This window comes from Pseudomonas sp. RGB, assembly GCF_007713445.1.
Lineage (GTDB): Bacteria > Pseudomonadota > Gammaproteobacteria > Pseudomonadales > Pseudomonadaceae > Aquipseudomonas.
Window position 1 is genome coordinate 1 of the sequence record NZ_VMSH01000019.1, and the last position, 54,422, is coordinate 54,422.

The 54,422-nt window shown below is 61.8% G+C and carries 59 protein-coding genes and 4 pseudogenes (1 of these 63 running past the window's edge); 37 read left to right on the forward strand and 26 right to left on the reverse strand.

The genetic code is table 11. The features are described 5' to 3' along the window. Positions 1-174: 174 nt before the first annotated feature. The 11 genes from FPT15_RS26300 (at position 175) to FPT15_RS26350 (ending at position 15,143) form a co-directional block, all read left to right on the forward strand. Positions 175-456, forward strand: a complete 282-nt coding sequence (locus FPT15_RS26300; protein ID WP_010210937.1) for a peptidylprolyl isomerase — start codon at positions 175-177, stop codon at positions 454-456. 130 nt (positions 457-586) lie between these two features. Then, entirely contained in the window at positions 587-2,449 is a 1,863-nt protein-coding gene (locus tag FPT15_RS26305; RefSeq protein ID WP_145165744.1) for an extracellular solute-binding protein, read from the forward strand. Beyond that, on the forward strand, positions 2,449-3,507 hold the full coding sequence (locus tag FPT15_RS26310; RefSeq protein WP_145165745.1) for a microcin C ABC transporter permease YejB: 1,059 nt from the start codon (positions 2,449-2,451) through the stop codon (positions 3,505-3,507). Before FPT15_RS26305 ends, FPT15_RS26310 begins: the two co-directional genes overlap by 1 nt. Then, positions 3,507-4,529, forward strand: coding sequence for an ABC transporter permease (locus FPT15_RS26315; protein ID WP_178119753.1), 1,023 nt, complete (start codon positions 3,507-3,509; stop codon positions 4,527-4,529). The genes FPT15_RS26310 and FPT15_RS26315 overlap by 1 nt, the downstream gene beginning before the upstream one ends. 10 nt (positions 4,530-4,539) lie before the next feature. Next, the gene (locus FPT15_RS26320) at positions 4,540-6,111 is read left to right on the forward strand and encodes an ABC transporter ATP-binding protein (protein WP_145165747.1); all 1,572 of its coding nucleotides are present in this window, start codon (positions 4,540-4,542) and stop codon (positions 6,109-6,111) included. A gap of 145 nt (positions 6,112-6,256) precedes the next feature. After that, positions 6,257-7,654 (forward strand): sigma-54-dependent Fis family transcriptional regulator, encoded by a 1,398-nt coding sequence (locus FPT15_RS26325; protein WP_145165748.1) that lies wholly within the window; start codon positions 6,257-6,259, stop codon positions 7,652-7,654. Between the two features lie 297 nt (positions 7,655-7,951). Next, positions 7,952-9,343 (forward strand): GntP family permease, encoded by a 1,392-nt coding sequence (locus FPT15_RS26330; protein ID WP_145165749.1) that lies wholly within the window; start codon positions 7,952-7,954, stop codon positions 9,341-9,343. A gap of 7 nt (positions 9,344-9,350) precedes the next feature. After that, positions 9,351-10,124 (forward strand): 3-hydroxybutyrate dehydrogenase, encoded by a 774-nt coding sequence (locus FPT15_RS26335; RefSeq protein WP_145165750.1) that lies wholly within the window; start codon positions 9,351-9,353, stop codon positions 10,122-10,124. Between the two features lie 59 nt (positions 10,125-10,183). Then, positions 10,184-12,139 (forward strand): acetoacetate--CoA ligase, encoded by a 1,956-nt coding sequence (locus tag FPT15_RS26340; protein ID WP_145165751.1) that lies wholly within the window; start codon positions 10,184-10,186, stop codon positions 12,137-12,139. A gap of 140 nt (positions 12,140-12,279) precedes the next feature. Continuing rightward, complete coding sequence (locus FPT15_RS26345; RefSeq protein WP_145165752.1) at positions 12,280-14,817, forward strand: PAS domain-containing sensor histidine kinase; 2,538 nt, start codon at positions 12,280-12,282, stop codon at positions 14,815-14,817. A gap of 50 nt (positions 14,818-14,867) precedes the next feature. Beyond that, entirely contained in the window at positions 14,868-15,143 is a 276-nt protein-coding gene (locus FPT15_RS26350) for a peptidylprolyl isomerase (RefSeq protein WP_003174397.1), read from the forward strand. A 120-nt stretch (positions 15,144-15,263) separates the two neighbouring features. Here the strand turns inward: FPT15_RS26350 and FPT15_RS26355 are convergent, their stop codons facing one another. From FPT15_RS26355 to FPT15_RS26390, 8 genes are all read right to left on the reverse strand, one after another. Continuing rightward, a complete protein-coding gene (locus tag FPT15_RS26355) occupies positions 15,264-16,169 on the reverse strand; it encodes a sugar kinase (RefSeq protein WP_145165753.1) in 906 nt (301 codons plus the stop codon). A gap of 128 nt (positions 16,170-16,297) precedes the next feature. Continuing rightward, positions 16,298-17,506: an amino acid deaminase gene (locus tag FPT15_RS26360; protein WP_145165754.1), complete on the reverse strand. Its 1,209-nt coding sequence runs from the start codon at positions 17,504-17,506 to the stop codon at positions 16,298-16,300. 8 nt (positions 17,507-17,514) lie between these two features. Then, positions 17,515-18,279, reverse strand: a complete 765-nt coding sequence (locus FPT15_RS26365) for an IclR family transcriptional regulator (protein ID WP_145165755.1) — start codon at positions 18,277-18,279, stop codon at positions 17,515-17,517. A gap of 106 nt (positions 18,280-18,385) precedes the next feature. After that, positions 18,386-18,775 (reverse strand): RidA family protein, encoded by a 390-nt coding sequence (locus tag FPT15_RS26370; RefSeq protein WP_078742925.1) that lies wholly within the window; start codon positions 18,773-18,775, stop codon positions 18,386-18,388. 14 nt (positions 18,776-18,789) lie between these two features. Further along, positions 18,790-19,572 carry an amino acid ABC transporter ATP-binding protein gene (locus FPT15_RS26375; RefSeq protein WP_119735365.1) on the reverse strand — a complete coding sequence of 261 codons (783 nt, stop codon included), beginning with the start codon at positions 19,570-19,572 and terminating at the stop codon, positions 18,790-18,792. Continuing rightward, positions 19,569-20,231 (reverse strand): amino acid ABC transporter permease, encoded by a 663-nt coding sequence (locus FPT15_RS26380; RefSeq protein ID WP_122541442.1) that lies wholly within the window; start codon positions 20,229-20,231, stop codon positions 19,569-19,571. The genes FPT15_RS26375 and FPT15_RS26380 overlap by 4 nt, the downstream gene beginning before the upstream one ends. Positions 20,232-20,242: 11 nt before the next feature. Next, positions 20,243-20,905: an amino acid ABC transporter permease gene (locus tag FPT15_RS26385; protein ID WP_106580127.1), complete on the reverse strand. Its 663-nt coding sequence runs from the start codon at positions 20,903-20,905 to the stop codon at positions 20,243-20,245. A gap of 52 nt (positions 20,906-20,957) precedes the next feature. Then, positions 20,958-21,806 carry a transporter substrate-binding domain-containing protein gene (locus tag FPT15_RS26390; protein WP_065929539.1) on the reverse strand — a complete coding sequence of 283 codons (849 nt, stop codon included), beginning with the start codon at positions 21,804-21,806 and terminating at the stop codon, positions 20,958-20,960. 571 nt (positions 21,807-22,377) lie between these two features. On the opposite strand from FPT15_RS26390, the gene FPT15_RS26395 reads away from it, so the two are divergent. Beyond that, complete coding sequence (locus FPT15_RS26395; protein WP_145165756.1) at positions 22,378-22,626, forward strand: hypothetical protein; 249 nt, start codon at positions 22,378-22,380, stop codon at positions 22,624-22,626. Between the two features lie 96 nt (positions 22,627-22,722). After that, entirely contained in the window at positions 22,723-23,055 is a 333-nt protein-coding gene (locus tag FPT15_RS26400) for a co-chaperone YbbN (RefSeq protein ID WP_145165757.1), read from the forward strand. Here the strand turns inward: FPT15_RS26400 and FPT15_RS26405 are convergent. Then, positions 23,036-24,601 carry a TerC family protein gene (locus FPT15_RS26405; RefSeq protein WP_145165758.1) on the reverse strand — a complete coding sequence of 522 codons (1,566 nt, stop codon included), beginning with the start codon at positions 24,599-24,601 and terminating at the stop codon, positions 23,036-23,038. The genes FPT15_RS26400 and FPT15_RS26405 overlap by 20 nt on opposite strands. A 565-nt stretch (positions 24,602-25,166) precedes the next feature. Here FPT15_RS26405 and FPT15_RS26410 point away from each other — a divergent pair. Beyond that, a pseudogene (locus FPT15_RS26410) lies at positions 25,167-25,433 on the forward strand (DAK2 domain-containing protein); the annotation flags it as partial. A 72-nt stretch (positions 25,434-25,505) separates the two neighbouring features. Here FPT15_RS26410 and sohB read toward each other — a convergent pair. After that, the gene (sohB, locus tag FPT15_RS26415) at positions 25,506-26,531 is read right to left on the reverse strand and encodes a protease SohB (protein ID WP_145165759.1); all 1,026 of its coding nucleotides are present in this window, start codon (positions 26,529-26,531) and stop codon (positions 25,506-25,508) included. A 193-nt stretch (positions 26,532-26,724) separates the two neighbouring features. Here sohB and FPT15_RS26420 point away from each other — a divergent pair, with 193 nt between their 5' ends. Beyond that, complete coding sequence (locus tag FPT15_RS26420; protein ID WP_145165760.1) at positions 26,725-27,435, forward strand: histidine phosphatase family protein; 711 nt, start codon at positions 26,725-26,727, stop codon at positions 27,433-27,435. A 56-nt stretch (positions 27,436-27,491) separates the two neighbouring features. Beyond that, positions 27,492-27,806 carry an SCP2 sterol-binding domain-containing protein gene (locus FPT15_RS26425; RefSeq protein WP_016969749.1) on the forward strand — a complete coding sequence of 105 codons (315 nt, stop codon included), beginning with the start codon at positions 27,492-27,494 and terminating at the stop codon, positions 27,804-27,806. 94 nt (positions 27,807-27,900) lie between these two features. Here FPT15_RS26425 and FPT15_RS26430 read toward each other — a convergent pair. From FPT15_RS26430 to FPT15_RS26440, 3 genes and pseudogenes are all read right to left on the reverse strand, one after another. Further along, positions 27,901-28,512 (reverse strand): annotated as a pseudogene (locus tag FPT15_RS26430) (hypothetical protein). A 6-nt stretch (positions 28,513-28,518) separates the two neighbouring features. After that, positions 28,519-29,106, reverse strand: a complete 588-nt coding sequence (locus tag FPT15_RS26435; protein WP_145165761.1) for an NUDIX domain-containing protein — start codon at positions 29,104-29,106, stop codon at positions 28,519-28,521. Positions 29,107-29,202: 96 nt separating this feature from the next. After that, positions 29,203-29,385: pseudogene (locus FPT15_RS26440) on the reverse strand (short-chain dehydrogenase); the annotation flags it as partial. Positions 29,386-29,524: 139 nt separating this feature from the next. Here FPT15_RS26440 and FPT15_RS26445 point away from each other — a divergent pair. Beyond that, positions 29,525-30,451, forward strand: coding sequence for an alpha/beta hydrolase (locus FPT15_RS26445; RefSeq protein ID WP_106580139.1), 927 nt, complete (start codon positions 29,525-29,527; stop codon positions 30,449-30,451). Between the two features lie 192 nt (positions 30,452-30,643). Here the strand turns inward: FPT15_RS26445 and FPT15_RS26450 are convergent, their stop codons facing one another. After that, positions 30,644-31,804, reverse strand: coding sequence for an alpha-hydroxy acid oxidase (locus FPT15_RS26450; protein ID WP_145165762.1), 1,161 nt, complete (start codon positions 31,802-31,804; stop codon positions 30,644-30,646). A gap of 121 nt (positions 31,805-31,925) precedes the next feature. Between FPT15_RS26450 and FPT15_RS26455 the strand changes: the two genes are divergently transcribed. Further along, the gene (locus tag FPT15_RS26455) at positions 31,926-32,711 is read left to right on the forward strand and encodes a DeoR/GlpR family DNA-binding transcription regulator (protein ID WP_145165763.1); all 786 of its coding nucleotides are present in this window, start codon (positions 31,926-31,928) and stop codon (positions 32,709-32,711) included. Here FPT15_RS26455 and FPT15_RS26460 read toward each other — a convergent pair. From FPT15_RS26460 to FPT15_RS26470, 3 genes are read right to left on the reverse strand one after another with little or no spacing between them, the layout of a single operon-like run. Beyond that, positions 32,676-33,404, reverse strand: a complete 729-nt coding sequence (locus tag FPT15_RS26460) for a DUF72 domain-containing protein (protein ID WP_256676519.1) — start codon at positions 33,402-33,404, stop codon at positions 32,676-32,678. The genes FPT15_RS26455 and FPT15_RS26460 overlap by 36 nt on opposite strands. Then, on the reverse strand, positions 33,401-33,832 hold the full coding sequence (locus FPT15_RS26465) for a DNA methylase (protein ID WP_145165764.1): 432 nt from the start codon (positions 33,830-33,832) through the stop codon (positions 33,401-33,403). Before FPT15_RS26465 ends, FPT15_RS26460 begins: the two co-directional genes overlap by 4 nt. A gap of 2 nt (positions 33,833-33,834) precedes the next feature. Beyond that, positions 33,835-34,047 carry a hypothetical protein gene (locus tag FPT15_RS26470; protein ID WP_145165765.1) on the reverse strand — a complete coding sequence of 71 codons (213 nt, stop codon included), beginning with the start codon at positions 34,045-34,047 and terminating at the stop codon, positions 33,835-33,837. A gap of 202 nt (positions 34,048-34,249) precedes the next feature. Here FPT15_RS26470 and FPT15_RS26475 point away from each other — a divergent pair, with 202 nt between their 5' ends. Continuing rightward, entirely contained in the window at positions 34,250-34,753 is a 504-nt protein-coding gene (locus tag FPT15_RS26475) for a DUF4142 domain-containing protein (RefSeq protein WP_106580144.1), read from the forward strand. Positions 34,754-34,782: 29 nt separating this feature from the next. Continuing rightward, positions 34,783-35,343, forward strand: coding sequence for a type 1 glutamine amidotransferase domain-containing protein (locus tag FPT15_RS26480; RefSeq protein WP_145165766.1), 561 nt, complete (start codon positions 34,783-34,785; stop codon positions 35,341-35,343). A gap of 60 nt (positions 35,344-35,403) precedes the next feature. Here the strand turns inward: FPT15_RS26480 and FPT15_RS26485 are convergent, their stop codons facing one another. Further along, positions 35,404-35,610, reverse strand: coding sequence for a PLD nuclease N-terminal domain-containing protein (locus FPT15_RS26485; protein WP_106580146.1), 207 nt, complete (start codon positions 35,608-35,610; stop codon positions 35,404-35,406). Positions 35,611-35,771: 161 nt separating this feature from the next. Between FPT15_RS26485 and FPT15_RS26490 the strand changes: the two genes are divergently transcribed. From FPT15_RS26490 to FPT15_RS26505, 4 genes and pseudogenes are all read left to right on the forward strand, one after another. Then, positions 35,772-36,329, forward strand: a complete 558-nt coding sequence (locus FPT15_RS26490) for an ATP-dependent Clp protease proteolytic subunit (RefSeq protein WP_145165767.1) — start codon at positions 35,772-35,774, stop codon at positions 36,327-36,329. A gap of 189 nt (positions 36,330-36,518) precedes the next feature. Further along, on the forward strand, positions 36,519-36,995 hold the full coding sequence (locus FPT15_RS26495) for a hemerythrin domain-containing protein (protein ID WP_145165768.1): 477 nt from the start codon (positions 36,519-36,521) through the stop codon (positions 36,993-36,995). Between the two features lie 170 nt (positions 36,996-37,165). Then, a pseudogene (locus tag FPT15_RS30500) lies at positions 37,166-37,276 on the forward strand (KGG domain-containing protein); the annotation flags it as partial. A 59-nt stretch (positions 37,277-37,335) separates the two neighbouring features. Beyond that, positions 37,336-37,638, forward strand: coding sequence for a hypothetical protein (locus FPT15_RS26505; protein WP_145165769.1), 303 nt, complete (start codon positions 37,336-37,338; stop codon positions 37,636-37,638). A gap of 92 nt (positions 37,639-37,730) precedes the next feature. On the opposite strand, the gene FPT15_RS26510 is transcribed toward FPT15_RS26505, so the two are convergent. Next, complete coding sequence (locus tag FPT15_RS26510) at positions 37,731-38,276, reverse strand: putative natural product biosynthesis protein (protein WP_145165770.1); 546 nt, start codon at positions 38,274-38,276, stop codon at positions 37,731-37,733. A gap of 62 nt (positions 38,277-38,338) precedes the next feature. After that, on the reverse strand, positions 38,339-38,722 hold the full coding sequence (locus FPT15_RS26515) for a DUF2946 domain-containing protein (RefSeq protein WP_145165771.1): 384 nt from the start codon (positions 38,720-38,722) through the stop codon (positions 38,339-38,341). A gap of 179 nt (positions 38,723-38,901) precedes the next feature. Here FPT15_RS26515 and FPT15_RS26520 point away from each other — a divergent pair, with 179 nt between their 5' ends. The 3 genes from FPT15_RS26520 to FPT15_RS26530 all read left to right on the forward strand — a co-directional run bounded on the left by FPT15_RS26520 (position 38,902) and on the right by FPT15_RS26530 (position 40,441). Beyond that, positions 38,902-39,510 (forward strand): SCO family protein, encoded by a 609-nt coding sequence (locus FPT15_RS26520; RefSeq protein WP_119735385.1) that lies wholly within the window; start codon positions 38,902-38,904, stop codon positions 39,508-39,510. Next, positions 39,510-39,977: a copper chaperone PCu(A)C gene (locus FPT15_RS26525; RefSeq protein WP_145165772.1), complete on the forward strand. Its 468-nt coding sequence runs from the start codon at positions 39,510-39,512 to the stop codon at positions 39,975-39,977. The genes FPT15_RS26520 and FPT15_RS26525 overlap by 1 nt, the downstream gene beginning before the upstream one ends. A gap of 320 nt (positions 39,978-40,297) precedes the next feature. Continuing rightward, complete coding sequence (locus FPT15_RS26530; protein WP_256676520.1) at positions 40,298-40,441, forward strand: hypothetical protein; 144 nt, start codon at positions 40,298-40,300, stop codon at positions 40,439-40,441. Between the two features lie 3 nt (positions 40,442-40,444). Here FPT15_RS26530 and FPT15_RS26535 read toward each other — a convergent pair whose 3' ends face one another. After that, positions 40,445-40,774 (reverse strand): DHCW motif cupin fold protein, encoded by a 330-nt coding sequence (locus tag FPT15_RS26535; RefSeq protein WP_145165773.1) that lies wholly within the window; start codon positions 40,772-40,774, stop codon positions 40,445-40,447. A 140-nt stretch (positions 40,775-40,914) separates the two neighbouring features. On the opposite strand from FPT15_RS26535, the gene FPT15_RS26540 reads away from it, so the two are divergent. Next, positions 40,915-41,433: an HIT family protein gene (locus tag FPT15_RS26540; RefSeq protein ID WP_145165774.1), complete on the forward strand. Its 519-nt coding sequence runs from the start codon at positions 40,915-40,917 to the stop codon at positions 41,431-41,433. Positions 41,434-41,726: 293 nt separating this feature from the next. Here the strand turns inward: FPT15_RS26540 and FPT15_RS26545 are convergent, their stop codons facing one another. Beyond that, positions 41,727-42,218, reverse strand: coding sequence for a GNAT family N-acetyltransferase (locus FPT15_RS26545; protein WP_145165775.1), 492 nt, complete (start codon positions 42,216-42,218; stop codon positions 41,727-41,729). Between the two features lie 176 nt (positions 42,219-42,394). On the opposite strand from FPT15_RS26545, the gene FPT15_RS26550 reads away from it, so the two are divergent. Continuing rightward, positions 42,395-42,730: a hypothetical protein gene (locus FPT15_RS26550; RefSeq protein WP_145165776.1), complete on the forward strand. Its 336-nt coding sequence runs from the start codon at positions 42,395-42,397 to the stop codon at positions 42,728-42,730. Here FPT15_RS26550 and FPT15_RS26555 read toward each other — a convergent pair. After that, positions 42,720-44,333 carry a hybrid sensor histidine kinase/response regulator gene (locus tag FPT15_RS26555; RefSeq protein ID WP_145165777.1) on the reverse strand — a complete coding sequence of 538 codons (1,614 nt, stop codon included), beginning with the start codon at positions 44,331-44,333 and terminating at the stop codon, positions 42,720-42,722. The two genes, FPT15_RS26550 and FPT15_RS26555, sit on opposite strands and share 11 nt — an antisense overlap. A gap of 114 nt (positions 44,334-44,447) precedes the next feature. On the opposite strand from FPT15_RS26555, the gene FPT15_RS26560 reads away from it, so the two are divergent. Beyond that, positions 44,448-45,050, forward strand: coding sequence for a response regulator transcription factor (locus FPT15_RS26560; protein ID WP_145165778.1), 603 nt, complete (start codon positions 44,448-44,450; stop codon positions 45,048-45,050). Here the strand turns inward: FPT15_RS26560 and FPT15_RS26565 are convergent. Continuing rightward, positions 45,047-45,481: a GNAT family N-acetyltransferase gene (locus FPT15_RS26565; protein ID WP_145165779.1), complete on the reverse strand. Its 435-nt coding sequence runs from the start codon at positions 45,479-45,481 to the stop codon at positions 45,047-45,049. The two genes, FPT15_RS26560 and FPT15_RS26565, sit on opposite strands and share 4 nt — an antisense overlap. 205 nt (positions 45,482-45,686) lie before the next feature. On the opposite strand from FPT15_RS26565, the gene FPT15_RS26570 reads away from it, so the two are divergent. The 4 genes from FPT15_RS26570 to argE are packed head-to-tail and all read left to right on the forward strand — an operon-like array spanning position 45,687 to position 49,282. Continuing rightward, the gene (locus FPT15_RS26570; RefSeq protein WP_372241500.1) at positions 45,687-47,018 is read left to right on the forward strand and encodes a flavin-containing monooxygenase; all 1,332 of its coding nucleotides are present in this window, start codon (positions 45,687-45,689) and stop codon (positions 47,016-47,018) included. 23 nt (positions 47,019-47,041) lie between these two features. Beyond that, positions 47,042-47,452 (forward strand): RidA family protein, encoded by a 411-nt coding sequence (locus FPT15_RS26575; RefSeq protein WP_010171793.1) that lies wholly within the window; start codon positions 47,042-47,044, stop codon positions 47,450-47,452. A gap of 10 nt (positions 47,453-47,462) precedes the next feature. Beyond that, entirely contained in the window at positions 47,463-48,140 is a 678-nt protein-coding gene (locus FPT15_RS26580; RefSeq protein ID WP_145165781.1) for a DUF1028 domain-containing protein, read from the forward strand. After that, positions 48,137-49,282 carry an acetylornithine deacetylase gene (argE, locus tag FPT15_RS26585; RefSeq protein WP_145165782.1) on the forward strand — a complete coding sequence of 382 codons (1,146 nt, stop codon included), beginning with the start codon at positions 48,137-48,139 and terminating at the stop codon, positions 49,280-49,282. The genes FPT15_RS26580 and argE overlap by 4 nt, the downstream gene beginning before the upstream one ends. A 71-nt stretch (positions 49,283-49,353) precedes the next feature. On the opposite strand, the gene FPT15_RS26590 is transcribed toward argE, so the two are convergent. After that, on the reverse strand, positions 49,354-50,433 hold the full coding sequence (locus tag FPT15_RS26590; protein WP_145165783.1) for a LacI family DNA-binding transcriptional regulator: 1,080 nt from the start codon (positions 50,431-50,433) through the stop codon (positions 49,354-49,356). Positions 50,434-50,738: 305 nt separating this feature from the next. Here FPT15_RS26590 and FPT15_RS26595 point away from each other — a divergent pair, with 305 nt between their 5' ends. From FPT15_RS26595 to FPT15_RS26605, 3 genes are read left to right on the forward strand one after another with little or no spacing between them, the layout of a single operon-like run. After that, entirely contained in the window at positions 50,739-52,061 is a 1,323-nt protein-coding gene (locus tag FPT15_RS26595; protein ID WP_145165784.1) for an MFS transporter, read from the forward strand. Between the two features lie 23 nt (positions 52,062-52,084). Further along, a complete protein-coding gene (locus FPT15_RS26600) occupies positions 52,085-53,071 on the forward strand; it encodes a dihydrodipicolinate synthase family protein (protein WP_145165785.1) in 987 nt (328 codons plus the stop codon). Beyond that, the gene (locus tag FPT15_RS26605) at positions 53,061-53,990 is read left to right on the forward strand and encodes a PfkB family carbohydrate kinase (protein WP_145165786.1); all 930 of its coding nucleotides are present in this window, start codon (positions 53,061-53,063) and stop codon (positions 53,988-53,990) included. Before FPT15_RS26600 ends, FPT15_RS26605 begins: the two co-directional genes overlap by 11 nt. On the opposite strand, the gene FPT15_RS26610 is transcribed toward FPT15_RS26605, so the two are convergent. Then, a protein-coding gene (locus FPT15_RS26610; protein WP_145165787.1) for a LysR substrate-binding domain-containing protein crosses the window boundary here: on the reverse strand, positions 53,987-54,422 show its 3' end. Its footprint extends 476 nt past the window's final position; the window shows 436 of its 912 coding nt (coding positions 477-912); its start codon lies beyond the right edge, outside the window; its stop codon occupies positions 53,987-53,989. The two genes, FPT15_RS26605 and FPT15_RS26610, sit on opposite strands and share 4 nt — an antisense overlap.

Genomic DNA, 54,422 nt, shown 5'->3' on the forward strand with positions numbered 1-54,422 from the left:
TTCCGGGCGTTTGCCAAAAGTGACCCGCTGTAAGAGCGGAACCCTAAGTGGCCGTGACCGCAGCAACGGATATGCCCCCAACCCTAACCCAACCCAAACCCAACGGAACTTTGCCAACAAATAACCGCCTGAATCCGGTACGCTCACCCTTTTTAATTCAAGGAGTTACTCCCCATGGCCAAAGCCACCGCCCGTCACATCCTCGTGTCCACTGAAGACAAGTGCAACGAACTCAAGGCCCAAATCGAAGGCGGCGCCGATTTCGCAGAAATCGCCAAAGCCAACTCCAGCTGCCCGTCCAGCCGCGACGGCGGCAACCTCGGTTCGTTCGGCCCAGGCCAGATGGTCAAAGAATTCGACACCGTCGTCTTCAGCGCCCCGGTCAACACCGTGCAAGGCCCGGTCAAGACCCAGTTCGGCTACCACCTGCTGGAAGTCACCAGCCGCCAGGACTGATCCAGTCTGTGCTGATGCTATAAACAACGGCCCGCCTTTTGGCGGGCCGTTGTGCATGTGATGACTGGCAAGGCTTAAGTCGATAACGTACACATCTCTATTCTTCTTCACCCGGCGCTCAAGGCTGACAATGCGATTGGCTTTTTCCATAAAACTCTGCAGCTCCGCCCTGGCCCTGCTGCTGGCCAGCACCGCTGTGATCGCGGCCCCGCAGACCTACCTCACGGTCTACGGCGAACCGGCCAAGTACCCCGCCGGCTTCAGCCATTTCGACTACGCCAACCCCAACGCCCCCAAAGGCGGCAGCCTGCGGCGCTCGGCGATCGAGATCGGGCGTTTTGATCATGTGCTGCCGTACATCGACAAAGGCATCGGCGTCTCCCAGGTCGACGGCTGGCTCTACGCCCCGCTGGCCCAGCGCTCCCTGGATGAGCCCTACACCGTCTACGGCCTGGTCGCCGAGAAGATGGAGCGCGCTGACGACGGCCTGTCCCTGCGCTTCTACCTGAACCCCAAGGCGCGCTTCGCCGACGGCACGCCAATCACCGCCGAAGACGTGCGTTACAGCTTCGATCTATTGATGACCCAAGGCAGCCTGCGCTTTCGCACCCTGTTCGCCGACGTCAAGCACGTCGAAGTCGAAGGCGAGCGCCAGGTGCGCTTCGATTTTTCCAGCAATGAAAACCGCACCCTGCCGCTGGATATCGCCACCTTGCCGGTGTTTCCCGAGCACTGGTGGAAAACCCGCGACTTCGCCAACGGCGGCGGCTACGAAGCCCCGCTCGGCAGCGGCCCGTACAAGGTCAGCAAGATCGACTCCGGCAGCACCATCACCTTCACCCGCGACCCGGACTGGTGGGGCAAGGACTTGCCCGTCAGCCGTGGCCTGTACAACTTCGATCACCTGAGCCTGGAGTACTTCGGCGATACCGAAGTGGCCCGTCAGGTGCTGCGCGGCGGTGCCTACGACTTCAATCGTGAGTTCTCCGCCACCGGCTATTCCATCGGCTACAACGGCCCGGCGCTGGACGACGGCCGCCTGCAACGCGCGCACCTGGCCAAAGAGATGCCACAACCGGCCCAGGGCTATGTGTTCAACGTGCAAAAGCCGATGTTCAAGGATCGCCGCGTGCGCCAGGCCCTGGCGATGCTGTGGGATTTTGAATGGGCCAACCGGCAGATGATGCGCAACCTGTACATTCGCCAGCAGAGCTATTTTTCCAATAGCCCGCTGGCCGCCAGCCAGCTGCCAACCCAGGAAGAGCTGGCCATTCTTGAACCGCTGCGCGATCAAGTGCCCGCTGAGGTGTTCACCCAGGTGTTCAAGGCGCCGGTCACCGACGGCAGCGGCATGATTCGCGACAAACAGCTGCAAGCCCTGGCGCTGCTGGAAGCGGCGGGCTGGAAACCCAAGGGTGACAAGCTGGTCAACGCCGACGGCGAGCCGCTGGAGTTCACCTTCCTCAATGCCCAGCCCGGCCTGGAACGCCTGCTGTTGCCGTACAAGCGCAACCTGGCGCAGATCGGCATCACCCTGAATATCCGCCGCATCGACTCCTCGCAGTATGTGAACCGCATGATGGCCCGTGATTACGACATGATCGTCGTCGGCTTCCCGGTCACCACCTCGCCGGGCCTGGAGCTGTACAACTACTTCGGCTCGCAGGCGGCTTACGATCCCGGCGCCAATAACTACATGGTGCTCAAAGACCCGGCCGTCGACACGCTGATCAGCGGCCTGGTCAAGGCCACCACCCAGGCGCAGATGCTCACCTACGCCCATGCCCTGGACCGTGTGCTGCAATGGAATTACCTGTGGATTCCCAACTACTACCCGCCCGGCACCTCCGCCGCGTGGTGGAACCGCTTCGGCCGCCCGGCCATCGAGGCCAAGAACGACGAAGCGCTGGAAACCTGGTGGGAAATCAGCCCTACGCCCCTGACGAATGAGCAAATGAATGCCGAGTTGAAGAAACGCGGAGGTACGCGCTGATGTTTGCCTATATCGTGCGGCGCCTGCTGCTGATCATCCCGACGCTGGTGATCATCCTGCTGGTCAACTTCGTCATCGTGCAGGCCGCACCGGGCGGCCCGGTTGAACAGGCCATCGCGCATTTGCAAGGGATTGGCGGCGGCGGCATCGGCGGCGGTTCCGGCGAAAGTATCAGCGGCTCCCGCGCCAGCCGCGGCCTGGACCCGAAACTGATCAAGGACATCGAAAAACAATACGGCTTCGACAAGCCCGCCCCCGAACGCCTGTGGCTGATGCTCAAGAACTACGCGCAGTTGGACTTCGGCAACAGCTTCTTTCGCGGCTCGACGGTGATCGACCTGATCCTGGAAAAAATGCCGGTGACGATTTCCCTCGGCCTGTGGGCCACGTTGATCACCTACCTGGTGTCGATTCCCTTGGGAATTCGCAAGGCGGTGCGCCACGGCAGCAGTTTTGACGTGTGGAGCAGCACCGCCATCGTCATCGGTTACGCAATGCCGGCGTTCCTGTTTGCGATGTTCCTGATTGTGGTGTTTGCCGGCGGTACGTCGCTGAACTGGTTCCCGGTGCGTGGGCTGGTCTCGGAGAATTTCGACGAGCTGAGCACCGTGGGCAAGATTGCCGATTACTTCTGGCACCTGGTGCTGCCGGTCACCGCGCTGGTGATCGGCGGGTTCGCCACGCTGACCATCCTGACCAAAAACTCTTTCTTGAATGAAATTACCCGCCAATACGTGGTCACTGCCCGCGCCAAGGGTTTAAGCGAACGGCGCGTGCTCTACGGCCACGTATTTCGCAACGCCATGCTGCTGGTGATCTCGGGGATTCCCCAGGCGTTCATCAGCGTGTTTTTCGCAGGTTCCCTGCTGATCGAGGTGATTTTCTCCCTCGACGGCCTGGGCCGCATGAGCTATGAAGCCGCCGTGTCCCGTGACTACCCGGTGGTGTTCGGCTCGCTGTTTATCTTCACTCTGTTTGGCCTCTTGATAAAACTCATCGGTGACCTCTGCTACACCCTGGTGGACCCGCGTATCGACTTCGCCGCGAGGAACGCCTGATGCTTGATTTGTCTCCGGTGGCGCGTCGGCGTTTCGAGCGCTTCAAGAAAAACCGTCGCGGCTGGTGGTCGCTGTGGCTGTTTATCGGCCTGTTTATCCTGACCCTGGGCGGCGAGCTGATCGCCAACGACAAGCCCTTGGTGCTCAGTTTCAAAAACGAGCTGTATTTCCCGGTGTTCAAGCGTTACACCGAGCAGCAGTTCGGCGGGCAACTGCCGTTCCAGGCCGACTACCGCAGTGACTACGTGCAAAAACTGATCAAGCAGGACGGCGGCTGGATGCTGTTCCCGCCGATCCCGTTCAGCGATGACACGCCCAATTACGAACTGAGCCGCCCTGCCCCCAGCCCGCCCTCGGCAGTGAACTGGCTGGGCACCGATGATCAGTCCCGCGATGTGCTGGCGCGGGTGATCTTTGGCGCGCGCGTGTCGATCCTGTTCGCGCTGGCGCTCACCGCCATCAGCGCCGCCATCGGCATTGCCGCCGGCGCTTTGCAGGGTTATTACGGCGGCTGGGTGGACTTGCTGGGCCAGCGCGTTCTGGAAGTCTGGTCCGGGCTGCCGGTGTTGTACCTGCTGATCATCCTGTCAGGGTTCGTCGAGCCTAATTTCTGGTGGCTGCTGGGGATCATGGCGCTGTTTTCCTGGCTGGCACTGGTGGACGTGGTGCGCGCCGAGTTCCTGCGCGGGCGCAACCTGGAATACGTCAAGGCCGCACGCGCCCTGGGCCTGGGCGATGGCAAGATCATTGGCCGGCATATCCTGCCCAATGCCATGACCGCCACCTTGAGCTACCTGCCGTTTATTTTGACCGGGGCGATTTCCACCTTGAGCGCCCTGGATTTCCTCGGGTTCGGCATGCCGGCAGGCAGCGCGTCGCTGGGCGAGCTGATCGCCCAGGGCAAGCAGAACCTGCAGGCGCCCTGGCTGGGCCTGACGGCGTTCTTCACCTTGGCGCTGATCCTGTCGTTGCTGGTCTTTATCGGCGAGGCATTGCGTGATGCCTTCGACCCCCGCTCATGAGTGACTGCCTATGAACCTCATTGAAATCCGCGACCTCAGTGTTGCCTTCAGCGGCCAGACCGTGGTGCGCAACCTGTGCCTGGACGTGCGCCAGGGCGAATGCCTGGCGCTGGTCGGCGAGTCGGGCTCGGGCAAGTCGGTGACGGCGCATTCGATCCTGCAACTGCTGCCCGAAGCCGGCACGCACACCACGGGCTCGGTGAAGTATCGCGGCCAGGAGCTGATCGGCGCGTCGGCGGCGACCCTGCAAAAGCTGCGTGGCAACCGCATTGCGATGATCTTCCAGGAGCCGATGACCTCGCTCAACCCGCTGCACAGCATTGAAAAACAGATCGGCGAAACCCTGCTGCTGCACAAGGGCCTGGGGGGCAAGGCGGCGCAGGCGCGCATCCTTGAATTGCTCGAGCTGGTGGGTATCCAGAAGCCCAAGGAACGCCTCAAGGCCTATCCGCATCAGCTCTCCGGCGGCCAGCGCCAGCGCGTCATGATCGCCATGGCCCTGGCGTGTGAGCCGGAACTGTTGATCGCCGATGAACCGACCACCGCGCTGGACGTGACCGTGCAGCGCAAGATCCTGCTGCTGCTCAAATCCTTGCAACAACGCCTGGGCATGTCGCTGCTGCTGATCAGCCATGACCTCAACCTGGTGCGCAGCATTGCCCAGCGCGTGTGCGTGATGCGCGCCGGTGAGATTGTCGAGCAGGCCGACTGCCAGACGCTGTTCACTGCGCCGCAACACCCGTACAGCCGCCTGTTGCTGGATGCCGAGCCGGCCGGCGATGCGCTGTGCAGTGATGAACGCGAAACGGTGTTGCAGGTCGATGACCTGACGGTACAGTTCCCCCTCAGCGGCGGGCTGTTTCGGCGCAAGACCTACCTGCGCGCGGTGGACGGCATCAGCCTCAGCGTGCAGCGCGGCAAGACCCTGGGGATTGTCGGCGAGTCTGGCTCGGGCAAATCGACCCTGGGCCAGGCGATCCTGCGCCTGCTCGATTCCACCGGCAGCATCCGCTTCCAGGGTGAAGCGCTCGACCCGCTGAATAATCAGCAAATGCGCCCGTGGCGCAAGCAGATGCAGGTGGTGTTCCAGGACCCTTACGGCAGCCTCAGCCCACGCATGTCGGTGGAGCAGATCATCAGCGAAGGCCTGGAAGTGCACGCGCCGTGCAGCCTGGCCGAGCGCGATGCGCAAGTGGTGCAGGTGCTCAAGGACGTGGGCCTCGACCCCGCCAGCCGCCACCGCTACCCCCACGAGTTTTCCGGTGGGCAGCGCCAACGCATCGCCATCGCCCGCGCGCTGGTGCTCAAGCCGGCACTGATGCTGCTGGACGAACCGACCTCGGCGCTGGACCGCACGGTGCAAAAGCAGGTGGTGGCGTTGCTGCGTGAGTTGCAGGAGAAATACGGCCTGACCTACCTGTTTATCAGCCATGACCTGGCCGTTGTGCGCGCCATGGCCCATGACATGATTGTGATCAAGGATGGCAAGGTGGTGGAGCGCGGTGCGAGCCATAGCGTGTTCGAATCGCCACAGCATCCGTACACCAAAGAGCTGCTGGCGGCGGCGCACATTCCCTTGTAGGAGCACTTTCTCCCCTGTGGGAGCGGGCTTGCCCGCGAAGGCGGTGTGACAGCCAATACCTGCGGCACTGATACACCGCTTTCGCGAGCAAGCCCGCTCCCACAGGATTGCGACCCCACCCTCCATTTGTGTTGGCGGCATAAATATGAACATCAGCGACAGCCTCAAGGACTACCAACAGGTTCGCGGCCTGGCCATCCAGTCGCTGTTCGAAATCATCGAGCAGTCCAGCGAAGGCACGGTGATTGTCGATCGCGACGCCAATATCGTGTGGATGAACGAGCGCTACGCCAAGCGTTTCGGGCTCAAGAGCGCCGACGAAGCCATCGGCCAACCCTGCGAGCAGGTGATTTCCAACAGCCTGCTGCGCCAGGTGGTGCGCAATGACCAGCCGATTTTGCTGGATATCCAGGACACGCCCAAAGGCCCGCTGGTGGTGATGCGCCTGCCCATTCACGATGATGCCGGCGCGGTGATCGGCGCGATTGGCTTTGCGCTGTTTGATGAGTTGCGCAACCTCTCGCCGCTGATCGAGCGTTACCTGAGCATGCAGCAGGAGCTGGCGTCCACCCGCTCGCTGCTGCGCTCGCGGCAGAGCAAATACAACTTCGCGCACTTTATCGGCACCAGCGCGGCCAGCCTGGACGTCAAACGTCGGGCGCGGCGCAGTGCGAATGCGCAGTCGCCGGTGTTGTTGCTGGGTGAAACCGGCACCGGCAAAGAACTGCTGGCCCAGGCGATTCACGGCGCCTCGCCGCGTGCCCACAAAGCTTTTGTCAGCATTAACAGCGCGGCGATTCCCGCGGACCTGCTTGAAGCCGAATTCTTCGGCACTGCGCCAGGTGCCTTTACCGGCGCCGACCGCAAAGGCCGTCCCGGCAAACTGCAGATTGCCCAGGGCGGCACGCTGTTTCTCGACGAGATCGGCGACATGCCCCTGCCGCTGCAAAGCAAACTGCTGCGGGTATTGCAGGAAAAGGAATACGAACCGGTAGGTTCCAACGAAATGCTGCACAGCGATGTGCGGGTGATTGCGGCCACGTCCACGGACCTGGAAGCGGCAATCAAGCGCGGTGAGTTTCGCGCGGATTTGTATTACCGCCTGAATGTGTTGCCGATCCAGGTGCCGCCGTTGCGCGAACGCCTGGATGATATTCCGGCATTGAGCGAGGCGATTCTGGAGGAGCTGCGCAGCCAGCATGAACTGGACCGCGAGGCACTGGCGTTGCTGGCGCAGCATGCGTGGCCGGGGAATATCCGCGAACTGCGCAATGTGCTGGAGCGCGCGGCGTTGTTGAGTGATGACCTGGTGTTGGATGCCAACGAGATTCGCGCCGCGATTGGCACGTTCAGCCCGGTGGCGCGTGGCGCCGTAGAGACCGTTGAAGGCGAGACGTTCGCAGCGGCGCGGGAGCGGTTTGATCGGCAGGTGATTGAGGCATCGTTGGCGGCATGTGAAGGCAATGTAGTGGGGGCAGCCAAGCGGTTGGGGCTGGGCCGGTCGACGCTGTACAAGAAGATGATGGCGCTGGGTATTGCCTAGTCTCAATAAAGAGACACGATTCTCACTATAAAGACATTCCAATGTGGGAGCGGGCTTGCTCGCAAAAGCGGTGGTTCAGCAGCTAATGAGCCGACTGATACATCGCTTTCGCGAGCAAGCCCGCTCCCACATTGGATATTCACCTGTCTCTAAATAGAGATTAATTCCAGAATCACCGATCATAAATCAAATAATATTCTTATATTTCAACAAGTTAATAAACTGGCACACATCTCGCTATAGCCCCTCTCCAACGCCTCACCCCACAAAAATAACAATTCGATCTGGAGACACACCATGAGTGTGATCATTGCCCTGGCAGCCCTCGCGCTGCTGATGCTGGCGGCCTACCGTGGCTACAGCGTGATCCTGTTTGCCCCCATTGCCGCCCTTGGCGCCGTACTGCTCACCGACCCGTCCGCCGTCGCCCCTGCGTTTACCGGGGTGTTCATGGAGAAAATGGTCGGTTTCATCAAACTGTATTTTCCGGTGTTCCTGCTCGGCGCGGTGTTCGGCAAGCTGATCGAGCTGTCGGGCTTTTCGCGTTCGATTGTGGCTGCCGCCATCCGTTTGCTCGGCACGCGCCAGGCGATGCTGGTGATCGTGCTGGTCTGCGCCCTGCTCACCTACGGTGGCGTGTCGCTGTTTGTGGTGGTGTTTGCGGTGTACCCGTTTGCGGCCGAGATGTTTCGCCAGAGCAATATCCCCAAGCGCCTGATCCCGGCGACCATCGCCCTCGGCGCGTTCTCGTTCACCATGGACGCCCTGCCCGGCACGCCGCAAATCCAGAACATCATCCCCAGCACCTTTTTCAACACCACCGCCTGGGCCGCGCCGTGGCTGGGCCTGATCGGCACCGTGTTTGTGTTCTGCACCGGCATGCTCTACCTGGCGCGCCAGCGCAATAAGGCCCAGCGTGCCGGCGAAGGTTATGGCACCGAGCTGCGCAACGAGCCGGAAACCGCCGACAACCTGGCGCTGCCCAACCCGTGGATCGCGCTGTCGCCGCTGCTGCTGGTGGGCGTGATGAACTTGCTGTTCACCCACTGGATCCCGCAGTGGTACGGCAAGACCCACAGCCTCAGCCTGCCGGGCATGAGCGCGCCGGTGACCACTGAGATCGCCAAGCTCACCGCGATCTGGGCGGTGCAGGCGGCGTTGCTGGTGGGCATCGTCATGGTGTTGGTGTGCGGTTGGTCGGCGATCAAAAGCAAGCTCGCCGAAGGCAGCAAAAGCGCGGTCAGCGGTGCGCTGCTGGCGGCGATGAACACCGCGTCGGAATACGGTTTTGGCGCGGTGATCGCCTCGTTGCCGGGCTTTCTGGTGCTGGCGGACTGGCTCAAGGGCATCCCCAACCCGCTGGTCAACGAGGCGATCACCGTAACCCTGCTGGCCGGCATCACCGGTTCTGCCTCCGGCGGCATGAGCATCGCCCTGGCGGCGATGTCCGAGAGCTTTATTTCGGCGGCCCATGCGGCCAATATCCCCCTTGAAGTGCTGCACCGGGTCGCGGCCATGGCCAGCGGCGGCATGGACACCCTGCCCCACAACGGCGCGGTGATCACGCTGCTGGCGGTGACCGGGCTGACGCACCGCGAAGCCTACAAAGACATTTTCGGCATCACGATCATCAAGACCCTCGCGGTGTTCGTGGTGATCGGTACTTTCTACGCCACCGGCATTGTGTGAGGTTTTCATGACGACATTGAACGGCAAGACCGCCCTGGTTACCGGCTCCACCAGCGGCATCGGTTTGGGCATCGCGCTGAGCCTGGCAAAGGCCGGCGCCAACCTGATCCTCAACGGCTTCGGCGATGCCAGCGCGGTGATTGCTCAGGTGCAGGCATTTGGCGGCAAGGTCGGCCATCACCCGGCGAACGTCAGCGACCCGGCGCAGATCGCCGACATGATCGCCTACGCCGAGCGCGAGTTCGGCGGCGTCGACATTCTGGTCAACAACGCCGGCATTCAGCATGTGTCGGCGGTGGAGGACTTCCCGGTCGAGCGTTGGGACTCGATTATCGCGATCAACCTGTCGTCGGTGTTCCACAGCACCCGCTTGAGCTTGCCGGGCATGAAAGCCAAGGGTTGGGGGCGCATCGTCAACATTGCCTCGGTGCATGGCCTGGTCGGCTCGGTGGGCAAGGCGGCCTATGTGGCGGCCAAGCACGGCGTGATCGGTCTGACCAAGGTGGTGGGCCTGGAGACCGCCACCAGCAACGTCACCTGCAACGCCATCTGCCCGGGCTGGGTGCTGACCCCGTTGGTGCAACAGCAGATTGATGACCGCGCAGCCAAAGGCGTGGACCCGCAGCAGGCGCAGCACGACTTGCTCGCGGAGAAACAGCCATCGCTGGCGTTTGTGACGCCCCCGCAGCTGGGTGAGTTGGTGCTGTTCTTGTGCAGTGAGGCGGGTGCGCAGGTGCGCGGTGCCGCGTGGAATATCGATGGCGGCTGGCTGGCCCAATAAAACAGACACATTCGATCTGTGTTGGCTGCAAGATTTGTACAAGAACAAGAGACTTCCTCATGTCCGAAATCCTCTGGCAACCCTCCCCCGAGCGCATCCGCAACACGCGGATGGACCAGTTCCGGCGCTTCATCAACCAGCGCCACAGCCTGCAGCTGGCCGACTACCCCGCCCTGCACCAGTGGAGCATCGACCAGCGTGCCGACTTCTGGCAGGCCATCGTCGCGTTCTTCGACGTGCAGTTTCGCAGCCCGCCCACCGCGACGCTGATCGAAGGCACTCAGATGCCCAGCGCCCAGTGGTTTCCCGGCGCCACCCTGAACTTTGCCGAACACCTGCTGCGCCGTCGCGACGATCACCCCGCGGTGGTCGCGATCAGCGAGGACGGCCAACGCGAACAGCTCACCTACGCCGAATTGGCCGAACACGTTGCCGGCCTGCAACGCAGCCTGCGCGCAGCCGGTGTCGGCGTGGGCGACCGCGTCGCCGCGTGCATGCCCAACACCTGGCAAACCCTGGTGGGCATGCTCGCCACCACCAGCCTCGGCGCGATCTGGTCTTGCTCATCGCCGGACTTCGGCACCCAGGGCGTGATAGACCGTTTTGGCCAGATCGAACCCAAGGTACTGATCACCTGCGCGGGTTATCGCTACGCCGGCAAGGGCATCGACCAAACGGCCAAACTGAATGAGATCCTCGCGCGCCTGCCGTCCCTCGAACAGTTGATTATCGTGCCTTACGCGCGGCCTCAAGCGCGCGTCACGGACTATCAGACCCAGGCCAAAGTCGCGCTGTGGGACGACTTCTACACACCCGGCGGCGAGCCTGAATTTGTCGCGGTGCCGTTCGCTCACCCGCTGTACATCCTCTATTCCAGCGGCACCACCGGCGTGCCCAAATGCATCATCCACGGCACCGGCGGTGTGCTGCTCACCCACCTCAAGGAACACGGCCTGCACGCCGACCTGTCGCGCGAAGATTGCCTGTTCTACTACACCACCTGCGGCTGGATGATGTGGAATTGGCTGGTGTCGGTGCTGGCCCTCGGCGCCACGGCAGTGCTGTACGACGGCTCGCCGTTTCACCCCGGACCGGAACGCTTGATCGACCTGATCGACGCCGAAAAAATCAGCGTGTTCGGCACCAGCCCCAAATTCCTCGCCACCCTGGAAAAAGCCGGGCTGCAGCCGCGCCTGAGCCACGATCTGGGCAGCCTCAAGGGCCTGATCTCGACGGGCTCGCCGCTGTCGCCGCAGAGCTACGACTACGTGTACCGCCAGATCAAGCGCGAGCTGTGCCTGTCGTCGATGTCCGGCGGCACCGATATCGTCTCCTGCTTTGTGATCGGCAACCCGGTGCTGCCGGTGCGTCGCGGGCAGATGCAGTGCAAGAGCCTGGCGATGGCCATCGAAGTGTGGGACGAGCAGGGCAAAGCGGTGATCGGCGAAAAAGGCGAACTGGTGTGCACCCAGCACTTTCCGGCCATGCCGATTGGCCTGTGGAATGACCCGCAGCAGCACAAACTGCGCGCCTCGTACTTCAGCCAGTTTCCCGGCGTGTGGGCCCAGGGCGACTACGCCGAGCAATGCCCGACTGGCAGCTGGCTTATTCACGGTCGCTCCGACGCGGTGCTCAACCCCGGCGGCGTGCGCATTGGCACGGCGGAAATTTATCGGCAGGTGGAAAAAGTCCCGCAGGTGCTGGAAAGCCTGGCCATCGGCCAACGCTGGCAGGATGACGTGCGCGTGGTGCTGTTTGTGCGTCTTACTGACGGTATCGAGCTGGATGAGGCCCTGGAGCAGCAGATTCGCCAGGTGATTCGCGCCAACACCACACCGCGTCACGTGCCGGCGAAGATCCTCGCCGTCACCGATATTCCGCGCACCATCAGCGGCAAGATTGTCGAGTTGGCGGTGCGCAATGTGGTGCACGGTGAGCCGGTGAAGAACACCGACGCCCTGGCGAATCCGCAAGCGCTGGAGCAGTTTCGCCAGCGCCCTGAGCTGGCCGAATGATGAAAGGTTTCAGCGCAAAAGCACTCAATTGAAGACAAAGCCCCAATGCATGCTATTTTTCGAGGGGTAGTCAGCCGCTCCCGTCTCGCGGGATAATCGGCTTTTGTTGTACTTCAAAGTGTCAGGTGTAGGGCTTTTTCATGAATGGAACATCCACCGGTAGCGAAGCCGCTGCATTGATTGCGCGGCTGGACTGGGCTCAAAGCCCCCTCGGTGAGGCCAACGACTGGCCGCAAAGTCTACGCACAGCGGTCGACATCGTGGTCCACTCACCGATGCCAATGCTGCTGCTGTGGGGCCCCCTGCTCACGCAGCTTTACAACGACGGCTTTGCGCGGCTTGCGGGCAACAAGCACCCCGGCGCGTTGGGCCAGCCGGCGCATGAGACCTGGCCGGAGTTGGCCGGCTTCACCGCGCCAGTCTACGACGCCGTGCTGAGCGGCCAGGTGCGCACGTTCAGCGAGCAACGCTTTGTACTGCAACGCAACCACCGCGATACCGAGATCTGGCTCGACCTGACCTACAGCCCGGTCCGCGATGAAAGCGGGACCGTCGCCGGCATTCTGGTCACCGCCATCGAAACCAACGAACGGCGCAGCAAAGCCCTCGAGCTGCAGCAGCGCTCCGAAGACAGCCTCAAGGCCCAGCACAGCACCGAGCAACGCCTGCAATTGGCGTTGGCGGCAACCGATGCGGTCGGCACCTGGGACTGGGACATCGGCGAAGACCGCTTTATCGCCGATGCCCATTTCGCCTACCTGCACGGCGTCGACCCGAGTGACGCCGGCCTGCTGCCCATCAGCGACTACCTGCAAGGCGTACACCCCGAAGACCGCGGCACGGTGGCGCGCAGCATCAAGCATTGCATCACCTTCGGCACCGAGTACGCCGAGGAATACCGCCTGCTGCAAGCCGACGGCCAGGTGCGCTGGGTGTTCGCGCGCGGGCGCTGTTACAAGGATCATCAAGGCCGCCCGGCACGCTTTTTAGGCGCAGCACTGGACCTGACCGAACGCAAACACACCGAGCAGGCCCTGCGCCAAAGCCAGACCGAGCTGCAGTTGATCATCAACGCCATGCCGGTGCTGATCGGTTACGTCGACCACGAACAGCGTTTTCGCCTGAACAACAGCGCCTACCTCGACTGGTACGGCATGACGCCCCAGGAGTTGTACGGCAAGAGCATCCGCGAAGTGCTCGGCGATGAGGTGTATGCCGGGCGCGAAGACAAGATCGAGGCCGCGCTCAAGGGCAAGGCGTGCAGCTTCATGACCGTGACGCCCCACCACGACGGCCGGCCGCGCCATGCACTGATGAAGTACTTGCCGCGCTTTAGCAATGACGGCTCGGTGAATGGCTTTTACATCTTCGTGATCGACGAGACCGAGCGCAAACTCACCGAAGAGGCCCTGCGCCACCTCAACGAGAACCTCGAAGAACGCGTGGCCCAGCGCACCCAGGCGCTGGCCGAGGCCAACCAGCGCCTGCAAAACGAGATGTTCGAACGCGAGCGCGCCGAGGATGCGCTGCGCCATGCGCAGAAGATGGAAGCGGTGGGTCAGCTGACCGGCGGCATCGCCCATGACTTCAACAACATGCTCACCGGGATTATCGGCAGCCTGGACCTGATGCAGCGCTACATCGCCGCCGGGCGCAGCGATGAGATCGGCCGGTTTACTGACGCGGCGGTCTCCTCCGCTCACCGTGCGGCCGCCCTCACCCACCGGCTGCTGGCGTTCTCCAGGCGCCAGTCGCTCGACCGCCGCCCGCTGGACCCGAACACGCTGGTGGCGTCGCTGGAAGACTTGTTCCGCCGTACCAAAGGCGCGCATATCTCACTCAAGGTGCAGCTGGGCAAGGACATCTGGCCGGTGAATACCGATGCCAGCCAGTTGGAAAACGCCCTGCTTAACCTGGTAATCAACGCGCGCGACGCTATGCCCGACGGCGGCGAACTGGTGATTGAAACCGCCAACAGCTACCTGGACGGCACCGACATCACCACCCTCGAACCGGTCAAGGCCGGCGACTACGTGATGCTCGGCGTAAGTGACAACGGCAGCGGCATGGCGCCGAAAATTCTGGCCAAGGCTTTCGACCCGTTCTTCACCACCAAGCCTATCGGCCAGGGCACCGGCCTGGGGCTGTCGATGATCTACGGGTTTGCCCAGCAATCGGGGGGCCACGTGACCATTCAAAGCGAACCCGGCCAAGGCACCTGCGTGCGCCTGTACCTGCCGCGCCTGTATGGCACCGCGCTGGAAAGCAACCTGCCGCAGCACCTGAGTGAAGCGCCGCTGGCACTGGCCGGTGAAGCGGTGGTCGTCGTCGAGGATGACCCCGCGGTGCGCATGCTGGTGGTCAATGTGCTGGCTGAACTGGGCTACACCGCCCACCAGGCGGCGGATTCACGCACGGCACTGCCGCTGCTGGAGTCGGATTTGCGCGTGGACCTGCTGGTGACCGACGTCGGCCTGCCGGGCATGAACGGCCGCCAACTGGCAGAAATCGCCCGCCAGCACCGGCCCGGCCTGCGCGTGTTGTTCATGACCGGTTACGCCGAAAAAGCCGCCGAGCGCCAGGGCTTCCTGGAGGACGGCATGGACATGGTGGCCAAGCCGTTCTCGGTTGAGCTGCTGGCGACCAAAATCCGCAGCATGATCAGCGTCGATGAATGAGTTCAGGCATAATCGCGCGCCCTTACGTTTGACCGTTGCCAGGTAACAACATGAAAGCCCAAGCCCGTCACATCCTGGTGAAAACCAGTGAAGAAGCCGAACAGCTCAAGCAGCGTATCGCCAAGGGCGAAGCGTTTGATGTGCTGGCCAAGAAATACTCGACCTGCCCGTCCGGCAAGCGCGGCGGTGATTTGGGTGAAGTGCGGCCAGGGCAGATGGTCGGGGCGATTGACGCGGTGATTTTCAAGAAGCCGGTGAAGGTGGTTCATGGGCCGATCAAGAGCAAGTTTGGCTATCACCTGGTGCAGGTGTTTTACCGCGACTGAGGGGTTGGCTCAGGACCGCTATCGCAGGCAAGCCAGCTCCCACACTTGAGCGCATTTCAACTGGAGGAATGCAGTCAAATGTGGGAGCTGGCTTGCCTGCGAACCGCCGCAGGCGGCCATTCACCGAGGAATCAAAGCCCCTGGCACCTGAATCACCCGGCTCGCCAACCGATGCCCCGCCAAGGCCGCCTCCTCCGGCGACTGACCTTTCAGCCGGCTGGCCAGATACGCTGCACTGAACGAATCCCCCGCCGCCGTTGTGTCCACCACCTTCTCGACCTTCAACGCCGGCACGGCAAAGCGCTCGCCCGCGCAACGGATCAAACATTCATCCGCGCCGCGCTTGAGCACCACCTCTGCAATCGCCGGGTACGCCGCAAACACCTGTTCGCTGTCGGCGTACCCAAACAACGCACGCTCGTCGTCCTCGGTCAGCAAGGCGATATCCACCTCGGCCAACACGGCGTGATACGCCGCGCGCGCCGCCTCGACGCTGGCCCATAAACGCGGCCGGTAGTTGTTGTCGAAGACTACCTTGCCACCGCGCTTGCGCGTTTCGATCAAGGTTTGCAATAACCGCGTACGCCCGATTTCTCCCAGCACTGCCAGGGTAATACCGCTGAAATACACCACGTCATAACCCGGCAAAGCCGCCAGGATCGGCTCGGCGGCCGGTGTGGTGAAGCAGTCACGCACGGCGGCTTCGTTGCGCCAGTAGAGGAATTTGCGTTCGCCGTTGGCGTCCGTCTGAATGCAGTACAACCCCGGCAACCGCCCGGGCAGGCGTTGCACCATGCCCAGGCCCAGGCCTTCTTCGGCCCACTGCGTGCACATGGCGTCGCTGAAGCTGTCATCGCCCAGGGCGGTGACGTAGTCAACCGTGCCGATGTCGCCCAGCTCGCGGCGCAGGTACACCGCTGCATTCAGGGTGTCGCCGCCGAAGCTTTGTTGAAGGCTGCCATCGGCGCGGTGTTGGAGTTCGATCATGCATTCGCCGATCAGGGCGATGCGCGGTTGTGGGTTCATGCCTTGGTCTCTCGCTGTTCTGGAGGGCCTCTTCGCGGGCAAGCCCGCTCCCACATTTGATTGCATTTCAACTGGAGGAATGCGGTCGAATGTGGGAGCGCGCTTGCCCGCGATAGGCGCGACGCGGTTTAGAAGCAGGTATGCAGCGACTCGATCACCTGCAACTGCTCATCCACCAGGCAGCCCACTTGCCACTTGTCGAAGGTCAGGCAAGGGTGCGAGGTGCCGAACGAAATGATGTCGCCGATGCGCAACTCTACCCCCGGCGCCACGGTCATGAACGCATGCTGGTCCATCACCGCCGTCACGATGCAGGCGGTGACGTCATCGCCTTCGGCCGGCACAATTCCAGCCCGGTAGCGCTTGAGCGGCACCGGCAAACCGGCGTCGTAGGCCACATCTCGCTTGCCCAGGGCGATCACCGCAAAGCCTGGCTCGGGCATCGATTGCACGTGCGCCCAGACTTCCAGCGCCGGGCGCAGGCCTTCATTGAGGTCGCTGCGACGGTCGAGCACGCAGCATTGCGCCTGCTTGTAGATACCGTGGTCGTGGGCCACGTAACTGCCCGGGCGCAACACGCTTAAGAAACGCCCCGCGGCGTTTTGGGTTTCGAAGGACTCGGCGATCAGGTCGTACCAGGCCGAACCCGAGGCGGTAATGATCGGTTTGGGCAGGTCGAAAGAGCCGTTGTTTTGCAGGTCGACCGCCAGGCGCACCAGGCTGGCGGCAAAGTCGCGGATGCCGCTGATGGCGTGCTCGCCATGGATCACGCCTTCGTAGCCTTCAATGCCGGTGAGGGCCAGCGCCGGCTGGGCCTTGATCGCCTTGGCCAGTTCGCGCACTTCCTGCTCGCTGCGGCAGCCGCAACGGCCGCCGACCACGCCGTACTCGATCATCACGTTCAAACGCAGGCCACGCGCGGCGAAAAACAGCCCCAGGTCGGCGACGTTGTCCGGGTGATCGACCATGCAATGGAAGTCGAAGTCTTTGTCGGCCAGCAGATCGGCAATCAACGCCATGTTCGGCGCGCCGACCAATTGGTTGGCCATCAACACACGACGCACGCCCCCGGCATAGGCAGCGCGGGTCTGCACCGCATTGGCCAGGGTGATGCCCCAGGCGCCCGCCTCGATCTGGCGCTGAAACAACGCCGGCATCATGCTGGTTTTGCCGTGGGGCGCGAGTTCTGCGCCGCTGTTGCTGACGAAGTCCTGCATCCAGCGAATGTTGTGTTCCAGGGCGTCGCGGTGCAGCACCAGGGCCGGCAGGCTGACGTCGCGGACCAGGTGGGCGCCAACGGCGGCGGCGCCTTTTTCAACGGCGTTGAGGGCAGTCATAAACACTCCTATTCGTTGATGCGTCGGGCCAGGTTGTTGGCGCTGTCGATCAACACCCGGCGATAGTCGTTGTAGTTTTTGATCGCATCGGCCCGTGGGGCAACGATGCACAAGGTCGCAATGCTGATGCCCTGCGCGTCCCGCACCGGGGCGGCGAAGCAATGGGTGAAGGTGTCGGCCACGCTGTCAAAGGAGAAGAACCCATCGAGCGTGGCCTGACGGATCTGCGCCAGGAACGTCTCCAGCGGCAGGCGCTGGCCGTCCGGCAGGATGAAATCGTCGCAGTCGATCAGGTCGATAATCTGCTGGTCGCTCAAGTGCCCCAGCAACAGGCGCCCGGAAGCAGTCCAGGGGATCGGTGCGTTTTCGCCGATGTCCGACGAGATGCGGAAATGCCGCTCGCCTTCGCGCATCAGCGCCACCGTGTATTTACGCCCGTTGAGCAGGCACATCTGCGCGGTTTCGTGGGTTTGGCTGACGATCTCCTGCAAGGCGTGATCGGCCTCGCGGGTCAGGTCGAAGTGGCGCAGGTGCGCCTGACCGAGGAAGTACAGTTGGCGACCAAGGTAGACGTGGCCGTCCTTGCCCACGGTTTCCAGGATGCGCCGCTCCAGCAACGAGGCGACCAATTCGTAGACGGTGGATTTGGGGCTGCCGATGCCGCTGGCAATATCATTCGGGCGCAGGGGCTGGCCGATCTCCTTGAGAAAATCGAGGATATCGAATGCACGGTCCAATCCTTTGGCGCGGCGTTTGATGGTGTCTTCGGTCATGGCAGTTCGGTCCGGTCGAAATTCTAGGGTCTGGCAGAGATCCCTTGTGGGAGGGGGCTTGCCCTCTCCCACATTTGATCTTCAGTGGATGTCAAGAGAGGGGCATTTAGCCTTTTTTCTTGTAGGCCACGCAATCAATCTCAACCTTGCAGTCGACCATCATGTTGGCCTGCACACAGGCGCGCGCCGGGGCGTGTTCGGGGGTGAAGTATTCACCGAACACCTTGTTGAAACTCCAGAAGTCGCGCGGATCTTCCAGCCATACGCCAACGCGCACCACGTCTTTCAACTCGTAGCCGGCCTCTTCGAGAATCGCCACCACGTTGCGCATGGTCTGGCGGGTTTGCTCGACGATGCCGCCGTTGATGATTTCACCGTCCACCGCCGGCACCTGGCCCGAGACGTAGAGCCAGCCGTCCGCTTCCACTGCACGTGCGAAAGGACGCGGTTGGCCACCGCCGGCGGTGCTGCCGGTGCCGTAACGAGTAATGCTCATAAAGTTGCTCCTGATTAAAAACGAATGTTCTTCAAAAATTCCGCCAGGCGCGGCGATTGCGGGCGTTCGAAGATGTCCTTCGCACTGCCCTGCTCTTCAATGCGGCCCTGGTTCATGAATACGATCTTGTCCGACACTTCGTAGGCAAAGCGCATTTCGTGGGTGACCAGCAACATGGTCATGCCCTCCTCTGCCAAGCCCTTGATCACGCTGAGCACCTCGCCCACCAACTCCGGGTCAAGGGCCGAGGTGACCTCGTCGAACAGCATCAAGCTGGGGTTCATCGCAATCGCCCGGGCAATCGCCACGCGCTGTTGCTGGCCGCCGGACAACTGGCCCGGGAAGTGATTGCGCCGCTCCAGCAGGCCGACGCGGTCCAGCCATTTTTCGGCCAGGGCCACGGCTTCGTCCTTGCCCATCTTCTTGACCTTGAGCAGGCCGAGGGTGACGTTTTGCAACGCGGTGAGGTGCGGAAACAGGTTGAACTGCTGGAACGCCATGCCGGTCATCGCGCGGTGCTGGGCAATCACCCGCTCAGGGTGGCGCACACGCTTGCCGGCGATTTCGCTGTAGCCGATGGACTCGCCGTCCAGGGTGATCTGCCCGCCCTGGAATTCTTCCAGCAGGTTGACGCAGCGCAGCAGCGTGGTTTTGCCCGAGCCGCTGGAGCCGATCAACGTCACCACGTTGCCGCGCTGCATGGACAGGTCGACGCCCTTGAGCACTTCGACCTGGCCGTACTGTTTACGCAGGCCGCGAATGTTCAAAAGCGGTTGGTTGGTTTGAGGTTGGTTCATGGCAAGGCCACCCGCTTTTCAATGTAGCGCCCGAATAACTCGATGGCGTAGTTGATGACAAAGAACAGAAACCCGGCGAACAGGTAGAACTCCAGGGTCATGAAGGTGCGCGCGATCACTTGCTGGGTGCTCAGCAGCAGCTCGGCCACGCCGATCACCGAGAGCAAGGTCGAGGCCTTGACGATTTCCGTGGAGGAGTTGACCCAGGTCGGCAGGATCTGGCGCAACGCCTGAGGCAACAGCACGTAACCCAGCGACTGGTAGAACGTCAGGCCAATCGCCTTACCCGCTTCCAGTTGCCCACGGGGAATGGCTTGCAGCGCGCCGCGCACGATCTCCGACACGTGAGAGCCGCAGAACAGCGTCAGCCCGACGGCGCCGGCCTGGAACGCGCTGATCTGCCAACCGAGCGCCGGCAACATGTAGAAACATGCCAAGACCAGCACAAACACCGGCGTGCCACGGATCAGGTCGACATACAGACGAAACGGCGCGCGCATCCAGAATTTGCCGTAGGTCAGGATCAACCCGGCGACGATGCCGATCAGCGTGCCAAAGATAATGGCCAGCGCAGACACATACACGCTGGCCTGAAAGCCCGCCCACAGGGTATCCCGGGCGATCCACAACTCATGCAGCCAGCTGGGGGACTCGTACATGGAAACCCTCCTTAACGACGGATCGCCAGACGCTGTTCCAGGTAACGGAGCAGCATGGCAATGAGGTAACAGGCAGCCACGTAGAGCGCAGTCGTGACCATCCAGGTTTCAATCACCCGGTAGCTTTCGACGTTGATCTTGCGGGCGTAATAGGTCAGCTCCGGCACGGCAATCGCCGCCGCCAGCGAGGTGTCCTTGAACAGCGAAATGAAGTTGTTCGACAACGCCGGCAAGACGTTGCGCAGCATCACCGGCACGGTGATATAGGCGCGGATACGCCACTCACCCAGGCCGATGGCCAAGCCGGCTTCGCGCAAACCCTTGGGAATATTCAGCAGCCCGGCGCGGAACACTTCGGTGAGGTAGGCACCGGCGTACAACGACAGCGTGATGATGAAGGACGGAATTTTGTCGAGACGAATCCCCAGTGACGGCAGTGCAAAGTAGATCAACAGGATCAGCACCAGAATCGGCGTATTGCGGATCACCGTCACGTACACGGAGGCGATGATGCGCAGCGCGCGGTGCCTGGACAGCATGGCGAATGCCATCATCAAGCCGATCACGCAGCCAATCGCGATCGACAGCAGCGCCAGCTCAAGGCCCAGGCCGAGCCCCGCCAGCAAGCTGGGGAAATCACGCCACACGGCGGCAAAGTTCAACTGATAGTTCATGGTCGGCAGTACCTGATTGGGGCGCCGTCAGCGACGCCCCAGGGTTTACGATTTACTTGAACTCAACCGGGAAACCGATCGCAGGCTCTGGCAAATCCACACCGAACCATTGCTTGAACGAGGCTTTGTAGGTCGGGAACTCGACGCCGGTCATGGCTTCATGCAGCGCGGTGTTGACGAAGTTCAGCCAGTCCTGGTCGCCACGCTTGACCGCGCACGCGTAGGTTTGCGGGCTCCAGGCGTAGGTCGGGCTGCGGTAGCGGCCTGGGTTCTGCACCATCAGGTACTTGACCGAAGACTGGTCGGTGGCGGCGGCGTCGGCACGGCCGGAGTTCACGGCCTGGTACATCAGGTCGACGCTGTCGTACTGATCAACCTTGGCCTTGGGCAGCGCCTGGTGCACCAGCTCTTCGGCGTAGACGTTTTGCAGCACCGCCACGGTGACGCCGTCGCCGGCGGCTTGCAGGTCTTCGATTTCCTTGTACTTGCTGTTGTTCGGCAACAGCAGGCCCACGCCTTCGCGGTAGTACGGCAAGGTAAAGGCCACCTGCTGCGCACGGCTGGCGGTGACGGTAATGAACTGGCAACTCATGTCGACCTTGTCGGTCAGCAGGTTGGGAATACGTGCGTCGGAAGACTGCACCACAAACTCGACCTTGCTCGGGTCGTTGAACAAGCCTTTGGCCACAATGCGGCCGATGTCGATATCAAAACCCTGCAACTTGCCATCCGCTCCCTGGAAGTGCCACGGCGCATTGGTACTGCCTGTACCCACGATGAGATGCCCACGCTTGAGCACATCATCGAGCTTGCTGTCCGCCGCGTGCACAACGCTTGCGAGGGAAGCCGATGCGGCGAAGAGAAAAACACACGCTTTAAACACGGAAGGTCGGTGATGCATGACAAGCACTCCAGGAGTTGTGTATTCCGCTATACCGGAACTTAGTATGTAACAACGGAATAGACAGCAGAAAGTGTGCCATAGGCGGTTGCAGAAAAACATGAAGGGGACAAAGTTGTTTTAAATCAATTGGATAAATATTGAGCTGCGGTAAGGCGCTGTGCCAGCAGCCGTGGATGTGTTGCTACGCAAGGCCACACACGGCGGTGACAGTTTGGATGCCGTGCACCACGGTAGCGTTACCGTGCACCGGGGCGGTGCTGAGCGAGCGGGCTTCTTGTGGCGAGCGGGCTTGCCCCGCGTTGGGCTGCGAAGCGGCCCCAAAACCTGGCGACGCGGGTTTTCAGGTATAGCGCGGCGACTGGGTTGGGAGCGCTTCGCACTCCAACGCGGGGCAAGCCCGCTCGCCACAAGAAGCCCGCTCGCCACAGGAAGCTCGCTCACTATGAGAAGACCGCTCACTACAGCTAGCCGGTTTGCCGCAACTCACCTGGGTTTCTTGGCGAGGCTCTGGTTGTTTTTTTGTGCTGGGCTAGGCTGGTGGGATGTCTGTGTGCGGGAGCGTGGCGTGATGAAGGTAAGCCTTTTGGTAGTGTTGCTGGGCTGTCTGGTGGCCGGTACGGCTTCGGCCAGTAATGATCGCCGTGAATGCAAAGAAGAACTGCAGAAGCTCAAGGAAGCCTTCAGCACCGATTACACCAGCCAGAACCACCATGGCTATCGTCGGGCGAAGGCGTCCAGGGACAATGAGGAATACAAGAAATGCGCGAGCCAGGCGCGCAAGGCACGTGAACGAACGGAACGTGCCGACGATGCATGAGCCTGTCTACCTGTGAAGGTTGACAGTAGACGGTGGTGATCTCGCGATCTAGCGTATCCGGCAGGCCCCATCGGCCAGGTGCACAAGGAGATCATCATGGGTGCTGCGAATGCGGTGATTGATACCCTCAGCGATTACCAGCAGGTTCTGAATCAGCACCCGCTGGTGATCGTGCTGTTTACTTCCCAGTCCTGCCAGGCGTGCCTGGGAGTTCACCCACGCTTTAATAGCATTGCCGAAAAATACGCCGGCCGAGTGAAGAGCATGATCCTGGACACCGCCCGGACGCCGAGAATCGACGGCGTAGACGGCACGCCTACCCTGGTGGTCTACAAAAATGCCCTTGAGGTCGAAAACCTCAAGGGCATTGGCGCGCCGGAAGAACAGGAAGCACTTCTGGATCAGGTGTTCAAAGACTACGCGCCGTAGGTACCAGCAGCACCTGCGTCACCCGCCGCTCCTCCACCGCCGCCACTGTCAGGTGCCAGCCTTCGTGCTCCAGGCTGTCGCCCACTCGCGGCAAGCGGTCCAGCAGGCTCATCACCAAACCTGCGAGCGTCTGGTAATCGTCGGTGGCCACGGCCTTGAAGCCGGTGCGCTGGCGAACCTGATTAAGGGTCAAGGCGCCATTGGCGCGAAAGCCTGCGCCCTCCTCGACGATATCCGGCCCTTCGATTTCGCTGGCGTCCGGCAATTCACCGGCGATGGATTCAAGAATGTCGGTCATGCTCAACACGCCCATAAAATCGCCGAATTCGTTGATCACAAACGCGATATGGGTGGATGCCTGGCGCATCTGCTCCAGGGCGTTGAGGATCGAAAAGCTCTCCAGCAGGTTGACCGCGCGGCGCGCCAGGTGCTCCAGGTTCGGCTCGTGGCCGGCCAGGTATTCCTTGAGCAACTCCTTCTTGTGCACGAAGCCCAATGGCTCATCGACAGCACCGTTGCGGATCAACGGCAGCCGCGAGTAGGACGAATGCATCAATTTACGGCGAATAGTGTCGGCATCGTCCGCCAGATCGATACAGTCGACCTTGGCCCGCGGCGTCATCAAGCTGCGGATCGGGCGCTCGGCCAACTGCAACACGCCACTGATCATCACGCGCTCGCGTCGATCAAACAGCGGGCCCTGGGTCGCATCCGGCTCGCCCATCAGGTCGGCAACGTCGTCATCCATGCCCTCCACCGCCAGACTGCGGCCCCCCAGCAAACGCATCACCGCATGCGCAGTGCGCTGGCGCACCGGCAACGTACCCTGTACCGACTGCTTGCGACGGGCGCGGGCAAGCTGGTTGAACAGCTCCACCACAATCGAGAAGCCCATCGCCGCGTACAAGTAACCCTTGGGCACGTGGAAACCCAGGCCTTCGGCAGTCAGCACCAGGCCGATCATCATCAGGAAACTCAGGCACAGCATGATCACCGTCGGGTGCGCATTGACGAAACGCGTCAGCGGCTTGCTCGCGACAATCATCAGGCCGATGGACACGATCACTGCGATCATCATCACCGCCAGCTCGTCGACCATGCCCACCGCAGTCACCACCGCGTCGAGGGAGAACACCGCGTCAAGCACCACAATCTGCGCGACGATCGGCCAGAACATCGCATAGGTGGCATTGCCCGCACGCTGGGCCACATGACCTTCGAGGCGCTCGTGCAATTCCATGGTGGCCTTGAACAACAGGAACACACCGCCAAACAGCATGATCAGGTCACGGCCGGAAAACCCCTTGCCGAAAACCTCGAACAGCGGCTGAGTAAGGGTCACCATCCAGGAAATACTCGCCAGCAAGCCCAGGCGCATCAGCAGCGCCAGGGACAAACCGATTAACCGCGCCCGGTCGCGCTGCTCCGGCGGCAGCTTGTCCGCCAGGATCGCGATAAACACCAGGTTGTCGATGCCCAGCACCAGTTCCAGCACAATCAAGGTCAACAAGCCGAGCCAGGCCGTTGGATCCGCTAACCATTCCATTTATAGAGTCTCGTTATAGATGTCTGAATGCCGGACACGGCAAGGCGCGGTCAGTGGACCGGGACAAGGGTAGCAATCGGAATACGGGGTGCTTCAGCGGGAACAGCAGCAGCGGATGTCTTGGGGAAAGACGACTGGGAGGCTCCGAGAGGGTGTTCATGCAAGTCCTGCTGTGGAAAAAGAACCTGAATCGTACAATCGAAACCTAAATTTCCTACAACGCAAAACTATTACAAAATCTGTAACCCCAACACACACTTCGAAATAGGCCACTTTAGAGCAGCGCTACCTGTGAAGAAGAGCTATATGCAAAGCAGAGCCATCTATGGTGCAGGGCCACCTGTGGCGAGCGGGCTTGCCCCGCGTTGGACTGCGCAGCAGCCCCAAAACCTGCTGACCGAATTCTCCTGATACTCCGAGTCGCCTCAACTGGGGCTGCTTCGCACCCCAACGCGGGGCAAGCCCGCTCGCCACAGTACTCCCGCCGCCATACTTCCCTCAGCTTTTACGCGTCGCATCATCCAGCGCCAAAATCGTATGCGCAATCCACAAAGTCCCGGAATCCATCGCCCCCGACGAAGCCATCCTCATCGAACCGCTGGCCTGTTCGCTGCACGCCGCCGAGCGTGCGCATGCCGGCGGCGCATCCTTCAACGATGCGCTGCAAGCCATGAAAACCGCTGCCTCGCAGGGGCGTGATTCAACCAAGGACTTAGTCGCGAAAATCGGCCCCGCGAGTCGGCTGGGTGAGCGCTCGTTGGGCGTGCTCGACGCAGGTGCGGTGTCGTGCTGTTTGATCCTGACGCGGTTGGCGGATTCGGTTCAACCGCGCTGGGTGCAGCGCCCCGGATGGCCCTTTCGCGAGCAAGCCCGCTCCCACAAAAGCTTGACCTGCAGTCTGGAATTACCAGAACCGCTGCTGGGTCAAGCGGCTCCACCAGGTCAGCAGCACTCGGTCCACCGAACCGCTGGCCGCCAGGCCGACCCGCTCTTGCAGGCTTTTGCGCTCGGCATAGTGCAGGTGGAACACCTCGGCGGTCTTGGCCTTGGTGGCCAGGTATTCGTCGCTGGTTTGCAGTTCGTCGACCAGTTGCTTGTCGAGGGCTGCAACACCCAGCCACACTTCCCCGGTCGCGACATCATCGATTGCCAGCTGAGGGCGATAGCGCGACACGAAGTTCTTGAACAACTGATGGGTGATGTCCAGGTCTTCCTGGAATTTCTCGCGGCCCTTCTCGGTGTTTTCGCCAAACACGGTAAGGGTGCGTTTGTATTCACCGGCCGTCAGCACTTCGAAATCGATGTCATGTTTTTTCAGCAGGCGGTTGACGTTGGGCAACTGCGCTACCACGCCGATCGAGCCGAGGATGGCGAACGGTGCGCTGATGATCTTCTCGCCGATGCACGCCATCATGTAACCGCCGCTGGCCGCGACCTTGTCGATGCACACGGTCAATGGCACGCCCGCCTGGCGAATACGCGCCAGTTGGGATGAGGCCAGGCCGTAGCTGTGCACCATGCCGCCGCCGCTTTCCAGGCGCAGCACCACTTCGTCTTTCGGCGTGGCCAGGCTCAGCAGTGCGGTGATTTCATGGCGCAGGCTCTCGGTGGCCGAGGCCTTGATGTCGCCGTCGAAATCCAGCACAAACACCCGGGGCTTGGCCTCGGGTTTCTTCTTGCCTTTCTTCTTTTCGGTTTTGCTTTCGGCTTTGCGCAGGGCCTTGAGCTGGTCCTTGTCGAGCAGGCTCGACTCCAGGCGCTCACGCAGGCCCTTGTAGAAATCATTGAGCTTGCTGACCTGCAATTGGCCGGCGGACTTGCGACGGCCTTTGCTGCGCAGCGCCGCGAAACTGATCAGTACCACCACAATAGCGACCACCAGGGTGACGGTCTTCGCCAGAAAGCTCGCGTATTCGGCCAGAAAATCCATATGTCTCCTTAAAAATGCACTGCGCCAGGCGCGGATGGGCCCAGCATACCGACGGCACCGCGTTCGAGCCAGTGATCAAACCGCCAGCAAGCGGGCTCTAACGGGCTTTTAAAACAAGCGTATGTTTTTTCATTGACAGCTCTCCGGCATCCTCATAACCTCGCCAGACTTTCAACGTACCGGGAAAACGGACGTGGGCAGCATTTATCTGATTCGACATGGCCAGGCCTCTTTCGGTGCAGACGACTATGACGTCCTGTCGCCCGTCGGCGTGGAACAAGCGCAAGTGCTCGGTCGCCACCTGGCAGACCTGGGCCTCACGTTCGAGCGCTGTGTATCGGGCGACCTGCGCCGCCAGCAGCACACCGCCACGTCCGTGTTCGATCAATATGCAGCCCGTGGCCTGCCGGTACCTTCGCTGGACATCGACAGCGCCTTCAACGAATTCGACGCCGAGGCGATCATCCGCGCCCTGCTCCCCGACCTGCTGAGCACCGAACCCGAAGCCCTGGAGATCCTGCGCAATGCGGCGCACAACCGCAGCGAATTCCAGCGCATCTTCGCGTTGATCATCGAGCGTTGGCTGGCCGGCACTTATGACCCACCGGGGCTGGAAAGCTGGCTGGGGTTTGTCGAACGCGTACAAGGCGGCCTGCAACGGATTCTCGAAACCGCCCGGAACACGGACAAGATCGCCGTGTTCACCTCCGGCGGCACGATCACCGCCCTGCTCCACTTGATTACCCGAATGCCTGCCGCCCAGGCGTTCGAACTCAATTGGCAAATTGTTAACACCTCGCTCAACCAGCTGAAATTCCGTGGACGCGAGGTGGCGCTGGCTTCCTTCAACAGTCATACCCACTTGCAACTGTTGAAGGCGCCGCAGCTCATCACTTTCCGATGAACTGCGGCCAACCGTGACCCCAAGGTCACTGGACTCTACCCTTAAGGATCGAAACCATGACTGACGTAGCCAAAGCTGTAGAAGCAATGAAAGCCAAATTCAACCCAGCCGCTGCCGACGGCCTGGACCTGGTGTTCGGTTTCCGTATCGACGACACCCAGAACTTCTCGCTGGTGGTCAAGAACAACACCTGCGAACTGCTCGAAGGCGAAAACCCTGACGCCCAGGTCACGCTGGTCACCGACGGCGAAACCATGGAAGGCATCGTCAGCGGCGACACCGACGGCATGCAGGCCTTCATGAGCGGCAAACTGCGCACCGAAGGCGACATGATGCTGGCAATGAAGCTGAGCGAGCTGTTCCCGGCCTGATCACGCTGATTGTTTAGCGCGCTTTACCCCGACAAATCCCGCCACATGGCGGGATTTGTTGTTTGCGCGAGCGGACAACGGCCATATCCGCACCTCATCGTCCACAATTGCCCCTGATAGCCTCCCCCGCAAACGCCCGCCGAACAAACCCTGTCGAATCCCCCAAAGACCCATTCACCGCCCCGGAGTGATCGAGCTCTGGATACAAATGCCATTCCAACCGTCCCCTGCCTGGCAGGCGTCCCGGACCAAGGCTTTTTGCCCCGGTGCAAACACATCTCGGTCTTTACCGCCGGTGCCGAGAAAGACCGGAATATCGGTTTTCACCGAGGGATAAGCCGATTCACGCCCCAGCCGATCCAACGCCGCCTTGGGCGAACGCTCGAAGCTGTTATTGAAGGTCAAAACTGCCGACCGTGCCGTGAGCCCACGCCATCAGTGGCCAGCCGCCCGCTGGTGCTGCGCCCTTGGGCACGAACAGCGCACCGGAAACCGCGACAGGCGTGAGGTTGTCGAGCCCATCGGTGGAGGAATACAGAATCCGCAGGTTCAGCCCGGCCGACGCCAGGCTCTGCTGCGGCGTCAATGCTTCACTGCGCAGCAATTTGCCGGGCATTGGCGGCACAGGGTCAGCCCAGGTGTAGAACGCGTCAGCGGCGCTGCGACTGCCGGCCGCCAGTACCCATAGCAACGCCCACGCCCGCATCGCGCATCACCACCCTTCTTTCAACATGCGCAATTCCAGGTGCTGCAACAACATGATGGTTTTGCCATCGACAATCTCACCGCTCTGCACCATCGCCAGCGCCTGTTCAAAGCTCAGCTCCAGCACTTCGATGTCTTCACCCTCGTCGATCAGCCCGCCGCCATCGCCAACGCGGTCCGCCGCCTGGTACTCGCCGATAAAGAAGTGAATGCGCTCGGTCACCGAACCGGGGCTCATGAACGCCGCGTAGATTTTCTCCACAGGGCCGACGCGGTAGCCGGTCTCTTCTTCGGCTTCGAGGCGAATGCGCGCTTCGGGGGTGGCGTTGTCCAACAGGCCGGCGGCCGCTTCGATCAAGTAGCCGGGGTAATCGTTGACGAACGTGGGCATGCGGAACTGGCGGATCAGCAGCACCGTGCGCTGCGCGCGGTTGTACAGCAGAATCGTTGCACCGTTGCCGCGGTCGTACACCTCACGGGTCTGGGCTTGCCAACTGCCATCCTGGCGGCGCAGGTCGAAGGTGTATTTTTTCAGAAGATACCAATTGTCCGACAGGGTTTCTTCGGCGGTGATGCGAACGGGGCTATTGTCCATGGCCTGGCCTCTGCTCAAAGGAGCGCGAGCATGTCGCGGCGCCAATGTCAGCGTCAAGCGAAACGCTTGTGCAGACCGGCGCGCGGCGTATCGGGTTCAGGAAGCAGTCACGGCCTGAGCCGGCGGCTGCTTGATGCGCGGCCACGCGGCCGCAACCTCTTCAGCGCTGGCGGCCTGGATCCGTGCCAGATCGCGCGGGTAATCCACCCCGGGGTTCTCAGTGAACCGCGTCGCCGTGAATTGGCCATTGCTGGCCCGCAGGATGTATCCCGTGTCCTGGTCACCCAAACAACCCAGGCACGCGTTGTTCAATGCTGTAACACTTTGCAAGCAATCCCCATTCACGGCTGTCGAATTAATTCCTGCCCCTTAAAGCCATCTGGTAAAACCCGAGCTTCGCTTTTGTCCTGGAACCTTCATGTCATCTCGTTTTCTGTCTCGCCTGGGCCTGCGCTGGTTTCCCCTGCTGTGCATGGCCATCCTGATCATCGGCCTGCCGGTAGGCTGCGCGGTGCTTCAACACAAGGAACGCGAGCTGGTGTTTCGCATTGAACCGGGTACCGCCGGCTGGTACACCGGCTTGCCCAAGGCCGTGCAGGAATTCGATATAAAACCCGCCAGTTTCAAATCAGGCCAGAACCTGCATGGCTGGTGGTACCCGGCCGACAAGCAGGATGCTCCGGCGATTCTGTACCTGCACGGCGTGCGCTGGAACCTCACCGGTCAGCTGTTTCGCATTGAACAACTGCACGCACTGGGCTTTTCGGTGCTGGCCATCGACTACCGCGGTTTCGGCCAGAGTCACGGTGATTTGCCTTCGGAAACCAGTGTGTATGAAGACGCGCGCATCGCCTGGGAGCGCTTTCAGGTGCTGCAGCCAGACCCGAGCAAACGTCTGATCTACGGGCACTCGCTGGGTGGTGCGGTGGCCATCGACCTGGCAGCGCAGTTGAGTCAACAGACACCGGTGCCCGTGCGCGGCCTGGTGATCGAATCCACGTTCACCTCGCTGGGGGACGCGGCCGCGGCCGTGGCCAACACCTCACTGCCGGTGCGCTGGTTGCTGTCGCAGAAGTTCGACTCCATCGACAAAATTGCCGGCGTGCACATGCCGCTGCTGGTGGTGCACGGCCTGGCCGACCCCTACGTGCCACCGCGTTTCAGCCAACAACTGTTCGACGCCGCCCAGGAGCCCAAACGGCTGCTGCTGGTGCCTGGCGCCACGCATAACAACAGCATGAGCCTGGCCGGGCGCAATTATGGGCAAGCGCTGGAAAAACTCATGCAAGCGCAGATGCCGGCGCAGGTGGTGACGCACTCCACAGGTCGCAACGGCGACTCTTGAAAGTACTTTTCGGCACTGGGTTCGCGCTTGGCTGTCAAGCGTAAACCCTGCCCATACTGGCCCGCGCCGCAAGTTGATCAAATATTAACCGAGGGTTAAATCGCCAACCCTGCCGGGCCTTCGCAAAGTTATCCACAGAGATACCCACGGTTTTCGTGGACAACTCTTTTTACTTTTTTACGATCTTTTTGCTCAGCAAACCCCTTCGGGAAAGGTGCCTGGCAGCAAAATATCGCGATTCACATCGCGTATATCGTTATAGCCGCACAGCGCCATCGACACATCCAACTCACGGGCAATGATGTCAAGGGCCTTGGTCACGCCCGCTTGGCCCATGGCGCCCAAACCATACAAGTGCGGTCGACCGATCATGGTGCCTTTGGCGCCCAGTGCCATCGCCTTGAGCACGTCCTGGCCGGAGCGAATGCCGCCGTCGAGCCACACTTCAATCTGCTTGCCCACCGCCTCGACAATTGCCGGCAGCTGGCTGATGCTCGACGGTGCACCATCCAGCTGGCGGCCACCGTGGTTACTCACCACCAAGGCATCGGCGCCGGAATTAGCCGCCAGCCGCGCATCCTCCACATCGAGAATGCCCTTGATAATCAGCTTGCCGCCCCAGCATTTCTTGATCCATTCCACGTCGTCCCAGCTCAGGCGCGGGTCGAACTGCTGGGCGGTCCACGACGACAGCGAACTCATGTCCGCCACGCCTTTAACGTGGCCGACGATATTGCCGAAGCCACGGCGTTTGGTGCCCAGCATGCCCATCACCCAGCGCGGCTTGGTTGCCATGTTGAGGATATTCGGCAGGGTCAGTTTTGGCGGCGCCGACAAGCCGTTGATCAAGTCCTTGTGGCGTTGCCCGAGGATCTGCAGATCGAGGGTCAGTACCAGCGCATCCACACCCGCCGCTTTGGCGCGCTCGATCAATTGCTCGACAAACCCGCGATCGCGCATCACATACAACTGGAACCAGAATGGCTGGCCGACCTGTTCGGCGATGTCCTCAAGTGAGCAGATGCTCATGGTCGACATCGTGTAGCGCAGGCCAAAAGCCGCGGCGGCGCGGGCGGTCAGGATCTCGCCATCGGCATGCTGCATGCCCGCAAGCCCCGTGGGCGCCAGCGCGACCGGCATGGCCATGTCCTGGCCGATCATGCTGGCGCGGATCGAACGTTCATCGATGTTGCGCGCCACGCGCTGACGAAATTTGATGCGGGCAAAATCGCTTTCATTTGCCCGATAGGTGCTTTCAGTCCAGGAACCGGAATCGGCGTAGTCGTAGAACATTCGTGGGACACGTTTTTGCGCCAGCTTGCGTAAGTCTTCGATGGTTGTGATCAACGACATCTAGGTCACCTCTCCCTGAACTGAGCCCAGAGAGTAACCGCCGATCAGCCGCGCAACCAGTGATTGCGTTTATATCGGCAGAGGCCTAATCTCGCACAAACCCGCAAAAAGATGCACAAACATGCAGAACACTCATCAAGCCATCGACCTGCCTTCGTTGCGCAAACAGAAAATCCTGTTGCTGCTGGAGCGCGACGGCAAAGTCACCGCATCCGAATTGGTGGAGCATTTTGCCGTGTCCCAGGACACCATCCGCCGCGACCTCGGTGAACTGGCCGCCGCCGGCCTGTTGCAACGCGTGCACGGCGGCGCCCTGCCCCGGCCCAAAGACACCGGCAAAGACTTCTTCACCCGTGTGGGCGAGACCAATGAGGTCAAACGCCACCTTGCGCGCCTGGCCGCCGACCGCGTGGAAGACGGCCAGATCGTGTTGTTCGATTCTGGCTCTACCACGCTGCAGATTGCGCAATCCTTGCCACGCGCGATCCGCCTGACGGTGGTCACACCGTCGCCGATGATTGCCATCGCCCTGGCCGACCACCCGGATGTGAAAGTGATTTTGGCGGGTGGCCAACTCAACCCTGCCACCTTGTCCACCAGCGGCCACGAAGCCGTGCGCCTGATCCAGAGCATCAAGGCCGACCTGCTGTTTACCGGCGTGTGCGCGTTGCATCCGCAAGTGGGCATCAGCTCGTTGCATTTCGACGAAGTGGCGGTCAAGCAAGCCTTGCTCGACAGTGCCTCGCACGTGGTGGCGGTGACCATGGCCGACAAGCTCGGCGCGGTGGAGCCCTTTGTGGTGGGCCCGTGCAGCCGCATCCATACGCTGATCACCGAGTGGCACGTACCGAGTGTCGAAGCCTATGAGCAGTTAGGGCTGGAAGTGCTGCGCGTGGAGGTTGAGTAAGTACAACGCATCGGCAGTGGCATGACCGCTGGCGGTGTTGTCGAAGATGCACCAGGTGGGAATGCCTGCGGCAACGGACTGGCTCAGTTGCTGCGAGAATGCCTGCACGCGCTCCGGCCCATACGCGCTGTGATAGATGCGCGGCGAGCCGTGCAGTCGCCAATACTGCACGCCCTGCCAGCCGGTGCCCGCGTCGATGACCGGAGGGTCGGCGACCACACGGCCTATGTGTAAATCCTGCAATAACGCCTCGGCCTCAAGCCAACTGGCGTGGCGCGGTTCCAAAACCACGGCACCCGCAAATCGTTGGCGTAACGCCGTGAAAAACGGTGCAGCAATCGCCGCGTCATAGCCAAAAGACGGTGGCAATTGAATCAGCAGGCAGCCCAGTTTTTCACCCAATCTGAGGCACTGCTCGAGGAATTCATCCAGCGCGGTTTCGCAGCGCTGCAAGCGCAATTCATGGGTGATGCGCTTGGGCACCTTGACCGAAAAACGAAACGCCAGCGGCACCGATTGCGCCCAGCGCTCATAGGTCTTGGGCAAGTGCGGGCGGTAAAACGAACTGTTGATTTCTACCGCGTTGAGACGCGACGCGTAACGTTGCAGGTGTGTGCCCTCGCCGGCAAAAGCCGGCCACTGTTCACGCGGCAAACTCCACCCCGCGCAGCCCACATACAGCGCTGCCTTCAAAACAGCACCTTGGCGGCGTCGCGCATGAAAATCTCGATGGTCTTGGGCCCGACGCCTGCAAATTCACCCAAGCGTTTTTCAAAGGCCTGACGGTCTTCGCTGGCGCTGCGAATATGGCTGATCTTGCCGCCATACTCGGCATTCAATTTGGCACTCAGGTCGAGCAAACGCTGCGCCGTGGTTTCGTCATAGCGCACGTAATGCGCGCGCCCAAGCATCGACACCAACTCCCTGGAGGTGCAGTGCTGCAACTTGCGCGCGGTATCGCGGCCTTGCTCTTCGACAATCACCTTGTACGCCTGCGCAGCAATCGGCGCCTGAATGCGCTTGCCCATCAGGAAGCTGGCGATAAACCACTTGAACAGGCTGGCGTCGTCTTCAGGCCTTAACTCAATGCCCAACTGCGCGGCGGTAATCGACCTGGCCATGCTCAGTGGCCCAACTTGCGCTCAGCCTTGGCGGCTTGCTCGTTGATGGCGTCGGTCTGGTGTTCGATGTCCTTGATCGACGTGGGCGTGAGCACCTTGTCGACGCTTTCGGTTTTTGGGTTCGGGCGTTCCAGCGTGTAGCCCTTGTCGGCTTTGTCGGTGCCTTTCTGGGCGTCTTCGGAACTGATCGGGGTTGGGGTTTTATCGGCAGTCACAGTTTGTCTCCAAGCAGTAAAAGGCCCACAAAAAATAGCGGGCGCTTATGCAGCAGAGCCTGTCGAATTTCGATAGTTCAAGGAAATTGGCATGCATGACCACCGGAGAAAAAACCGCGAATTAATTTAAACCTTTTGCCGAGGCTCCCCCTCAACAGTCAGGTACGGCATCACGCCACTGTTGATTTCAAGGAGATCCACAATGACTACTCTGCTGATGAAACAAATGGGCCTGACCTTTGTGCTGGTTGCGGGCTCGATTTCCACGGCCATGGCCGCAACGTCCAACAGCTTTGTCGACGACGCCGCCCAAGGCGGTATCACCGAGGTGGAAGCCGGCAAGCTGGCCCTGGAAAAAAGCAGCTCCGCCGACGTAAAGACTTTTGCTCAGCACATGGTCACCGACCACACCAAAGCCAATCAGGAACTGACGGCATTGGCGAAAAAGCTGGATATCGAAGTACCCGATGACGCCGCCCTGACCGACAAGGCCAAAAAAGCCATCCTCGAAATGCGCGACGAGTCGTTCGACAAGGCCTACGCCAACAACCAGGTCGCCGCTCATGAAAAAACCGTCGAATTGTTCCAGAAAGAAGCCGCTTCCTCGGACAACGCCGAGCTGAAAGCCTTCGCCGCCAAGACCCTGCCGACCCTTGAAGCCCACCTGAAAATGGCCAAGGAGCTGCAAGCCAAACACGACCACTAAACCATCCCTGACCCAGGAGACACTCGACCATGAGTTCGCAACTCAACGGCAAGAAAATCCTCATCATCACCTCCAATACCGGTATCGAACGCGATGAGCTGGTCAAGCCACTGGAAGCGCTGCGCGGTTATGGCGCCACGGTGACTCACGCGTCCAGCAAAGGCGGTACCACCCAGACCTTCGTCGGTGACACCGAGAAGGACAAAACCGTGGAATCCGACGTGCAATTGTCGGACGTGGCAAGCAGCGACTTTGACGCATTGGTTATCCCTGGCGGCACCGTCAACGCTGACACCTTGCGCCAGGATTCCAACGCGCTGCGCCTGATCAACGACTTCGTCAAGGCCGGCAAAACCATCGCGGCGATCTGCCACGGGCCATGGACGCTGATCGATGCAGGCGTGATCAAGGGCAAAACCCTGACCTCGTACAAAAGCGTGCGGATCGACCTTGAAAACGCCGGCGCCGCCGGTTGGGTGGATGCCCAGGTCAAGGAATGCAAGGCCAATGGCTGGACCTTGATCACCTCGCGTACCCCGGACGACTTGCCGGCGTTCAACGAAGCGATTGCCCAAGCTGTTGCGGGCTAAACCACCCGCTTGAACGTAAACAGGCGCCCAATGGGCGCCTGTTTGCGGTCTTCAATGGGCTCAGCTTTTGCGCTGTTCGGCCATTTCACGTTTTGGCCCGAACAAGGCCCAGACAATCAGCCCGAACAGCGGCACAAAAATCAGAATGATCAACCACAGCCCTTTGGTCTCCCAGCCACCGGTGCTGCGTAATACGACGTTGATCGCCCATAGTTCCAAGATCAGCAGAATCACGGCCAGAATGATCCAGATAGTTTCCAATTGCATAGCTCACCTCCTGAGGTCTATGCATTAGGTCAAGCAGATGGCCTGAGGGTTCCATTCGATTTTCAGCAAAGGCTCACGCCCAACGGTTGCAGCTAATCCTGCGCGACCTTCTAGACTCAACACTGAATCACCTCGCCTGTACTGAATTAAGGAGGTTCAGGATGACCGAGCACGTTATCCACTTTCACTGCCAGATCGACCAGAGCACCACCGAGCGCTTTCGCGACTGTTGCCTGGACGCTATCGGCGAAGGCGCCAGTTCCCTGCTGCTGAACCTGTCGACCACCGGTGGCAGCACCAATTTCGGCTTTACCCTCTACACCTTTCTCAAGGCGTTGCCGGTGCCCTTGTGCGCGATCAACGCGGGCAACATCGAATCCATGGGCATCATCATGTTCCTGGCGGCGAACCGACGCATCACCACGCCGCACTCACGGTTTTTGATTCACCCGATGAACTGGTATTTCAGCCAGAGTTCAGTGGACCACCAGCGTCTGCGTGAATACCTGTCGAGCCTGGATAACGACCTGGCGCGCTACGTGAAAATCTATGAATTGGAGACCACTCAAGCCGAGACCCAGCTGGATATTTTCAAGTGCCTGTCGGCTGAGGAAAAAGTCATCGCCGCGCATGAATCGCTGGCCTATGGCATTGCCCACGAGGTGCAGCAGGTGGTGTTTGCCGAAGACATCAAGCATTGGAAAGTCAGCGGCGCCTAGAAGCGGTGTATTGCAATCTGCTGGCTGCCCAACCATGCAAGCTGCACGAATGCGCTGACTTGCAGGTTTTCCTATCTCATTGATTAATAGGGTTTTATTCAAGTTATCCAAGTTGGTACACCTGATGCAACCTCCAAGGAACGAGGCGTGCACTTCGACGCGCCCGAATGCTATCCGTGAGGTTCCACCATGAATGCAATCGACCTTCTCAAGGCTGACCACGAACGCGTCAAAGCGCTGCTGACCCAATTGAGCGAGTCCACCGAGCGTGGCGTCAAGAAACGCACAGAATTGCTGGCCAAACTCGAGATGGAAATCAGCCTGCATACCCGCCTCGAGGAAGAGATCCTTTATCCCGCCTTCCGCAAGGCCGGCGGTAAAGAGCAGGACATCATGTACCACGAGGCCAAGGAAGAGCACCGCACCGTCGACTCTCTGGTGCTGCCCGACCTGAAACAGACCGAGCCTTCGACCACTGAATTTTCCGGGCGCGTCAAAGTGGTCAAGGAACTGTTGGAGCACCACATCGAAGAAGAGGAATCCGAGATGTTCCCGCAGGCCAAGAAGCTGTTGGGCAAGACCGTGCTCGAAGCCCTTGGTGCAGAAATGGAAGCGATGAAAGCCGCGCACAAGAAAGCCCCGGGCGCCAAGCCGATCGCGGCCTGATACCCGTTCGTCGCATGCCCGCGAACTATTTCAAACTTTGATTTCGATTGAGCATTCCCAATTAAGCGACACCGTTGATTCATTCATCGAAGAGGGATTTTGAAATGGCTACCAGCGGAAAAACCACGACAGGTGCAGGCGGTAAAGCCAAGCCAGATACTGCCAAGAAAAGTGGCGGTCAAGGCTCCGGCGGCAATTTTGCCAACGACCGTGAGAAAGCTTCTGAAGCCGGCAAAAAAGGCGGAGCCCACAGCTCCGGCGGCGGCGCCAAGAAGTCTTGATTGAAGCACCACCGGGGCCCGGGTTTCCCGGGCTTCGGCCCAAGCAAGGGGATTGAGTCATGAAGACCAGTATTTCCCACAGGATGTTGCTCATCGTCGGCTTTTCAGCGCTGCTGGCAAGCCCTGCTTTCGCCGCCTTTGGCGATGCCATCGCCCCCGCCGCCAATTCGCTGAGCGGCAGCAGCGCAGCAGGTTCCGCGCTGCCACCAGGCACCTATCCGAGCAGCCCCTCCGACAGTGACAAAAAGGCTGAAACGCCGCCCAAAGAGAAGGCCTCGACGAGCGGAACTTCACACAAGCAACCCGCGAAAAAGACTCAGAAAAAGACTCCGCGCAGCAGCAGCAGCAGCAGCAGCAACTAGCCGCTTAACAAGGGCCAGGCGAAACGCCTCGCCGCTTGCCTTTCGCCCATGGCCACGGCGTGGCCTGGGACCCGCCGTGGCCTCTCAAGGACTCAGGGCACTGGCAACCAACCGCTGAAATCACCCTGACGGTTCAACGGGCACCAGCCGAAGTCGTCCAACGGGGCTGGCAATGGCTGATGTTCGACGCTTGCCAACGCACTGCCCTTCCAATCGAAAATCCTCGCCCCTCGCCATCCCACGACCACGCCCTGCGCCTGGCTTTGATCGGTAGTGATCCAGCGCGCCGCCGCGGCCGCCATGAAAGCCTCGATGGGCTCCTCATCAATCTGTGATCGATACCCCGAGGCGAGCAGCCAGCGGCAAACGTTGAGGTGATACGTCCAGTCCAGCGGCGGCTGGTTGTGATAGGCCCAGGTCATGAAGCTGCGAAACAGGTTCAACCCTTCCGGTGGATCCAGTTTGAGCAAGGCCGGGCAGATGTCGAACAAGGTGTGCCAATACGGCAATAACCGTGCATCCAGGTGCACGAAGCAGCGCGAATTGCTCGGGTAATCAGCCAGTGTCGGTTCGGCGCGCATACGCCGAGATGCCTTGCTGACCAGGCGGCTGGCGCCTGCAGGCAATACAGAGATCATGAAATACACTCACAGTCGTGACGATAGAACGCCTCCTGAACACAGGAAGCCCAAGGCACACGTCAGAATGCGGGGGAAGCGCGGGGGTTGGCCGAGGGCCAGGAATAACGCGGCGGCGCCTTGTTGCGCCGCTCATGGGCAGGACGCGGGGTTTGTCCGAGGCCCAACAGCCAGGCCAGCCCGATGAGGAACACGATGGCCACGGTCACGGCAGCGCATACCGGGCATGCAAAGTAGTTCGAGATGTTGCCAGACGCCGGGTTACCCAACCCTTTGTCGGAAAGTGGCGCCTGGCTACCGTCCACCGAGCAGAACGCACCACCGATGCCGTTGAGTTGCTCGCCAAGCATCTGCCCATGGCCCAAACCGCAGACGAACAGGTTCATCAGCACGCAGAAGTACAGGGCCCAGGCGATCAGCGAACGGTCGGGGTGGCTCAATTTCATGGCGGCGACTCTACCACTGAAGCCCCAAAGGGATGAAGCACGGCGCGCCCTGTGGCAGAACGTCGCAGATTACGTGGGCTGGCCTGGGTTGGTAGACTGTGCACCCGCATCATTACTCCTTTTCAAAGCCTGCTATGCCGTTACAGAGTCATCCAGGCGTTTCACAGGATGCACAGTTGATGAGTACGTTATTCACCCGCCGCAAAGTGCTGACCGGTATGGGCCTGTTGGGCCTGGGCAGCCTGCTGGGCGGCTGTGATTACAGCCCCAAGCTGAACTTCAAGTACGGCAAGGACCTCAGTGACAAGATCATGGGCCGCACCTTCAAGCTCAAGAACACCGACGGCGAAACCGTCACCCTGAGCTCGTTCCGTGGCCTGATGCCGGTGGTGTTCTTCGGCTTTACGCAGTGCCCGGCCGTGTGCCCGACCACCCTGGCCCGCGCCGCCCAGGCCAAGAAGCTGATGGGCCGCGACGGCGAGATCATGCAAGTGGTGTTCATCACCCTCGACCCCGAGCGCGACACCCCGGCGATTCTCGACAAGTACGTCAAGGCCTTCGACCCAAGCTTCGAAGCGCTCTACGGCACCCCGGAAGAAATCGCCGTGGCCGCCAAGGAGTTCGGGATCTTTTATGAAAAGATCCCCGCCGGCGACACCTACACCCTGTCGCACACGGCCACCAGTTTCGTCTTCGACACCCGCGGCAACCTGCGCCTGGGCCTGTCGGCATCCCTTACCGCTAAAGAGTGCGCAGAAGACCTGCTCACCGTCATGGAGGTCTGCTAATGACTGCTGTTCAACACCTCAAGCGCACCCTGATCGGCCTGTCCCTGCTGGGCCTTGCGGCGCACGCCAGTGCCCAGGTGCTGGTGACCGACGCGTGGGTTCGCGCCTCGGTGCCGGGCCAGCCGTCCAGCGGCGCGTTCATGACCGTCACCGCCGACACCGACAGCAAACTGCTCAGCGTGGCAACGCCGGTGGCCAAGGACGTGCAGATCCATGAGATGAGCATGAAGGACGACGTAATGCGCATGGGCCCGGTGGACTCGGTCGCGCTGCCTGCAGGCAAAGCGGTCAAGCTCGACCCCAACGGTTACCACGTGATGCTGATGGGTCTGACCGGGCAGATCAAGGAAGGCGACCAGGTGCCGCTGACCCTGACGGTGGAGAACGCCAAGGGCGAGAAACAGTCGATTGAAGTCAAAGCGCCGGCCCGTGGGCTGGACGGTATGGACCACAGCACGATGCACTAAGCCACCGTGTGGCGAGCCGGGATTTTTGTAGCGAGTGAGCTTGTTGTGGCGAGCGGGCTTGCCCCGCGTTGGGCTGCGCAGCGGCCCCAGTCAATCCACCACAGTACATCAGTGAAAGCGCGGCGCCTGGTTTCAGGGCCGCTTCGCGCCCCAACGCGGGGCAAGCCCGCTCGCCACAACAAGCCGGCTTGCCACACAAGCCCGCTCGCCACAACCGGCCCCTGCCAGCCCCCGCCAATGCCATATCCAAAAGCTCTGCCCTCAACACTTTCTCTATATCTGCAAACAGACCCGATAGCCTGATTCTGCGCCGCGAAAGCGTGGCGTACTGCCGGATCAACAACGCCAGGCCCAAGCTGCTGGCGCCGATCACCCTGGTGCGGCGCGCGTTCAACCCTTCGGCGCCGCTGCAGAACTTTATTGACCTGGCGCGGGCGTCTGCTCGGGTGTATCGCAAAGGGTGAGGCTCAATCCACGATAAACAGCTTCGCGCCGGTGAGGGTGGATGAGCGATGCCCTTCCATGTCATTGCCCACCTGGTAACTCATCCCGGCCGTCAGGGTGAACTCGCGGCCGTCTTCCAATTGCGTGTGCAACTCCCCTTCCAGACACAGCAACACATGCCCGCGCCAGCACCAGTGATCGGCCAGGTAACCGGGCGTGTATTCGACCATGCGCACGCGGGTGGTGCCGAAGTGGCACGTGCGCCACAGGGCAGTGCCGGTGACGCCTGGGTGCAGTTCGGGTTCGAGGGTGGACCAGTCGGTGGTGGCAAACGGGACAGCGGTCAGTTGCATGATGGGCTCGGTCGTCAGTTAACGTCGCTCGACCCTATCCGCCCACCACGCGCAGCGATAGACACAGATCGCCGGCTTTTGTGGGATACAGGGGCTCGCGCTTGTTATCCTGCCCGCCCGGCTCTCATGGACGCGTGCTTATGCCGATCGACCCCGCTTTCATCCTTCACGACACCGAGCACTGGCGGCTCAACCATCACCTGGCGTCAACGCTGCCGGGCTACCTGATGCTGGGTGCCAAAGCGCCAATCGACTCGCTCGCCGACATGCCGGAAGCCGCGCTGACTGAGCTGGGCGGCTTGCTGGCTAAAACCCAACGGGTGATCGAGGCGCAGCTGCAGCCGAAATGGCTGTACATCAGCCGCTATGGGCACATGCCCGGCTTCCCGCTGCACTTTCACTTCATCCCGGTGTACGACTGGGTCGAGCAGGCGTTTTGGCAGGACCCGCGCTACCGCGTGCTGAAAGGTTTTGGCGCGCAGGCGCCAGCACAGACGCTGACCGACGGCGCCGAGTTGACGCTGTTTGTGTGGCGCGAGTTTGGCGAAAGCCCAACGCCGCCGGCGGTTCAGGGGGACTCGGTTAAGCAGGTTATCGAGCGACTGCGCACGGCCTTCCAAGCCCGCCCCCAATCCCCTGTGGGAGCTGTCGAGCTTTAGCGAGGCTGCGAAGGTGGCGGCACTGCCGAAACAGCTGTCGCCTGCCCCGCCGCTTTCGCAGCCTCGCCGGGGCTCGACAGCTCCCACAGGGATCGCGTCTATGCCCGGACGCCGCCGAGGCTTCGGTTGATCGGCCGCGCACGCCCTCTCCAACCCCGCCCGCGATCCCCTGTGGGAGCTGTCGAGCTTTAGCGAGGCTGCGATGGCGGCGGCACTGCCGAAACACCGGTCGCCTGCCCCACCGCTTTCGCAGCCTCGCCGGAGCTCGACAGCTCCCACAGGAATTGCCTGTGTTAGCCGGAGCTAGTCGCGTGTTCAGCAATCAGTCGCTTGGTCATCGGTATACACGCCAGGGTCAGCCCCGACGGCGAGTGATACACCGCTTGTTTGTCGCCCACATAACCGCACGCTCTGTAGAAGCTCGCCGCGTTGAGCGTCGAATCCAGCACCACGTGCTCAATGGCCAATTCCCGCGCAACGTTTTCCAAGTGATCAAGCATCGCCTTGCCATACCCGCGTCCGGCGAATTCAGGGAGCACAAACAGCGCGCCCACTTCGTGGTTATCCGGGTCGAGCATCCCGGTGACCACGGGCTCGCCATTCACCCAGCCCAGGTAAAACGGTTTGTCCATCAGCGCGCTGTAGCCGTCTTCGGCACGGCCGCGGGTCCACAGCAGCATCTGTTCGCGGCTGTAAGCGCCGATGCATTGGCTGCGGATGGCCAACAGGCGAATGTCGAACGCCGCCTGGGCGTCCGCTTGGGTGGCGCGTTTAATCTGCAGCATGCTTCTCTCCGTCCATGACCTCATCGTGCCATTAGCACACTTGTGCTAATCGACCCCTTTGCCCGTCGGCGCTATATTCCACGGCACTTCCACCGCTCCCCCCGGCACCGCACGCCTGTTGCGCGAGGGTGCCTTGCGCGCTGGAAAAACCCTGACAATCCCAAGGAAGAAGCCTCATGAACTTGCACGCCCCCGTTATCCGTCTCGCCCTGCTTGGCGCCCTGATCATCGGCATAGCCGGTTGCAGCAACGTCAAGCCCAATGAAGACCATCTCAAGACGCTGTCGGAAACCAACCTCGGTGAGCCGGTCAAGCGTATCTCCAACGTGCGCAATGACTCCATGACCACCTACTACATCGCCAGTACCGCGTCCGGTGATTACAACTGCACCGTGCCCAGTGGTGCCAGCGGCGGCTTGTTCACCGTGGCCAGCTTTGGCCTGATGAAACCCAGCGCCTGGTGCATGCCCAAAGGCGCCAAAGGCGGTCAGGCCGCACCGTTCATGCAGTGACGCTTGGCTGGCTGAGGTCACGCAGCGTGCCGCGTAGCTCTGCAGGCCGCACCGGTTTGGACAGAGTCGCGATCTTGCGGTCATGCAGGGCAGCGTGGATTTTTTCCACGTCGTGCCCGGTCAGAATCAGCGCCGGCACCGCCCAGCCGCGTTGCTGGCGCAGGGCATCGATGCACTCGATGCCGGTGGCGTGGTTGCCCAGGTCATAGTCGGCGACGATGATGTCGCAGTCGCTGACCAGGCCCTGCCCGCTGGATTCGGCCTGCACCTCGCAGCCCCAGCGCTCCAGCAAGGCCTGGGTGGCCAACAGCACGTTGTGGTCATCTTCCACCAGGCAGACTTTCAGACCCGTCAGCAAGCCGGCCTGGCGCGGGTCGTCTCGCGCAGCCGGTTGGCGCGGCGCCGTCGCCAGTGCCAGGCCGTACAGGCTCACGGAGGTGCCATGGCCCAGCCGCGAACGCAGGCTCACATGCACGCCCATCAACTGCCCCAGCCGCTTGACGATGGACAGCCCCAGGCCCACGCCTTCGACGTCCTTGTCACGCAGTTGGCGCACCCGATAAAACTCTTCGAAGACCTTCGCCTGATGTTCCTCGGCAATGCCCCGCCCCTGGTCATGCACCTGTACCGACACGCCGCCGTCGCGAACGCGCGCGCCAATCAGCACCGGGCGCTGCGCGCCATATTTGAAGCAATTGGAGAGCAGGTTTTGCACCATCGTCGCCAACATCGCGGGGTCGACCTGCACCCAATACGCACACGGCCGCAGGCGCAGTTCCACGCCGGCCCAGTGCGCCGCCTCGGCGTGCTGGTGCACCAGGTCGGCGAGGAATTCGCCCAGGTGAATCACTTGGTATTTGGGCAACAGCCTGCCGTTGTCGAGGGTGTAGAGGTCGAGAATCGAACGGAACAGCTGCGACACGTTGAGCAGCGAGCGGTCGATATTGTCCACCAACCGCTGTTCGTCATGCCCAAGCTTTGCTTCACGCAAACACGCCGTGAACAAACCGATGGAGTGGATCGGCTGGCGCAGATCGTGACTGGCCTGGGCCAGGAACCGCGATTTTTCCAGGTTGGCCGCGATGGCTTCTTCAGAAGCCTTGCGCGTGCGTTCGAGCAAAATATGCGCGTACACCGGGATCACCGTGCTGGTGATCATCAGCATCAGCACCATGAACGGTTGCGCCTGCCACAGGGGCGTCAGCCGGTACACGATCAGCAGCGCGAGCAACGCCAGCCCCGTGGCAATCGCCAGGTAGCGCGAGCCGTAGCGCATGCCGTTGCCCAGGTTGACCCACACCATCACGGCATACAGCGGCAATGCTGCTTCACCGCCCACCACCAGCCCGAACGAGGTGCCGGTGTAGTCGTGGATCATGCCCAGCACCCGCCGCGCCGGGTAGTGCCCGGGCCAGCGCGCGATGACCTGGCGCAGCGCGATGGAGGCCAGCAGGAACGCGACGATGTACAGGATCACCGGCACGTAGGTGTCCACCGACTGACCGGGAAAGAACCCCAGCGCGCCGATGTAGACAATCGCGATGGCGGCCACCACGATGCGCAGGTTGGCCTGATCGAGTTCGGAGTTGGTCTCATGACTCATGGATGACGTCCTTGTGCGGCAATCGATCTGTCCGGTACGCGCCAGCAGCGTCCCTGTGGCGCGGTGCTAAAGTAGCATGTCACAGCACTCTCTTGCCCAAGGAAGGCGCACACCATGACTGGCCGAATCATCATAGCCGACGACCACCCGATGTTTCGCGAAGGCATGCTGCGCACCGTGCAGCGCCTGCTGCCCGAGGCCGTGGTGCAAGAGGCCGGCGACCTGAACGCGGTGCACGCCTTGACCCGCGACAGCAGCGATGTCGACACACTGATCCTCGACCTGCGCTTTCCCGGCCTGACCTGCATGAGCCAGCTGGCCGAGCTGCGCCAGCACTTGCGGCGCACCACCTTGATCGTGGTGTCGATGGTGGATGACCCGGCGCTGATCGAGCAGGTCATGGCGCTGGGTGCCGACGGGTTTATCGGCAAGAACATCACCCCGGACGAAATCGGCCAGGCCCTCCTGGCAATTCGCGACGGCGAAGTGCTGGTCAAGTTCGCGCCCTCCGGCCTGCTGCCCTTGGGCACCCCCACCCTCACCGCGCGCCAGCAAGAAGTGCTGCGCCTGATCGCCCAGGGCAAGACCAACAAGGAAATCGCCAAAGCCCTGGCGATCTCGCCGTTCACAGTGCGCATTCACGTGTCGTCGCTGCTGCGCAGCTTGAAGGTGCCCTCGCGCGCGGCGGCGGCCGTTAAGTACTCAGCAGAACTCTAGGCGTTTTCGTTGCCGGGGCGCGTGAAGGAGTAACGGTCGATGTCCGTTCGCAGCGTCCAGCCCTGCCCTTGCCAATACGCGGCGGCATGGGTGTTGGTCTTGAACACGTCGAGATGGCATTTGCCGATGCCCAGTTGCTCCAGCGCACCGAGGCAACGCTCAACCAGCGCCTGGGCGATGCCTTGGCGGCGATAGTCCGGCAGCACCAGCAGGTGTTGCAGATACCCACGGCGACCGTCATGGCCGCACATCACGCAGGCGATCACCCGGCCGTCAGCTTCAGCGACAAAACTCATCTCAGGGTTGCGCGCCAGGTAGCGTTCGGTGGCCTCGCGGGAGTCGGCATCGCGCAGGGAAATGCCAGGGGTGTTTTGCATGAGGGCGAGGACGGCGTCGTAGTCGGCAGGGGTCATTGCGCGAAGCGCGGGCATGGCATAAACCTTGTGGGAGCGGGCTTGCCCGCGATGGCGTTGGGTCAGATATGACGCTATCACCCGGCAGATTGCAATCGCGGGCAAGCCCGCTCCCACATTTGATCTGTGGCGTTACGCACACCGCTCTGCATCCGATATTTATGCTCTGTTCCCAGCTTAATAATATTTTATTAAAAATCGCCCTCCCCCTAGCCTTGACGCCATGCCCAAGCTGAATCCAACTGCATTACGCAAGGACAGACACATGACGCAAGCAATAACAAAAACAGACACCCTGGTCGTGGGAGCCGGTCAAGCTGGCGTGGCCATGAGCGAGCACCTGAGCAAGCACGGTGTGCCGCACCTGGTGCTGGAGCGCAGCCGCATCGCCGAGCGCTGGCGCACCGGGCGGTGGGATTCGCTGGTGGCCAATGGGCCGGCCTGGCATGACCGTTTTCCAGGCCTTGAATTTGATGACGTCGCCGCCGATGGCTTCGCGCCTAAAGAGCGCGTGGCCGATTACTTTGAAGCTTATGCGCGCAAATTCAACGCGCCGATCCGCACCGGCGTGGAGGTGAGCGCTGTGGTGCGCAATGTCGGCCGCCCGGGCTTTACCGTGCACACCAGCGAAGGCGTGATCGAAGCCAACCGCGTCGTCGCCGCCACCGGACCGTTCCAGAAACCGGTGATTCCAGCGATTGCGCCCAAAGACACCGCGCTGCACCAGATTCATTCCGCCGACTATCGCAACCCTGCGCAACTGCCCGTCGGTGCCGTGCTGGTCGTGGGTGCCGGCTCGTCCGGCGTGCAGATCGCCGATGAATTGCAACGCTCTGGCCGCCAGGTGTACCTGTCGGTCGGCGCTCACGACCGCCCGCCGCGTGCCTACCGCAACCGCGATTTCTGCTGGTGGCTGGGCGTGTTGGGCGAATGGGATCAAGCCGCGATGAAGCCTGGCCGCGAGCACGTGACCATTGCAGTGAGCGGCGCCCACGGCGGCAAGACCATCGATTTTCGCGAGCTGGCCCAGCAAGGCATGACCCTCGTCGGCCTGACCCAATCCTTCAACGGCAGCACCGCCACCTTCCAGGCGAACCTGGTGGAAAACCTGGCACGCGGCGATGAGAACTACCTGGCCCTGCTGGATGCGGCGGATGCCTACATCGAGCGCAATGGCCTCGACCTGCCGGTGGAACCCGAAGCACGCCGCGTGTTCCCCGACGCCGAATGCATCAAACAGCCGATCCTGGAACTGGACCTGGCAGAGGCCGGTATCACCTCGATCATCTGGGCCACCGGCTTTGCCGTGGATTACAGCTGGCTGAAGGTCGATGCCTTTGACGCCGCCGGCAAGCCGCAGCACCAGCGCGGCGTGGCCCCCGAGTCGGGGATCTACTTCCTCGGTTTGCCTTGGCAATCGCGCCGTGGCTCGTCGTTTATCTGGGGCGTTTGGCATGACGCCAAGTACGTGGCCGACCACATTGCCATCCAGCGCCAATACCTTGAGTACCGTGAACCCGCACCGGTTGTTCAACCGTCATTTGTCAGCGCCTGATCACTTTTTTCTGGAGTTTTTTGATGCCTACTCACACGCGTATCCGCATGTTCAACACCAAGGAAACCTACCCCAACCAGAGTCTGGACAACGACCTGTGCCAGGCCGTGCGCGCCGGCAATACCGTGTACGTGCGCGGCCAGGTGGGCACTGATTTTGACGGCAACCTGGTTGGCCTCGGCGACCCGCGCGCGCAAGCCGAGCAAGCCATGCGCAACGTCAAGCAACTGCTTGAAGAAGCCGGTTCCGACCTGAGCCACATCGTCAAGACCACCACCTACCTGATCGACCCGCGCTACCGCGAGCCGGTGTACCAGGAAGTCGGCAAGTGGCTCAAAGGCGTGTTCCCGATTTCCACCGGGTTGGTGGTGTCGGCCCTCGGCCAGCCGCAGTGGCTGATGGAAATTGACGTGATCGCCGTCATCCCCGAATAAGGAGCCGCACATGACCTTTTCAATCGTCGCGCGCTGCGCGGACACCGGCCAGCTGGGCATCGCCATCAGCTCATCGAGTATCGCCGTGGGTGCGCGCTGCCCGTGGCTGCGGCCCGGTGTGGGCGCGGTCTCGACCCAGAACATCACGCTGCCGGCCCTGGGCCCGGACGTGCTCGACCTGCTCGAACAAGGCCTCGCGCCGGCCGAGGCCGTCGACAAGGCCCTGACCCGCAACGGCTACAGCCAGTACCGGCAATTGACGGCGATTGATCACCTGGGCCGCAGCGTGCATTTCAGCGGCAGCGAAACCCTCGGCACGCACCACGCGGTGGCGGGCGAACAATGCGTGGCAGCGGGCAATATGCTCGCTGACCGCGCGGTGATCGAGGCGATGGTCACGGCCTTCGAGCAAGGCGAAGGCCAACTCGCCGACCGCCTGCTGGCCGCCATGCACGCGGCCATCGCCGCCGGTGGCGAAGCCGGCCCGGTGCACTCTGCCGCGCTGGTGGTGGTGGGCGAACTGACGTGGCCGATCATCAACTTGCGGGTGGACTGGGCCGATGAACAGCCGATCGGCGAACTGCAGAAACTGTGGGACGCCTACCGCCCGCAAGTGCAGGACTACATCGACCGCGCGCTCGCCCCCGACCGCTCGCCCGGCTACGGCGTGGCCGGGGACGAGCGATGAGCACCAGCCGCCAATTGCTGCAGACGCTGGTGGGCTTTGACACCACCAGCCGCGAATCGAACTTGCAGTTGATCGCGTTTGTGCGCGATTACCTGGCCGAATTCGGGGTGACCAGCGAACTGGTCTACAACGCGCAGCGCAGCAAGGCCAACCTGTTTGCCAGTGTCGGCCCCACGCAACTGCCGGGCATTGTGCTGTCGGGGCACACCGATGTAGTGCCGGTGGATGGCCAGCCGTGGACCGTGCCGGCGTTTGAGTTGACCGAGCGCGACGGCAAGCTGTTTGGTCGCGGCACGGCGGACATGAAGGGGTACATCGCCTGTGTGCTGGCGCTGGTGCCGGCGTTGGTGGAAGCCGACTTGCGCCTGCCGGTGCATATCGCCCTGTCTTATGACGAGGAAGTCGGCTGCCTGGGCGTGCGCTCCTTGCTGGCGGTGCTGGAGCAGCGGCCGGTGAAGCCGATGCTGTGCATCATCGGCGAGCCGACCGAACTCAAACCGGTGCTTGGCCACAAGGGCAAATTGGCGATGCGCTGTGATGTGCATGGCGAGGCCTGCCATTCGGCGTATGCGCCGTCTGGCGTGAATGCGATTGAGCATGCCGCCGAGTTGATCGGTGAGCTGGGGCGAATAGGCCAGCGACTGCGCGAGCAGCAGGACCCGCGGTTTGATCCGCCGTTCAGCACGGTGCAGACCGGGGTGATTTCGGGTGGCAAGGCGCTGAATATCGTGCCGGCAGACTGTCGGTTTGATTTTGAAATTCGCGCCTTGCCGTCGCAGGACCCAGGCGACGTGGCGTCAGCGCTGCAGGCCTACGCCGAACAGCAGGTGCTGCCGCGTATGCAGGCGGTGAGTGCGCAGAGTGCGATTCGGTTTACCGAGTTGTCGGCGTATCCGGGGCTGGTGACCGATGAGCGCAGCCAGGCAGCAGAGCTGATCGCCGCGTTCAGCGGTTCGCGGGATTTCGGCACCGTGGCGTTCGGCACCGAGGGCGGGTTGTTTGATGCGGTGGGTATTCCCACGGTGGTGTGTGGGCCCGGGAGCATGGACCAGGGGCACAAGCCGGATGAGTTTGTCAGTGTGGCGCAGTTGCAAGGCTGCGACGCCATGCTGCAACGGATGCTGGACTCGATTCGCGCCTGAGCCGCCAGGCTGTCAAACCCGCACATCAACGGTGAGGGGGAGCAAATCCCCTCTCACCCTCAAGGGTGTGTTCAATCCTGGCGTGGCGCCGCGCCCGTCGACTCGCGCTCAATGAGTTGCACCTCCAGCATCGGCGGCGCCTCACAGGCAAGCCCGGCAAGACGATCAATCAGGTACTGCGCGGCCATTTCGCCGATCTGCCGGTCGGGCACCTGAACGGTGGTCAAGGCAGGCCGACTGTGGGCCGCGATCTCGATGTCGTCGAACCCGCAAATGGACAATTGACCGGGCACCGCAATGCCCAGCGCCTGGGCTTCCAGCAATGCGCCGATGGCAAGCATGTCGTTACCGCAAATGATCGCGGTGGGCGCCGGTTGTTGGCTCATGATGTGTTGGAGGCTGGCCCGGGCAAACGCGACGCGCCCCTCGTTCAGGCTCTGGGCGCGAATGGCCTGATGCTGAGGCCGCAGGGCCAGCCCTTGCTCGGCCAGGGTGGCGTGCACGGCCTGCAGCCGGGCCTGGATGCGGCCGTTGTCGGTGACCGACTGGAAAATGATGCCAAACCGCTGATGCCCCAGCGCCAGCAGGCGCCGGGTAATCATTGCGTAGGCCTGCCCATGGTCAAACCCGGCGCAGGGATGCCGCGCACCGGCGCGCTTGCCAAAGGTGACCACATACGGCGTGCCTTTGGCATCCAGCTGATCAAATAACGCATCGGGGTAATCATCCCCAAGCAGTGCCAGCGCATCGACGCCGCGCGCCAGCATGCCTCTGGCCTGACGATAACCTTCGCCCGGGTCATACGCCGAGCAGGCGACAAACACCGCCAGCCCCTGAGCGCCCAAACGGTTCTGGAACGCCTGCAACTGCTGGTGAAACTTCTCGTGCTCCAGGGTCGGCACGATCACGCCGATGGTGTACGAGCGCCTGGAAACCAACGAACGCGCCGCCGCGTTGGGCACCCAGTCCAGTTGGTCGATGGCCGCGCGTACCTTGGCGCGGGTTTTCTCACTGACGCGTTGCGGCTCATTCAAATAGCGCGAAACGGTTGCGGTGGACACATTGGCGATCCGGGCGACATCGGCGAGCACCGGTTCCTGGGTAATGTGCGCATGAGGCGTGTCGCGGGGCGTGGTGGTTGCAGCGGGCATAGGTGGCTTCATGTCAAAAAGTAAGCGTTACGCACAACCTAAGCGGGCACCTCGGCACAGTCAATGAATCGTTGACAGCCAGCAAACTGAAAATCTAGGATGTAAGCGCTAGACAAAAAATAAACATTTTAAACATCAGTGTTTATATTGGGCACTCTGCGTTAACGATTCGAGGGCCCAGGGACGATTTTTGTCAGGATGACAAACGATTACATAATGCCATGTGCTGCCACGTCAGCCGGGAAGCCGGGCCAACGTGCCGGGTCAGCGCACGCTGTCAAAAACAATAAAAAGAGACATCCATCATGAGTCATACACCTGCACACCCGGTTGCGCCACCGCGCATTCGGCGCCAGCAAACCCTCGCCCTCAGCCTGCTGGTGCTCAGCGGCATCATCAACTACCTGGACCGCGGCACGCTGGCCGTTGCCAATGAGTTCGTGCGCGCCGACCTTGATCTGTCGCTGGGTGAAATGGGCATACTGCTCTCGGCTTTTTCCTGGAGCTATGCGCTTTGCCAACTGCCCGTCGGCGCCCTGGTTGACCGCGTCGGGCCACGCTGGTTGCTGGGCGGCGGCCTGGTGCTGTGGTCCCTGGCCCAGGCGGCTGGCGGCCTGATGTCGAGCTTCGGCTGGTTCTTGCTCGCCCGGGTGCTGCTGGGGATCGGCGAGTCGCCGCAATTCCCGTCTGCCGCACGGGTGGTGAGCAACTGGTTTCCACTGCGCTCACGCGGCACGCCCACCGGCATCTTCAACTCAGCCTCGCCGCTGGGTATCGCACTGGCCCCGCTGTGCCTTTCGGCGCTGATCGCGGCACTCGACTGGCGCTGGGCGTTCTACCTCACCGGCGCCGCCGGGCTGTTGGTCGCAGTGGTGTGGCTGGTGGTCTATCGCGACCCGGTCAAGGACACGCTCACCGAAGAGGAGCGTCGCTACCTGTACAGCGATGAACCCCACGTCACCACCCCCAAAGTCACGTTTGCTGACTGGCGCGCACTGTTCTGCCACGCGACAACCTGGGGCATGATGCTCGGCTTCATGGGCTCGGTGTACTTGAACTGGGTCTACCTGACCTGGCTGCCCGGCTACCTGCGCAGCGCCCGGCACATGAGCCTGGAGATGAGCGGCGTGGCCGCTGCCATTCCGTTCCTCTGCGGGTTTATCGGCGCGCTGGTCGCCGGCTGGGTGTCCGACCGCATCACCCGACGCAGCGAGACGGCGGTGCTGGGACGCCGCAACGCGATGGTCGTCGCGATGGTGGGCATGGTGATCTTCACCATCCCGGCGGCGCTGGTGGAAAGTAATGTCATCGCCGTGGCCTGCATTTGCGTGGTGATCTTTTTGGCCAACGCGTCCTCGGCGTGCGCCTGGTCTTTGGCCACCGCCGTCGCGCCGGCCAATCGCGTGGCTTCACTGGGGGCGATCCAGAACTTCGGTGGCTTCCTGGGCGGCGCACTCGCGCCGATCATGACCGGCTATATCGCCCAGACCTGGTCGTTCGTGCCCGCACTGCTGACCGGCGCCGCCATCGCCATGATCGGCGCCCTGTCGTACCTGTTCCTGGTACGCCACCCCATCCCCGATACCCCGCCAGCCTGCGCGGTCACCGCCGTGGCGGCTCACCCATGAACATTCATCCAGAGGACGCCTCTATGCCCCGCCCTGCCCAACCTGTCATCGAAGGCATCGTGCCGGTGATGCTCACGCCCTTTGACGAGACTGGCCACATCGACTTCCCCGGCGTCGACCGCTTGATCGAGTGGTACCTGGGCCTTGGTTGCGACGCGTTGTTCGCCGTGGCGCAGTCCAGTGAGATGCAATGGCTCAGCCTCGACGAGCGCACCCAACTTGCCCGGCATGTGGTTGAGCGAGTGGCCGGGCGAGTGCCGGTGGCGGTGTCCGGCCATATCAGCGACTGCCTCGACACCCAGGTGCACGAGCTTAATGCGATGGCCGCCAGTGGCGCCGACGCAGTGGTGCTGGTGACCAACCACCTTGACCCGCAACGCCAGGGCAGCAAGGTGTTTCTCGATAACCTGCACACCCTGCTCGAACGCCTGCCCGCTGACGTGCCCCTGGGCCTCTACGAGTGCCCGGCACCCTACCGGCGCTTGCTCAGTGACGAGGAACTGCAGGCCTGCATCGACAGCCAGCGCTTCATCATGCTCAAGGACGTGAGCTGCGACCTGCAAGTGGTCAAGCAGCGCGTTGCCTTGGCGCAGGGCTCGTCGCTGCGCATTCTCAACGCCAATGCGGCGATCGCCTGGGACGCCATGCAAGCCGGGGCCGCGGGCTTCAATGGTGTGTTTACCAACTTCCACCCCGACCTGTATCGGTGGCTGCGCCTGCATGGCGCACAACACCCGTCACTGGCTGACGAGCTCGCGACCTTTCTGGTGCTGGCGGCCACCACAGAAGGCATGGGCTACCCGGCCCTGGCGAAAATCTACCACCAGCGGATCGGCACCTTTGCCTCCATACGTTGCCGGGTGATCGACTACGACGTGCGCGAACGCCATTGGGCCCTGGACGCCGTGCTCGATAAAATCGTCGCGGGCACCGAACACTTTCGCGCCCGAATTCGCGCGCTTGATACCCCGCAGGTGGCACTGCCGGGAGAACCGCGCCATGGCGGATAACCGTGTCATCTGCGTGGGTTGCGCGCTGTGGGACACCATTTTCAGCGTCGATCACATCCCGTCGCGCGGCACCAAGATCCTCCCCCGCCAGGCGGTCCAGGCCGCGTCAGGCATGGCCACCGCCGCCGCAGTCAGCATCGCGCGCCTGGGTGGCCCGGTTGCCCTGTGGGCGCGTATCGGCGACGACGCCACCGGCACAATGCTCATCGAGGACCTCAGCCAGTCCGGCGTCTGCACCGCATGGGTTCGCCAAGTGCCTGGAGGGCGCACGCCGTTCTCGACCATCCTGGTGGACCGTGATGGCGAGCGGCTCGTCGTGCCGTTCATCGACCCCACACTGGAAGCCGACGCCGCCTGGCTGCCACTTGAGGACATCGCGGGCGCGGCGGCGGTAATGGCCGACATGCGCTGGCTGCAAGGGGCTCACGCAGCGTTCAGCGCCGCCCGGCGGCTGGGCGTGCCGACCCTGCTGGATGCCGATGTCGCCGCCGTGCAAGACCTCAACGCGCTGATCCCCCTGGCAGATCATGTGCTGTTTTCCGAACCGGCCTTGCAGTTGCTGGCTGGCAACGTCCCGCCCGAAGAGGCGTTATTGGCCCTGGCGTCGCGCTGCGAGGCCAAGGTGATCGGCGTCACCCTGGGCGAACGCGGCTCGCTGATCTGGCAGCGCGAAAGATCGAGCACTGCGGTGCAACACTTCACGACACCCCACATTCGCGCAATCGACACACTCAACGCCGGGGATGTCTGGCATGGCACCTATGCGTACGGCCTGGCGCACGGCTGGACGCTGGCCGAGCGCGTGCGCGCCGCGAGCGTTGCCGCGGCGATCAAGTGCGAAGTGTTTGGCGGGCACCGGGGCGCGCCGACCCTGGGGCAATTGGTGGCGCGCCTGGGCGCAGAAACGTCGCCGTGCTAAGCCAGCAACCGCGCGAGCTCTTCGCGGCAATAGTCGACGAACAATTGCACCGGCTTGGTCAGCGGTGCGCGACGCAGCCAGACTGCCGATAACCCTGAGCCGGTCACCGTCTCCGCCAACGGCACACACACCACCTTCTGGCCATCGTAGGTGTATTCGGTAAAGGGTTTGGTCACCAGAATCGAAAACCCGAACCCCCTGCCCACCATGCCCCGCACCATCTCGATCGACGGCGAGCTGAACACGATATTGGGCGTCAGCCCGCGCTCTTCAAAGATGCTCACGAAGTAGGTACGGCTGGGCAGCACATCCAGCAAGATCATGGGCTCCAGCACCAGGTCCGCCAGCGATACCCTGGCCTGCTGCGCAAAACGGTGATCCGCCGGCAGCAAGGCATACGGCTGCTGCGGCGGCATCAGCGGCGTGGTTTCA

Bases quoted from the DNA above. Each gene is read 5' to 3' on its own strand.
- FPT15_RS26300 (WP_010210937.1), top strand. From the start codon at position 175: ATGGCCAAAGCCACCGCCCGTCACATCCTCGTGTCCACTGAAGACAAG.
- FPT15_RS26305 (WP_145165744.1), top strand. From the start codon at position 587: ATGCGATTGGCTTTTTCCATAAAACTCTGCAGCTCCGCCCTGGCCCTG.
- FPT15_RS26310 (WP_145165745.1), top strand. From the start codon at position 2,449: ATGTTTGCCTATATCGTGCGGCGCCTGCTGCTGATCATCCCGACGCTG.
- FPT15_RS26315 (WP_178119753.1), top strand. From the start codon at position 3,507: ATGCTTGATTTGTCTCCGGTGGCGCGTCGGCGTTTCGAGCGCTTCAAG.
- FPT15_RS26320 (WP_145165747.1), top strand. From the start codon at position 4,540: ATGAACCTCATTGAAATCCGCGACCTCAGTGTTGCCTTCAGCGGCCAG.
- FPT15_RS26325 (WP_145165748.1), top strand. From the start codon at position 6,257: ATGAACATCAGCGACAGCCTCAAGGACTACCAACAGGTTCGCGGCCTG.
- FPT15_RS26330 (WP_145165749.1), top strand. From the start codon at position 7,952: ATGAGTGTGATCATTGCCCTGGCAGCCCTCGCGCTGCTGATGCTGGCG.
- FPT15_RS26335 (WP_145165750.1), top strand. From the start codon at position 9,351: ATGACGACATTGAACGGCAAGACCGCCCTGGTTACCGGCTCCACCAGC.
- FPT15_RS26340 (WP_145165751.1), top strand. From the start codon at position 10,184: ATGTCCGAAATCCTCTGGCAACCCTCCCCCGAGCGCATCCGCAACACG.
- FPT15_RS26345 (WP_145165752.1), top strand. From the start codon at position 12,280: ATGAATGGAACATCCACCGGTAGCGAAGCCGCTGCATTGATTGCGCGG.
- FPT15_RS26350 (WP_003174397.1), top strand. From the start codon at position 14,868: ATGAAAGCCCAAGCCCGTCACATCCTGGTGAAAACCAGTGAAGAAGCC.
- FPT15_RS26355 (WP_145165753.1), bottom strand. From the start codon at position 16,169: ATGAACCCACAACCGCGCATCGCCCTGATCGGCGAATGCATGATCGAA.
- FPT15_RS26360 (WP_145165754.1), bottom strand. From the start codon at position 17,506: ATGACTGCCCTCAACGCCGTTGAAAAAGGCGCCGCCGCCGTTGGCGCC.
- FPT15_RS26365 (WP_145165755.1), bottom strand. From the start codon at position 18,279: ATGACCGAAGACACCATCAAACGCCGCGCCAAAGGATTGGACCGTGCA.
- FPT15_RS26370 (WP_078742925.1), bottom strand. From the start codon at position 18,775: ATGAGCATTACTCGTTACGGCACCGGCAGCACCGCCGGCGGTGGCCAA.
- FPT15_RS26375 (WP_119735365.1), bottom strand. From the start codon at position 19,572: ATGAACCAACCTCAAACCAACCAACCGCTTTTGAACATTCGCGGCCTG.
- FPT15_RS26380 (WP_122541442.1), bottom strand. From the start codon at position 20,231: ATGTACGAGTCCCCCAGCTGGCTGCATGAGTTGTGGATCGCCCGGGAT.
- FPT15_RS26385 (WP_106580127.1), bottom strand. From the start codon at position 20,905: ATGAACTATCAGTTGAACTTTGCCGCCGTGTGGCGTGATTTCCCCAGC.
- FPT15_RS26390 (WP_065929539.1), bottom strand. From the start codon at position 21,806: ATGCATCACCGACCTTCCGTGTTTAAAGCGTGTGTTTTTCTCTTCGCC.
- FPT15_RS26395 (WP_145165756.1), top strand. From the start codon at position 22,378: ATGAAGGTAAGCCTTTTGGTAGTGTTGCTGGGCTGTCTGGTGGCCGGT.
- FPT15_RS26400 (WP_145165757.1), top strand. From the start codon at position 22,723: ATGGGTGCTGCGAATGCGGTGATTGATACCCTCAGCGATTACCAGCAG.
- FPT15_RS26405 (WP_145165758.1), bottom strand. From the start codon at position 24,601: ATGGAATGGTTAGCGGATCCAACGGCCTGGCTCGGCTTGTTGACCTTG.
- sohB (WP_145165759.1), bottom strand. From the start codon at position 26,531: ATGGATTTTCTGGCCGAATACGCGAGCTTTCTGGCGAAGACCGTCACC.
- FPT15_RS26425 (WP_016969749.1), top strand. From the start codon at position 27,492: ATGACTGACGTAGCCAAAGCTGTAGAAGCAATGAAAGCCAAATTCAAC.
- FPT15_RS26435 (WP_145165761.1), bottom strand. From the start codon at position 29,106: ATGGACAATAGCCCCGTTCGCATCACCGCCGAAGAAACCCTGTCGGAC.
- FPT15_RS26445 (WP_106580139.1), top strand. From the start codon at position 29,525: ATGTCATCTCGTTTTCTGTCTCGCCTGGGCCTGCGCTGGTTTCCCCTG.
- FPT15_RS26450 (WP_145165762.1), bottom strand. From the start codon at position 31,804: ATGTCGTTGATCACAACCATCGAAGACTTACGCAAGCTGGCGCAAAAA.
- FPT15_RS26455 (WP_145165763.1), top strand. From the start codon at position 31,926: ATGCAGAACACTCATCAAGCCATCGACCTGCCTTCGTTGCGCAAACAG.
- FPT15_RS26465 (WP_145165764.1), bottom strand. From the start codon at position 33,832: ATGGCCAGGTCGATTACCGCCGCGCAGTTGGGCATTGAGTTAAGGCCT.
- FPT15_RS26475 (WP_106580144.1), top strand. From the start codon at position 34,250: ATGACTACTCTGCTGATGAAACAAATGGGCCTGACCTTTGTGCTGGTT.
- FPT15_RS26480 (WP_145165766.1), top strand. From the start codon at position 34,783: ATGAGTTCGCAACTCAACGGCAAGAAAATCCTCATCATCACCTCCAAT.
- FPT15_RS26485 (WP_106580146.1), bottom strand. From the start codon at position 35,610: ATGCAATTGGAAACTATCTGGATCATTCTGGCCGTGATTCTGCTGATC.
- FPT15_RS26490 (WP_145165767.1), top strand. From the start codon at position 35,772: ATGACCGAGCACGTTATCCACTTTCACTGCCAGATCGACCAGAGCACC.
- FPT15_RS26495 (WP_145165768.1), top strand. From the start codon at position 36,519: ATGAATGCAATCGACCTTCTCAAGGCTGACCACGAACGCGTCAAAGCG.
- FPT15_RS26505 (WP_145165769.1), top strand. From the start codon at position 37,336: ATGAAGACCAGTATTTCCCACAGGATGTTGCTCATCGTCGGCTTTTCA.
- FPT15_RS26510 (WP_145165770.1), bottom strand. From the start codon at position 38,276: ATGATCTCTGTATTGCCTGCAGGCGCCAGCCGCCTGGTCAGCAAGGCA.
- FPT15_RS26515 (WP_145165771.1), bottom strand. From the start codon at position 38,722: ATGAAATTGAGCCACCCCGACCGTTCGCTGATCGCCTGGGCCCTGTAC.
- FPT15_RS26520 (WP_119735385.1), top strand. From the start codon at position 38,902: ATGAGTACGTTATTCACCCGCCGCAAAGTGCTGACCGGTATGGGCCTG.
- FPT15_RS26525 (WP_145165772.1), top strand. From the start codon at position 39,510: ATGACTGCTGTTCAACACCTCAAGCGCACCCTGATCGGCCTGTCCCTG.
- FPT15_RS26535 (WP_145165773.1), bottom strand. From the start codon at position 40,774: ATGCAACTGACCGCTGTCCCGTTTGCCACCACCGACTGGTCCACCCTC.
- FPT15_RS26540 (WP_145165774.1), top strand. From the start codon at position 40,915: ATGCCGATCGACCCCGCTTTCATCCTTCACGACACCGAGCACTGGCGG.
- FPT15_RS26545 (WP_145165775.1), bottom strand. From the start codon at position 42,218: ATGCTGCAGATTAAACGCGCCACCCAAGCGGACGCCCAGGCGGCGTTC.
- FPT15_RS26550 (WP_145165776.1), top strand. From the start codon at position 42,395: ATGAACTTGCACGCCCCCGTTATCCGTCTCGCCCTGCTTGGCGCCCTG.
- FPT15_RS26555 (WP_145165777.1), bottom strand. From the start codon at position 44,333: ATGAGTCATGAGACCAACTCCGAACTCGATCAGGCCAACCTGCGCATC.
- FPT15_RS26560 (WP_145165778.1), top strand. From the start codon at position 44,448: ATGACTGGCCGAATCATCATAGCCGACGACCACCCGATGTTTCGCGAA.
- FPT15_RS26565 (WP_145165779.1), bottom strand. From the start codon at position 45,481: ATGCCCGCGCTTCGCGCAATGACCCCTGCCGACTACGACGCCGTCCTC.
- FPT15_RS26570 (WP_372241500.1), top strand. From the start codon at position 45,687: ATGCCCAAGCTGAATCCAACTGCATTACGCAAGGACAGACACATGACG.
- FPT15_RS26575 (WP_010171793.1), top strand. From the start codon at position 47,042: ATGCCTACTCACACGCGTATCCGCATGTTCAACACCAAGGAAACCTAC.
- FPT15_RS26580 (WP_145165781.1), top strand. From the start codon at position 47,463: ATGACCTTTTCAATCGTCGCGCGCTGCGCGGACACCGGCCAGCTGGGC.
- argE (WP_145165782.1), top strand. From the start codon at position 48,137: ATGAGCACCAGCCGCCAATTGCTGCAGACGCTGGTGGGCTTTGACACC.
- FPT15_RS26590 (WP_145165783.1), bottom strand. From the start codon at position 50,433: ATGCCCGCTGCAACCACCACGCCCCGCGACACGCCTCATGCGCACATT.
- FPT15_RS26595 (WP_145165784.1), top strand. From the start codon at position 50,739: ATGAGTCATACACCTGCACACCCGGTTGCGCCACCGCGCATTCGGCGC.
- FPT15_RS26600 (WP_145165785.1), top strand. From the start codon at position 52,085: ATGCCCCGCCCTGCCCAACCTGTCATCGAAGGCATCGTGCCGGTGATG.
- FPT15_RS26605 (WP_145165786.1), top strand. From the start codon at position 53,061: ATGGCGGATAACCGTGTCATCTGCGTGGGTTGCGCGCTGTGGGACACC.